The sequence below is a fragment of the Acaryochloris sp. 'Moss Beach' genome (assembly GCF_021497025.1).
Lineage (GTDB): Bacteria > Cyanobacteriota > Cyanobacteriia > Thermosynechococcales > Thermosynechococcaceae > Acaryochloris > Acaryochloris marina_A.
The window spans coordinates 403,700-461,370 of sequence record NZ_CP071717.1 but is presented as its reverse complement, the minus strand read 5'-3'; the positions used below and the strand labels follow the sequence as shown (position 1 = coordinate 461,370).

General features: G+C 47.7%; 53 protein-coding genes and 1 pseudogene (2 of these 54 running past the window's edge). 24 read left to right on the top strand and 30 right to left on the bottom strand.

Going from position 1 to position 57,671, the window contains the following annotated elements; all coding sequences use genetic code 11:
• The 3 genes from HRE53_RS02180 to HRE53_RS02170 all read left to right on the top strand — a co-directional run.
• On the top strand, positions 1 to 1,319 hold the 3' portion of the coding sequence (locus HRE53_RS02180) for a Na+/H+ antiporter (RefSeq protein ID WP_212662022.1). Its footprint begins 262 nt before the window's first position; the window shows 1,319 of its 1,581 coding nt (coding positions 263–1,581); the start codon falls outside the window, past its left edge; its stop codon occupies positions 1,317 to 1,319.
• A 98-nt stretch (positions 1,320 to 1,417) separates the two neighbouring features.
• On the top strand, positions 1,418 to 1,981 hold the full coding sequence (locus HRE53_RS02175; protein ID WP_235108902.1) for a hypothetical protein: 564 nt from the start codon (positions 1,418 to 1,420) through the stop codon (positions 1,979 to 1,981).
• 111 nt (positions 1,982 to 2,092) lie between these two features.
• Positions 2,093 to 2,656: a hypothetical protein gene (locus HRE53_RS02170; protein WP_235108901.1), complete on the top strand. Its 564-nt coding sequence runs from the start codon at positions 2,093 to 2,095 to the stop codon at positions 2,654 to 2,656.
• A gap of 45 nt (positions 2,657 to 2,701) precedes the next feature.
• On the opposite strand, the gene HRE53_RS02165 is transcribed toward HRE53_RS02170, so the two are convergent.
• Together HRE53_RS02165 and HRE53_RS02160 are read right to left on the bottom strand one after the other, a co-directional pair.
• On the bottom strand, positions 2,702 to 3,469 hold the full coding sequence (locus HRE53_RS02165) for an isoprenyl transferase (protein ID WP_235108900.1): 768 nt from the start codon (positions 3,467 to 3,469) through the stop codon (positions 2,702 to 2,704).
• Positions 3,470 to 3,661: 192 nt separating this feature from the next.
• Positions 3,662 to 4,636, bottom strand: coding sequence for a ferritin-like domain-containing protein (locus tag HRE53_RS02160; protein WP_235108899.1), 975 nt, complete (start codon positions 4,634 to 4,636; stop codon positions 3,662 to 3,664).
• A 259-nt stretch (positions 4,637 to 4,895) separates the two neighbouring features.
• Here HRE53_RS02160 and HRE53_RS02155 point away from each other — a divergent pair, with 259 nt between their 5' ends.
• From HRE53_RS02155 to HRE53_RS02145, 3 genes are all read left to right on the top strand, one after another.
• Entirely contained in the window at positions 4,896 to 6,599 is a 1,704-nt protein-coding gene (locus HRE53_RS02155) for a tetratricopeptide repeat-containing serine protease family protein (RefSeq protein ID WP_235108898.1), read from the top strand.
• Positions 6,600 to 6,730: 131 nt separating this feature from the next.
• Positions 6,731 to 7,327, top strand: coding sequence for a hypothetical protein (locus HRE53_RS02150; RefSeq protein ID WP_235108897.1), 597 nt, complete (start codon positions 6,731 to 6,733; stop codon positions 7,325 to 7,327).
• Between the two features lie 379 nt (positions 7,328 to 7,706).
• A complete protein-coding gene (locus HRE53_RS02145; RefSeq protein ID WP_235108896.1) occupies positions 7,707 to 9,086 on the top strand; it encodes an NAD(P)/FAD-dependent oxidoreductase in 1,380 nt (459 codons plus the stop codon).
• A gap of 173 nt (positions 9,087 to 9,259) precedes the next feature.
• Here the strand turns inward: HRE53_RS02145 and HRE53_RS02140 are convergent, their stop codons facing one another.
• The 7 genes from HRE53_RS02140 to HRE53_RS02110 all read right to left on the bottom strand — a co-directional run bounded on the left by HRE53_RS02140 (position 9,260) and on the right by HRE53_RS02110 (position 16,831).
• The gene (locus HRE53_RS02140) at positions 9,260 to 9,985 is read right to left on the bottom strand and encodes an ATP-binding cassette domain-containing protein (protein WP_235108895.1); all 726 of its coding nucleotides are present in this window, start codon (positions 9,983 to 9,985) and stop codon (positions 9,260 to 9,262) included.
• Positions 9,986 to 10,015: 30 nt separating this feature from the next.
• Entirely contained in the window at positions 10,016 to 10,726 is a 711-nt protein-coding gene (locus HRE53_RS02135) for a DUF4336 domain-containing protein (protein ID WP_235108894.1), read from the bottom strand.
• Between the two features lie 21 nt (positions 10,727 to 10,747).
• Entirely contained in the window at positions 10,748 to 11,941 is a 1,194-nt protein-coding gene (gene devC / locus HRE53_RS02130) for an ABC transporter permease DevC (protein WP_235108893.1), read from the bottom strand.
• 43 nt (positions 11,942 to 11,984) lie between these two features.
• Positions 11,985 to 13,286 carry an efflux RND transporter periplasmic adaptor subunit gene (locus HRE53_RS02125; protein WP_235108892.1) on the bottom strand — a complete coding sequence of 434 codons (1,302 nt, stop codon included), beginning with the start codon at positions 13,284 to 13,286 and terminating at the stop codon, positions 11,985 to 11,987.
• A complete protein-coding gene (locus tag HRE53_RS02120) occupies positions 13,261 to 13,848 on the bottom strand; it encodes a TetR/AcrR family transcriptional regulator (RefSeq protein WP_212662010.1) in 588 nt (195 codons plus the stop codon). Before HRE53_RS02120 ends, HRE53_RS02125 begins: the two co-directional genes overlap by 26 nt.
• 238 nt (positions 13,849 to 14,086) lie before the next feature.
• Entirely contained in the window at positions 14,087 to 15,685 is a 1,599-nt protein-coding gene (locus HRE53_RS02115) for a mechanosensitive ion channel family protein (protein WP_235108891.1), read from the bottom strand.
• Between the two features lie 87 nt (positions 15,686 to 15,772).
• The gene (locus HRE53_RS02110; RefSeq protein ID WP_212662008.1) at positions 15,773 to 16,831 is read right to left on the bottom strand and encodes an adenosine deaminase; all 1,059 of its coding nucleotides are present in this window, start codon (positions 16,829 to 16,831) and stop codon (positions 15,773 to 15,775) included.
• 236 nt (positions 16,832 to 17,067) lie between these two features.
• Between HRE53_RS02110 and HRE53_RS02105 the strand changes: the two genes are divergently transcribed.
• The 3 genes from HRE53_RS02105 (at position 17,068) to HRE53_RS02100 (ending at position 17,885) form a co-directional block, all read left to right on the top strand.
• The gene (locus HRE53_RS02105; RefSeq protein ID WP_235108890.1) at positions 17,068 to 17,367 is read left to right on the top strand and encodes a hypothetical protein; all 300 of its coding nucleotides are present in this window, start codon (positions 17,068 to 17,070) and stop codon (positions 17,365 to 17,367) included.
• Between the two features lie 39 nt (positions 17,368 to 17,406).
• On the top strand, positions 17,407 to 17,535 hold the full coding sequence (locus HRE53_RS34265) for a hypothetical protein (protein WP_255801145.1): 129 nt from the start codon (positions 17,407 to 17,409) through the stop codon (positions 17,533 to 17,535).
• Positions 17,536 to 17,666: 131 nt separating this feature from the next.
• Positions 17,667 to 17,885: a hypothetical protein gene (locus HRE53_RS02100; RefSeq protein ID WP_235108889.1), complete on the top strand. Its 219-nt coding sequence runs from the start codon at positions 17,667 to 17,669 to the stop codon at positions 17,883 to 17,885.
• 28 nt (positions 17,886 to 17,913) lie between these two features.
• On the opposite strand, the gene HRE53_RS02095 is transcribed toward HRE53_RS02100, so the two are convergent.
• Positions 17,914 to 18,783: a phosphodiester glycosidase family protein gene (locus HRE53_RS02095; RefSeq protein WP_235108888.1), complete on the bottom strand. Its 870-nt coding sequence runs from the start codon at positions 18,781 to 18,783 to the stop codon at positions 17,914 to 17,916.
• Between the two features lie 9 nt (positions 18,784 to 18,792).
• Positions 18,793 to 20,512, bottom strand: a pseudogene (locus HRE53_RS02090) (Rieske (2Fe-2S) protein).
• Between the two features lie 171 nt (positions 20,513 to 20,683).
• On the opposite strand from HRE53_RS02090, the gene HRE53_RS02085 reads away from it, so the two are divergent.
• The gene (locus tag HRE53_RS02085; protein ID WP_235108886.1) at positions 20,684 to 22,261 is read left to right on the top strand and encodes a mucoidy inhibitor MuiA family protein; all 1,578 of its coding nucleotides are present in this window, start codon (positions 20,684 to 20,686) and stop codon (positions 22,259 to 22,261) included.
• Positions 22,262 to 22,293: 32 nt separating this feature from the next.
• Here the strand turns inward: HRE53_RS02085 and HRE53_RS02080 are convergent, their stop codons facing one another.
• The 5 genes from HRE53_RS02080 to HRE53_RS02060 form a co-directional block, all read right to left on the bottom strand.
• The gene (locus tag HRE53_RS02080) at positions 22,294 to 23,013 is read right to left on the bottom strand and encodes a DUF928 domain-containing protein (protein ID WP_235108885.1); all 720 of its coding nucleotides are present in this window, start codon (positions 23,011 to 23,013) and stop codon (positions 22,294 to 22,296) included.
• A 336-nt stretch (positions 23,014 to 23,349) separates the two neighbouring features.
• Positions 23,350 to 24,390 carry a WD40 repeat domain-containing protein gene (locus tag HRE53_RS02075; RefSeq protein ID WP_212662003.1) on the bottom strand — a complete coding sequence of 347 codons (1,041 nt, stop codon included), beginning with the start codon at positions 24,388 to 24,390 and terminating at the stop codon, positions 23,350 to 23,352.
• Between the two features lie 56 nt (positions 24,391 to 24,446).
• Complete coding sequence (locus HRE53_RS02070; protein WP_212662002.1) at positions 24,447 to 25,019, bottom strand: ferric reductase-like transmembrane domain-containing protein; 573 nt, start codon at positions 25,017 to 25,019, stop codon at positions 24,447 to 24,449.
• A gap of 1,055 nt (positions 25,020 to 26,074) precedes the next feature.
• Positions 26,075 to 26,623 (bottom strand): DUF721 domain-containing protein, encoded by a 549-nt coding sequence (locus tag HRE53_RS02065; protein ID WP_212662000.1) that lies wholly within the window; start codon positions 26,621 to 26,623, stop codon positions 26,075 to 26,077.
• A 63-nt stretch (positions 26,624 to 26,686) separates the two neighbouring features.
• Entirely contained in the window at positions 26,687 to 27,544 is an 858-nt protein-coding gene (locus tag HRE53_RS02060; protein ID WP_235108884.1) for a tetratricopeptide repeat protein, read from the bottom strand.
• Positions 27,545 to 27,784: 240 nt separating this feature from the next.
• Here HRE53_RS02060 and pyrH point away from each other — a divergent pair, with 240 nt between their 5' ends.
• Genes pyrH through HRE53_RS02040 form a run of 4 tightly spaced genes read left to right on the top strand, consistent with a single transcriptional unit; the run spans position 27,785 to position 31,663 of the window.
• Positions 27,785 to 28,513 carry a UMP kinase gene (gene pyrH, locus HRE53_RS02055; protein ID WP_212661999.1) on the top strand — a complete coding sequence of 243 codons (729 nt, stop codon included), beginning with the start codon at positions 27,785 to 27,787 and terminating at the stop codon, positions 28,511 to 28,513.
• Positions 28,500 to 29,048, top strand: a complete 549-nt coding sequence (frr, locus tag HRE53_RS02050; RefSeq protein ID WP_212661998.1) for a ribosome recycling factor — start codon at positions 28,500 to 28,502, stop codon at positions 29,046 to 29,048. Before pyrH ends, frr begins: the two co-directional genes overlap by 14 nt.
• Position 29,049: 1 nt before the next feature.
• Positions 29,050 to 30,180 (top strand): geranylgeranyl reductase family protein, encoded by a 1,131-nt coding sequence (locus HRE53_RS02045; RefSeq protein ID WP_212661997.1) that lies wholly within the window; start codon positions 29,050 to 29,052, stop codon positions 30,178 to 30,180.
• A gap of 49 nt (positions 30,181 to 30,229) precedes the next feature.
• A complete protein-coding gene (locus HRE53_RS02040) occupies positions 30,230 to 31,663 on the top strand; it encodes a YdiU family protein (RefSeq protein WP_235108883.1) in 1,434 nt (477 codons plus the stop codon).
• Positions 31,664 to 31,717: 54 nt separating this feature from the next.
• Here HRE53_RS02040 and HRE53_RS02035 read toward each other — a convergent pair whose 3' ends face one another.
• Positions 31,718 to 33,277: a phosphate ABC transporter substrate-binding/OmpA family protein gene (locus HRE53_RS02035; RefSeq protein WP_235108882.1), complete on the bottom strand. Its 1,560-nt coding sequence runs from the start codon at positions 33,275 to 33,277 to the stop codon at positions 31,718 to 31,720.
• Positions 33,278 to 33,368: 91 nt separating this feature from the next.
• Positions 33,369 to 33,509 carry a photosystem II reaction center protein PsbN gene (psbN, locus tag HRE53_RS02030; protein ID WP_212661994.1) on the bottom strand — a complete coding sequence of 47 codons (141 nt, stop codon included), beginning with the start codon at positions 33,507 to 33,509 and terminating at the stop codon, positions 33,369 to 33,371.
• Between the two features lie 77 nt (positions 33,510 to 33,586).
• Between psbN and psbH the strand changes: the two genes are divergently transcribed.
• The 5 genes from psbH to moaA all read left to right on the top strand — a co-directional run bounded on the left by psbH (position 33,587) and on the right by moaA (position 36,801).
• Positions 33,587 to 33,802, top strand: a complete 216-nt coding sequence (psbH, locus tag HRE53_RS02025; protein WP_212661993.1) for a photosystem II reaction center phosphoprotein PsbH — start codon at positions 33,587 to 33,589, stop codon at positions 33,800 to 33,802.
• Positions 33,803 to 33,986: 184 nt separating this feature from the next.
• Complete coding sequence (locus tag HRE53_RS02020; protein ID WP_235108881.1) at positions 33,987 to 34,313, top strand: TatA/E family twin arginine-targeting protein translocase; 327 nt, start codon at positions 33,987 to 33,989, stop codon at positions 34,311 to 34,313.
• Positions 34,314 to 34,934, top strand: coding sequence for an aminoacyl-tRNA hydrolase (pth, locus tag HRE53_RS02015; RefSeq protein WP_315876146.1), 621 nt, complete (start codon positions 34,314 to 34,316; stop codon positions 34,932 to 34,934). It abuts the gene before it with no gap.
• A 445-nt stretch (positions 34,935 to 35,379) separates the two neighbouring features.
• A complete protein-coding gene (locus HRE53_RS02010; protein ID WP_212661990.1) occupies positions 35,380 to 35,679 on the top strand; it encodes a ferredoxin in 300 nt (99 codons plus the stop codon).
• 126 nt (positions 35,680 to 35,805) lie between these two features.
• Entirely contained in the window at positions 35,806 to 36,801 is a 996-nt protein-coding gene (gene moaA / locus HRE53_RS02005) for a GTP 3',8-cyclase MoaA (RefSeq protein ID WP_235108880.1), read from the top strand.
• A gap of 13 nt (positions 36,802 to 36,814) precedes the next feature.
• Here moaA and HRE53_RS02000 read toward each other — a convergent pair whose 3' ends face one another.
• Positions 36,815 to 39,259: a tetratricopeptide repeat protein gene (locus tag HRE53_RS02000; RefSeq protein ID WP_235108879.1), complete on the bottom strand. Its 2,445-nt coding sequence runs from the start codon at positions 39,257 to 39,259 to the stop codon at positions 36,815 to 36,817.
• A 450-nt stretch (positions 39,260 to 39,709) separates the two neighbouring features.
• Here HRE53_RS02000 and HRE53_RS01995 point away from each other — a divergent pair, with 450 nt between their 5' ends.
• The gene (locus tag HRE53_RS01995; RefSeq protein ID WP_235107614.1) at positions 39,710 to 40,882 is read left to right on the top strand and encodes a transposase; all 1,173 of its coding nucleotides are present in this window, start codon (positions 39,710 to 39,712) and stop codon (positions 40,880 to 40,882) included.
• Between the two features lie 21 nt (positions 40,883 to 40,903).
• Here HRE53_RS01995 and HRE53_RS01990 read toward each other — a convergent pair whose 3' ends face one another.
• Positions 40,904 to 41,974, bottom strand: a complete 1,071-nt coding sequence (locus tag HRE53_RS01990) for an AAA family ATPase (RefSeq protein ID WP_235108878.1) — start codon at positions 41,972 to 41,974, stop codon at positions 40,904 to 40,906.
• Positions 41,975 to 42,158: 184 nt separating this feature from the next.
• Between HRE53_RS01990 and HRE53_RS01985 the strand changes: the two genes are divergently transcribed.
• On the top strand, positions 42,159 to 42,791 hold the full coding sequence (locus HRE53_RS01985; RefSeq protein WP_235108877.1) for a helix-turn-helix domain-containing protein: 633 nt from the start codon (positions 42,159 to 42,161) through the stop codon (positions 42,789 to 42,791).
• On the opposite strand, the gene HRE53_RS01980 is transcribed toward HRE53_RS01985, so the two are convergent.
• From HRE53_RS01980 to pip, 7 genes are all read right to left on the bottom strand, one after another.
• Positions 42,788 to 43,171, bottom strand: coding sequence for a VOC family protein (locus HRE53_RS01980; RefSeq protein WP_235108876.1), 384 nt, complete (start codon positions 43,169 to 43,171; stop codon positions 42,788 to 42,790). The two genes, HRE53_RS01985 and HRE53_RS01980, sit on opposite strands and share 4 nt — an antisense overlap.
• Positions 43,172 to 43,320: 149 nt before the next feature.
• Entirely contained in the window at positions 43,321 to 43,977 is a 657-nt protein-coding gene (locus tag HRE53_RS01975; RefSeq protein ID WP_235108875.1) for an endonuclease/exonuclease/phosphatase family protein, read from the bottom strand.
• Positions 43,964 to 44,272 carry a hypothetical protein gene (locus HRE53_RS01970; protein ID WP_235108874.1) on the bottom strand — a complete coding sequence of 103 codons (309 nt, stop codon included), beginning with the start codon at positions 44,270 to 44,272 and terminating at the stop codon, positions 43,964 to 43,966. Before HRE53_RS01970 ends, HRE53_RS01975 begins: the two co-directional genes overlap by 14 nt.
• A 191-nt stretch (positions 44,273 to 44,463) precedes the next feature.
• Positions 44,464 to 46,470, bottom strand: a complete 2,007-nt coding sequence (tkt, locus tag HRE53_RS01965) for a transketolase (protein WP_235108873.1) — start codon at positions 46,468 to 46,470, stop codon at positions 44,464 to 44,466.
• A gap of 147 nt (positions 46,471 to 46,617) precedes the next feature.
• A complete protein-coding gene (gene fabF / locus HRE53_RS01960) occupies positions 46,618 to 47,871 on the bottom strand; it encodes a beta-ketoacyl-ACP synthase II (RefSeq protein WP_212661986.1) in 1,254 nt (417 codons plus the stop codon).
• A 92-nt stretch (positions 47,872 to 47,963) separates the two neighbouring features.
• Positions 47,964 to 48,209 (bottom strand): acyl carrier protein, encoded by a 246-nt coding sequence (gene acpP / locus HRE53_RS01955; RefSeq protein WP_212661985.1) that lies wholly within the window; start codon positions 48,207 to 48,209, stop codon positions 47,964 to 47,966.
• A gap of 248 nt (positions 48,210 to 48,457) precedes the next feature.
• Positions 48,458 to 49,408, bottom strand: a complete 951-nt coding sequence (pip, locus tag HRE53_RS01950; RefSeq protein WP_235108872.1) for a prolyl aminopeptidase — start codon at positions 49,406 to 49,408, stop codon at positions 48,458 to 48,460.
• 164 nt (positions 49,409 to 49,572) lie between these two features.
• Here pip and HRE53_RS01945 point away from each other — a divergent pair, with 164 nt between their 5' ends.
• Positions 49,573 to 50,481, top strand: coding sequence for a CoB--CoM heterodisulfide reductase iron-sulfur subunit B family protein (locus HRE53_RS01945; RefSeq protein ID WP_235108871.1), 909 nt, complete (start codon positions 49,573 to 49,575; stop codon positions 50,479 to 50,481).
• Between the two features lie 218 nt (positions 50,482 to 50,699).
• Positions 50,700 to 52,256, top strand: a complete 1,557-nt coding sequence (locus tag HRE53_RS01940; protein ID WP_235108870.1) for a protein kinase domain-containing protein — start codon at positions 50,700 to 50,702, stop codon at positions 52,254 to 52,256.
• A 30-nt stretch (positions 52,257 to 52,286) separates the two neighbouring features.
• Here HRE53_RS01940 and HRE53_RS01935 read toward each other — a convergent pair whose 3' ends face one another.
• Positions 52,287 to 54,425 (bottom strand): hybrid sensor histidine kinase/response regulator, encoded by a 2,139-nt coding sequence (locus HRE53_RS01935; protein ID WP_235108869.1) that lies wholly within the window; start codon positions 54,423 to 54,425, stop codon positions 52,287 to 52,289.
• A 277-nt stretch (positions 54,426 to 54,702) separates the two neighbouring features.
• Positions 54,703 to 56,709, bottom strand: a complete 2,007-nt coding sequence (gene uvrB / locus HRE53_RS01930) for an excinuclease ABC subunit UvrB (protein ID WP_235108868.1) — start codon at positions 56,707 to 56,709, stop codon at positions 54,703 to 54,705.
• A gap of 220 nt (positions 56,710 to 56,929) precedes the next feature.
• Between uvrB and HRE53_RS01925 the strand changes: the two genes are divergently transcribed.
• Positions 56,930 to 57,310 carry a hypothetical protein gene (locus tag HRE53_RS01925; protein ID WP_235108867.1) on the top strand — a complete coding sequence of 127 codons (381 nt, stop codon included), beginning with the start codon at positions 56,930 to 56,932 and terminating at the stop codon, positions 57,308 to 57,310.
• A gap of 86 nt (positions 57,311 to 57,396) precedes the next feature.
• Here HRE53_RS01925 and HRE53_RS01920 read toward each other — a convergent pair whose 3' ends face one another.
• Positions 57,397 to 57,671, bottom strand: the end of a protein-coding gene (locus HRE53_RS01920) for a glycosyl hydrolase family 57 (RefSeq protein ID WP_235108866.1). Its footprint extends 1,210 nt past the window's final position; the window shows 275 of its 1,485 coding nt (coding positions 1,211–1,485); its start codon lies off the right edge, out of view — the gene reads right to left on this strand; it ends in the stop codon at positions 57,397 to 57,399.

Genomic DNA, 57,671 nt, shown 5'->3' with positions numbered 1-57,671 from the left:
AAGCGGCTTGGAACCTAAAGTGGTCCGATCTCAAAAGTGATTTATTCCCCATCTGTCTGTATGCCATTTTCGGGGTAGTCATCACCATTGGTGGAGTGGCCCTGGGCCTCAACAAATTTGCAGGCATTTCCATAACAACGGCCCTATTGATTGGGGCCAGTCTGTCTGCGACTGATCCGGTCTCGGTGATTGCTCTATTCCGAGAATTAGGGGCAGGAAAACGCCTCAAAACTCTGATGGAAGGCGAAAGTCTGTTTAACGATGGCATGGCTGTTGTGGCTTTCAGCTTTCTGGTGGGATTACCCCTAGGGGTGAGCACCTTTGAACCGTCTCAAGTGTTGGGACAATTGCTCGCCGTGATTGGGATTGGCATTGGGGTGGGCTCTCTGCTTGGGTTTGGGATTTCCTACCTGACACAGCGTTTTGATTTGCCCCTGGTCGAACAGTCTTTAACTTTGGTCTCTGCCTATGCGTCTTATTTGCTGACGGAGGATCTAGGCGGGTCTGGGGTCATCGGTGTGGTCACCACCGGTTTAGTGCTAGGCAACTTTGGGTCTCGGATTGGCATGAACCCCAGAACCCGACTAATTGTCACAGAGTTTTGGGACTTTCTGGCTTTCTTCGTGAACTCCATCGTCTTTTTGCTGATTGGCGATCAGATTCGGTTTGCCATTTTGGGGGACAACCTGGGCACGATTGTGGTCACTATTATCGGCATGCTAGTGACTCGGGCGGTGTCTATTTTTGCCTTAGGCTTCTTTAGTAATGCGACAGTGAAATCAGAGATTCCTCTCAAAGATCAAACGGTCTTATGGTGGGGGGGCTTGCGCGGATCGGTCTCCATTGCCTTGGCTCTCAGCGTGCCTGCGGTCTTGGGCGAACGCGAGGAAATTATTGCCACGGTATTTGGGGTCGTGCTGTTTACGCTGTTGGTTCAGGGACTGACGACCAAGTTCTTATTACAAGGGCTGGGGTTGATTAGTGATCAGACCCAACAGCAGGATTATCTGGCTACGATCGCTCGTCGGGCTGCCCTTTCTCGGGTCCTAGCTTTTCTAGAGAAAGGAGATGCTAGACCGGGGATTGAACCTGAATTTTATAGGTATCAAACAGCCTTAGTCGAGGGACAGCTTGCCAAGCTTGAATCGGAATTGGACGAGATGCAAAAGAAATGTCCTGAACTGAAGGAATTTACTGCTGATCAACTGAAAGAAGAATTACTTGCCATTGAGGCAGACACCTATGCTGAGTTTGTAAGAGCAGGGCGTCTTAATAAAGAGTTGGCTCCTTTCTTAGCAGAGGTGTTTATCCCGGAGTAAAGGGGGCTTGGATGTAACGGAAAACAACGGTCCCTTAGCATAGTCCTCAATTTTGAGTATTCTAAGCTAACAAGGTTCCTCAACGTTTTTCAGACATCATGGCCAAAGATTCTGCTGAACTCATTCCTGTCAGCCAGCTACAAGAGCGTTATAACATTAAGCGATCAGCCCTCTACAATCGTTTGTCGGCATTGGAATTACAACCCACCAAAGTGGGACGGCGGGCCTTTGTTACCCCTGCTGATGTCGTGCGCTTAGACGCCCTCGGCGATCATATTGAGGCAGGCGGAACCATTCATGACTTTACGGAGCAGCCTGTAACGGTGGAGACAGGTGCCTTGACCATTCCTGCCGACGATGGTTCGGCTCCTATCAGTCAGAATGCCAATTTTGCTGCTTTTTTAAACGCTTTTGCGACTCAGCCTGACCCCTTACAACTGCTGATGAATCGCCTGGATTTATTGGAAAAGGCGACAACCCATGAGTGGTTGTTACCCACTTCAGATTTATCCATGGCTCTCGGACTTTCTCGACGCTCGGTAGGTAAATATCCCAAGTTTGAGCGATATGGGTTTGTGTTTACCAAGGTCGGCCAAATGGGGACTGAAACCTCTTGGCGGGTGCAAAAAGCAGTAAAGCCGAAAAAGAAATTCAAGCGTTAACTTTAACGTCCAAAGGGATGCCGTTTATTTTTTGGGAAATCATCCGCTCATCATTCCCTTTCTGTGGGTGGGCACCCTGAGGTTGGAAGCACCATCACAAAAGGAAGGACGATGACCTTTCAAGACCTGTTTTCGCTTTTGACTCAGTACAAACCATTGCTCTTGGGCATTATGTTGTTTGCCCCATGGATAGCATTGGCAATCTGTGTGGTGATCCCAGGTCAGAAAGAAGAACCCTTTGTATTGAGCTTTAACTTAGGGATGGCCCTCTTGAGCTTGGTTTTAGCGGTTGGCTATGTGTTGTTCGCCACCCACAACGGCGGCTGGGCTCGGGTGATGCAGGAAGCAGATATTCTGTTAATGTTGGCCCCTTGTTACTATGTGGGCATTTCATTTTGGGTCACGAAGCAACGTCTTCCCTTGAATCAAGTCCCCGTTGCCCGGATGGTTCAGGGTATCGCCTTGATTGCAGCAGGATATCTAGGACTCGCATGGATGCTGAAGTCCATGCGAATCGTGATTTTCTCATTTATTCCGTTTCAGTATCTTGTCTTTTTACTACTGGGACTGACAGGGATCATGTACTTCGGTTACCTGAGAGTGACCGGGGCAGATACCCATAAGGACAAGATGGAGGATGAACTGAATTCCCTACGGCGTAAGGGTCGACTCTAGGCCCAGTTCCGAGGAAAAGATCTCTCTTTCGCTGCTTCCCTCGAACTAACCTGCACAGGGCTGCTTGAGTTTTACGGTACCAAATCTGCGATCGCGCATCTGGTAGTGCTGCAAAGCCTCATGAAAAGCTGCCCGGCCAAAATCGGGCCAGAACACATCCGTAAAGTAAAACTCTGTATAGGCCAACTGCCACAGCAGGTAGTTACTCAAGCGGAGTTCACCGCTGCTACGAATCAGCAGGTCAGGATCAGGGGTGCCAGTAGTATAGAGATATTGTTCAATCAGCTGCTCATCTACTGCATCTGGCTCAATATTACCCAACTGAACCTGCTCCGCAATTTGGCGACAAGCCTGGGTCAATTCTGCTCGACTGCCATAATTAACTGCCACATTGAAATGCACGGCCCGGTTGTCGGCTGTTGCTAAGACCGCTCGATCGATTTCCTTCCTTAAAGAAGAGGGCAGCGGTGATAAGTCGCCGATAAAGGAAATCCGTACCCCTTCGCGATCCATTTCAGCGAGTTCCTGGCGAAGGAGACGCTCAAACAAGACCAACAGAAAGTCTACTTCCTCTAGGGGGCGACGCCAGTTTTCCGTAGAAAAGGCATAGGCTGTCAGGGTCGGAATGCCCCAGTCTTTGCAGCAGCGCACTAAATCTTTGAGGGTCCGTGCCCCTTGGCGATGACCCGCAATCCGAGGAAACCCTTGGCGTTTAGCCCAGCGACCGTTGCCATCCATAATGACGGCAACATGCTGGGGTAAACAATCGGGGTCTAAATCTGTAGGGCGAGTAACGTAATCGAAGTTGTTCATTAATACAGAAGGTGTCGGTGACATCAATTGGTTAAATCTGGAGCCCATACAAGTCAGAGGAAGTTATTCTCTGTTCGTAATCATTCCCCGGTCAGTAGTTTTGTCTAACAATCTCTGACCAGGATTGTCAAGGTCTAATGGAGTAAACAGAAAGAAGACAATCTACAAAAGACCCTATAAAAATGGCTAGAACTAAACTCCAGTGGAGGAAAAAGAGACTTCTGGGGATTGCCCAAGCCAGCGATTAAGCTGCTTTATGTTCAAAGAGCGGCCCCACCGCCACAGATGCCATAAAACATAAACAAAGGTCCATAAGAGGGATAGCTTATTGGGAAGAGACCAGGCTTCCCAGTGGAGCACTTGCATCATCCGTTCTAGGGTACGACTAAAACTAATGGGTTTTTGTTGCGTAGGTCTCAACTGGGGACGAAGTAAAGTCATCAGAGTCTTAAACATAGTGGTGTGGGGATAGGCCCAGCACCCAAAGCCCCAAAATTTGGTCATATGGTTAATTTCGTCGATCAATAGCTCTGCTAGCACCTGATGTAATGGCCCGGTAGAGTGAGCCATTAACCATAAATACAGGCAGGTGGCCCCATATTCCGTCGCCACTCGATGTAGGCCATGCTCAAACAGATCTTGCTGGGAATTATCCGTGGGCTCATAAGGTCTAGGATCGTGGGGGAGAGGCATCATTTTTAAGCCAGACAGCTGGGTATACAATCGCTGCAGAGCTGGAGAATGTTGACGTTCTTCCCTTTCCCAGAGTCCCAATTCAACTAGGTCTTCTTGGCCATTGACGATACCGCCCACAAACCGAGCCATTTGTGGATGCAGAGGGCTGAGGTATTGACGACTGGTTTGGGTATAGCCACGAATAGGGGCTTCTGTATCAATACTGCCTGCAATAATGGCTAAAAAAATAAGGGGATCAATTCCCCTTATCTGACTTGGTTCAATGTGATTCCAGTCGAGCGGTTGCCAAGGCCGGGGTTGAGGATCTTGGAATTGTTGAGGTAAATCCTGCAGACGATCGTTGAGGATATCAGTTGTCAGATAAGTCTGAATCAATTTGTTTAAGCGGTGTGGAATGGGAGCAGTTTCAAAGGACTGGGTGGATGAGGATTGGTCAAGAAACGAGGTATTGATTAATAGTGTGGGAGTCATGGCACTCTCCGGGGTAGCTTGCAACCAATAGCCTAAGCAAGGTCAACCCAGAAGTCAGTCGGCCAGAGTCGGGACTTAAAAGTCGGAAAGTCGGATTTATATTGATGACCAGAATTGTTGATCCTGAGTGGTGGACGATACGAAATCTAGAATTCTTGATTTTGTCGAGGGAAAATCCTTACGGTTTATGACAGGTAAGCCTTACAACGGGAGCGTTCGGGCATGCTAATAGTGATTAACAACCACAATTTTGATCAATATGATAAAGTTTGCTCCTGGTCTTCCGGTGGTTTTGGTTGGGGTTGCTGCGGTGATCGCACAGCCCCAGGTGAGTCATGCCTTGAGTGCGGCTGAGGTTGCAAAGGTTGCCCGTAACATCACGGTCCGAGTGGATAGCCAAGCACCTGGATCTGGGGTGATTATTAAACAGGATGGGGACACCTATACCGTATTAACGGCTGCCCATGTGGTGGGAAGCGAGGATACCTATGAGGTTGTCACCCCCGATCGGGCTCGACATCCAATTACGAATACAACAATCCAGCAGCTGTCCAATGTCGATCTAGCGTTGATTCAGTTTTCTAGTAGCCAGTCCTATCAAGTGGCTGAAGTGGGCAATGCCCAGCAAATTTCTGCGGGCATGCCCTGCTACGTTGCCGGATTTCCAGGGAAAACGGCGGCCATCAATGAGGTGGTTTACAACTTTACAGCAGGACAAATTACGGCGAATGCTGCGCGACCTTTACGGGATGGGTATGGGCTGGTCTATTCCAATGCCACCTTGCCAGGGATGAGTGGTGGCGCGGTTCTTGATAGCCAAGGTCAACTGATTGGGATTCATGGTCGAGCAGATACAACGCCTCAAGCTCAAAATCCGAATCTAAATCCAGATATTTATGTCAAAACAGGGTTTAACTTAGGCATTCCTATCAATATATTTTTGCAAAAAGCTGAAGATGCCAAGCTGGAATTGGGGTTTGCAACACCTCCATCTAAACCCGCTCCCCCCGCCTTAGTGGATCAGGCTCTGGTGGAGGCAGGACAGGCGCTCGGCCAGGGAGAGAGTAGCAAAGCGGTCTCTAAGTTTAATCAGGTATTGGGGAGCGATCGCAAAGCCGTAGCCCTGCATGGTCGAGGATTGGCCCAGTACCAGCGTGGTAATTATGCCGAGGCTTTAGCAGACTTGAACCATGCGATCGCCATCGATCCTTACAACGCTTTGTTCTTCAATAGCCGGGGGGCAGTCTACCTAGCCCAAGCCCTCAGGCCCAATCAAAATTTGCATTCTAGTGCTTCTCGGGCCGTGAGAGATTTTAGTGAAGCCCTCAAACTCAATCCCCAAGACGGCAATGCTTACAATAATCGCGGCTTAGCTCATTTCTATACGGGTGCTCGGGCCTACGCCATTGACGATTTTAATCAGGCCCTACGTTTAGAGCCGGGATTGGCCAAAGCTTATAAAAATCGAGGGTTCACCCGCTGGTTAGAGCAAGATATTCGCGGTGCAATATTGGATCTCAAGCAAGCCCTCACCATCGATCCGACCTATGCCCAAGCCTATCAAACGCGAGGTCGATTGCAGTTTCAACAGGGAGAAGTGGCTCAGGCACTGGCCGATTACGATCAAGCCATTCAGTTTAAACCTAAAGAGGGTGAAACCTACATTTACCGTGGGATTGCCCGCTACGAGAACTCCGAAGTCCCTGAGGCAATCCAAGACTGGCAAGCTGCGATCAAAGCTAGTTCAGAAGAGTCTGCTGGTGCTCATTTGTTGATTGGCACGACTTTATTGACGCAGGGTCGGGAAAACGAGGCTTTACAGAAACTGAAAACAGCTAGGCAACTTGAGCGAACCTGGACGAATAAAGGATTTCTAAGCCAAATATTAGGCAAGCGATTATTGAAGGATGCCACTGCATTACTAGAGCATCCCAAGGCTCAAGCTGTGCTCAAATCTCGCTAATGACATCGTGTTAGTTTCACGTTGATCAGAAAAGCAATGTAAACCCTAAGAGGCTGAAATTCAGAAATTTTGCAATAGCATTTAACTCTTTGACCAACTGGCGAAATGGCTTTCGCTAGACTGGAAATATCTTGCCTAAAAAGGATGATGAGTTGATGCCAGTATTTCTCGTTACCCTTGGGGTTTGGTACTTTATTTCGGGAAGTGGGTTAAACCATTGGAATAGCAATCAATGCACCCCTATTATTGATGGCAGCCCCTCCGCCACTGGATTTAGATTGCGGGGACGAGAATTTGGTTGCACCATTGATGAAGAGAGCTATCGAATATCGATTCAAAAATGGCTAAGTAAGCGTGATGTTAATGCAGCCCCCCTTGAAGGAATGTACCTGGGAGATATAGCAGATTATCCATGGATTTCAACGTATCTTGCGAAGGCGGCAATTCAGAGTCAAGAATGGGACCTGAAGGGGGGGAACCATAGCGGTAATTCCCATGGCCTGGTTAAATCGTTTCTACTCGATGAACCTTTCAGACGTCGCCTGGACGCTCCCTTTGTCAATACTCCCTACACAGTGCATCGTGTTTCTGTCGAGAAGGTGCTGATTGACGATGCCAGTAGAGTACTTGACCAATATGAATCGGGCTTTGGGCAAGTTCCTTTTGGTGGCCTATTGTGGGTTGAGTTTGCAGAGCGTCACCAAGCAGAATTAACTGAGGCGGATTAGATTTTTGTGGCAGTAGGCAAAAGAAACTTCTAATCCTGTAGTGCAGAACAATTGATTGAAGCGACGTTCAAAAGGACAGTCCGTTAGCAGCAGCCGAGTGTCAAATCTCACCTCGCTTTAATCATGCTAAATGAGCATTAAGGAATGAAAATTGATTAATACCGAGATTTCTGCCGTCTCTTTTGGCAACATCAGCTTTTGCAAGCGCCCCCTAAATCCCCCATTCTGGGGGATTTAGGGGGCATCAGTGGCGTTAAGGCTGTGGAGGATAGGAGGTAGAGTCGTGTTCAACTATATTTTCCGGTGTTATTAAGTTCGTTATCCTAAGATGCCACCGATAGCACTATAAGATGAGGTGGATCAGCGCTGGAACTCAAGCATGGTAGAGACTCTATCCGCGAATACTTCACCATCCCCTGAGGGAAGAAAAGTTGTGATTGTGGGGGGTGGGCCAACTGGCGCACTGGCTGCCTTATATTTAGCCAAAATGGGTTGGCACGTCTCTGTTTACGAGCGGCACAGTGCTGAGTTTAAAGCGTCTAGCAATCGACGTTCATTTAATATCATCTTGAGCCGTCGGGGGCGGAAAGCCCTGACAGATATTGGAGTGGAGCTACCGCCAGACAAACAGGTGCTTCTCCAAGGGAATGTTCGACATACGGCCAAAGGGGGAGCCTTAGGGAAAGGGTTTCGTGATGCTGTGTCAGTCGATCGCGCTACCCTAGCTCAAGTTCTCATTGCAGAGGGGCAGCATCGCTTTCCAGAAAACATTCAATATCACTTTGATCAAACCCTGTTGCAGGTCAATTTTCAGGATAAGACGGCGTTGTTTCAAGGCAAACAAGACCAACAGCAGCAAAACTTTGACTTATTAATTGGTGCAGATGGTGTCTTCAGTACCGTCAGGACTTCAATGGAATCACAGCTTCAAGGATTCGAAGTCCGGCAAAACCAAGACAGTATGATGTACAAAATTTGTGATTTAGGGTTCGCGAAAGATTTACCCGGTGTAGAGCAAAAGTGGGCAGAAAGTTTTCATACATGGCCCAATGCTCAACCCCTGACGTTACTCGCTCCACCCAGTACCGATGGCTCCCTCAAAGGGGTATTAATTTTGCCCCAAGCAGGAGACATCACGTACGAAACAATTCAGACAGAAGCAGATATATTGGCCTTATTTAAGGAGAAATTCCCTGATGTTTTTCCCAGTCTAGATCAAGCTGGTTTGCCGCCGCAGTTCGCTCAAGATTTATTGTCACAAAAAGCGGCCCACGGAGGAATCACCACCCAGTGCAATCAGTTTGAAGGAGGCGATTGTGTGGTCTTGTTGGGAGATGCTGCCCACTCAGTGTGGCCATCTTTGGGGCAAGGGTGCAATGTCGCCCTTGAAAGCTGCCGGATCTTTGCTGAGGTATTGGCCCAAACTAAGGGAGATTTATCTCTCGCTTTACCCGCCTATACTGCGGCCCGGAAGCCTGATACGGATGCAATTGCTCGGCTGTCTGAAATTGGCTTTGGGGGGAATAAACGAGCAAGTAATATCCTGTTTATTGCCAAAGTAGTGATCCTCATGTTTCTGCATAAATTACTCCCCAGATGGTTTCATAAATATGCTCTTTTTCAACTTGGGGATGCTGACGTTCCTTATTCCAAAATATGGCAGCAAGTTCAGCGTCAAAATAGTCAATTACGCCTAGTACTAGCGACGTTAATCGGTAGTATTCCTGTGATTTGGTTAGTTGTTTGGAGAATTGCCTAAGCATCAAAACCCCTTGCCCTAACTGGAAATATTGAGAGAAGAACCTGGATGTCAAAACCTGGGTTTCTATACGGAAGACATAAGGGTTTTAAATGTCGTATAGCCTTAGTTCGATATTTCAGCGAGCCATAATTCAGGTTCAAATGCTCACTCCAAAGATGGACTGCCACAATCTAAGCGGCAATACTAGGAGATGGGGCAGAGACTCCCTCCTCTGTCTGTGGCAGGGGGACTAAACGTCCATCTTCCATGTAGATAATCCGATCGGCAATGTCTAAAATTCGGTTGTCGTGGGTGACGAGGAGAATGGTGCAGCCCTGTTCTCGGGCGAGTTGTTGCATAATCTCTACCACGTCTCGTCCTGATTTTTTATCCAGAGCGGCAGTGGGTTCATCCGCCAAGATGATTTTGGGATGGCTAGCTAAAGCGCGGGCAATGGCGACTCGCTGGCGTTGTCCCCCGGAGAGTGCGTCGGGGTAATAGTTGATGCGGTCTTCTAGGCCGACTGCGCTGAGTATGTTGGATGCGATCGCATCCAAGTCTTGCTCCAAAAAATGGTCATGTAACTCCAGGGACATGCGCACATTTTGCTTGGCGGTGAGAAAGCTCATTAGATTGTGGGCCTGAAAGATATAGCCGATATGGCAGCGAAGCTGGCTCAACTGCTGTTTCGAGGCTCCCAGCATTTCCTGGTCCAGAATCTTGAGGCTGCCGCTTTGGGCTGCTCTTAAGCCCCCTAATAAGGTCAACAGGGTTGTTTTCCCAGACCCCGAAGGCCCGGTGAGGATCACAATTTCACCCGCTTCAATCTCTAGATTAATATCGAATAAGACCTGCTTCTGAAGCTGACCTTCGCCAAAGAAATGGTTGAGTTGGTGGGCAATAATGACGTTAGACATGAAAATCACTCCAGAACAAAAAGCAAGGTGCTATAGGGTTTCTTCCAGCAACCACTCAAAGCCCGCTGTGAATTGAGCCTTGCCATCAGTTTCGACGATGCTGCCGTGGGCCGTAATGACCCGATCAAAATCCCATGCCAACACCTGGCGAACAGAAGCTTTCACCTGGGCTTTATCGCGGCTGCCCCATTTCTCGAAGTAGGACGGTTTCAATACTTGGTAAGAGCCCATAACCCGTGCCGCTAACTGCGTGACCCACGGATAAGTCTCATCAAAATGAAACGAGGTATCCGTTAGAATCAAGCTGCGACTGGGCCGATGCCAAAAGACAGTTTCATGGGCGAGACAAATACCTCGGGGTAAAAGAGCTCCAAATCCCTTAAACGGGAGGTATTCTAATTCCTCTCCAAAGGTGCCACTGTTGTTCAGCAAACTATCCAGCCTTAGATCAGGAGATTTTTCGGCTAACCCTTCGACGCCCCAGGTGGTGGCATCTGGATAGAGTGCTTGAGCTTGGCTCAAGTACAGATGATGGAATTGGTTTGGGGCAATCAGATGGCAAACAGTACCCAATCCATCAAGACTTGAGCAATCCTTGGCCTGGAGCTGAATGGGGGAAATCAGCATCAGTTCTCCCTGACCCAGTCGGACAACGACCATGCGAGTACCGATTTCTAATCCTAGGTAGCTGAAGGGTTGGGTGACGGTCCAAAGATTTTCGGCAATAGGAATAAGGTTCATAATCAGGCTGGATAGAGAGGACTAAAAAATATCGGCTGGATCAGCGGCCCTGAGTTTGCGCATGGCAATGGCCCCCGACATGGAGCACATTAGAATGGTCATGATCAAAACGGTGACGGCTCTTTGGGCAGTCATTGAAATAGGCAGCATGGTTGCCGCAAAGGCTAGCTGATAAAGCCCTAAGGCTAATCCCACACTGGGTAAATATCCGAGAAAAGCTAGAAGTAGGGCTTCTTGGATCAACATCCCCAATAAATAGTTGTCGGTGTAGCCCATGGCTTTCAATGTGGCATATTCTGGCAAATGCTCAGATACATCGGCATAGAGAATCTGATAGACAATGACGATGCCGACAATAAAGCCAACCCCCACTCCCAGGCCAAAAATAAAGCCAATCCCCGTGCCGTTCGCCCAGTAATCCCGTTCGATTTGGGCAAAGTCTTCAGTGGTGCCAATCAAGACATCGTCGGGCAAGAGGGCTTCTAAATCGGCTCGCACCTGTGCCACGTTAGCCCCCGGTTGAAGCTGAATCAGTCCTACCTCAATCTGTTCCGGACTACGGTTGGGAAACAGCTGTAGGAAAGTAGAATCACTGGCAATCACGTTGCCATCGGCGGCAAAGGACGCCCCGTTTGTAAAGACACCATCCACCTGAATTAACTTGTCATTCAGTTCGGCGGAGAAATGGCCCTTTTGCTCAAACGCACTCGTCGTAAATCCATATTCTGGCCGTCCGGCCTGATCAAACAAGACTCGATGCAGAGGCTGAATCTTATCCTGATTATTCGTCACGTCTGGAAATTTAAAGGAAGGTTCTGCCGGGTCAATACCCCAGACCAAAATGGCTCGCTCTCGTTTGGTTTCGGGATTCTTCCACTGCCCTGTAGCTACATAGACCCCATTAACGGATTTCACCTGGGGATGGGCCAGGGTCTGAAACAGGCGCGCCCGAGGAAAAGCCTTCACGGAAAACAGGGTCTGCATTTGGGGATTGGTTAAGACCAGATCTGCCTGCAGATTGCGGTGGGGCTGAATGGCAGCGTCGAATAAAGCCCCCTCAAACCCCATCTGGATGAAAATCAGCATGTCAGCAAAGGCAATACCTGCGATCGCAACGAGTAACCGAGTGCGCTCTCGGGTCACCTGTTGCCAAGCTAGGGGCGTTCGCTTCAGAAACCTGGGCCGTTTCCACTTGCTAAGACTCAATCTGTTCATGGCCATTTTCCAAAATCAAACGTTCGTTATAAAAAATGCCAAATTAAGACTCATCTGAAATTTGGATCACCGTTTGCACCTGCAAATTGCTGAGATTAGCCACCTGCTGGCTGTCTGTTGGCTTGAGGGCAATCTTCACTTCCACGACTCGGCGATCCAGATTTTCGCCTGGGTCACCACTAAAGACCTGTTGACGACTAATTTGGCGTCCCAGCTCCACCACTTTGCCTTTTAATTCACCAGTAAACCCTTGCCCGCGAATCGTTGCAGCCTGTCCTATCTGAACACGATGAATATCGCTTTGGTAGACCTCAGCGATAACCAGCATCTGGGCCGTTTGTCCCAAAGCGACGATGCCATCACTACTCATTTGCTCACCGGGGCGAGTATAGATTTGGAGGATTTGCCCATTACTGGGCGCTTTAACGGTGGCGCGAGCCAGATTTTTTTTGGCCTTGGTTAGAGATACTTGGGCCGCATTAACCTCCGCTTGAGCCATTTGGATATCCACTGATCGGACTTCTGCCACTTCCGCTAATCGGGACCGTGCGGTTGCCACCTGAGCTTGTCCAGTACTTTCAAGACGACCCAGCTCAGCCTGAGCTTCCCGAAGACGACGTTGGGCAATCCCATCGGTGCGGGAAAGTTCTGCTGTGGACTGTTTTAAGGCTTGCTGGGTTGTTTCTACACTCAACTGCTTACTATCAAATAGGGATGCAGAAACAGCCCCTGCTTGATAAAGGGATTGGTAACGAGCCAGTTCCTTCTGAGCGGTGCGGAGTTCCGCTGCTAGCCGTTGGACTGCTGCTGTTTGGGCAGTGCGATCGCCCTCGTACTGGGCTTCCAGACGAGCAATGGTTTGCCGCTGAATTCGTAGTTGCCCTATTGCCTCTGCAGATTGTTGAGATACGGTTGCTCTTTGAGCATTGATGGCTCCAGGTTTTGCCCCTGCCTGCACTTGGGCTAACTTCACCTGGGTGACCCGGAGTTGAGCTTGGGCTTGGGCCACCTCATCTAGCAGGCGATCGCGGGAATCCAAAACAGCAATGGGATCACCAGCCTGTATCGTATCGCCCAGTTTAACCTTGAGTTCTGTGAGGCGATCTCCGTCTAGGGCTAGAGGGGCAGCGACTTTGACAATCTCCCCCGTAGGTTCGAGTCGGCCTAAAGCTGCAACATTTGGCAGGATCGAGGGTTGTAGGCTACTGGAGTCTGAGGGACTGGTCCCTTGCCAATCACTTTGGGCCAAGCCGACAAAGACAATGCCCCCACTAGCTGCGATAGCTGCAATCAACGTACCAATTAACCATGGCTTGGGTTTAAGTTTGAGCGGACAACTGTTCATGGCTGAGGACCATCTGGATCATAAGTTGACTTTGGGAGTGTAACCAGTCGGCATCTTCAATGCCTCGGTTGTAGATGTACTGAATAATCAGGCCATCGATAAAAATCATCAGAAAGTCGGCTAGCTCTGTATTGGGGAGCTGTAGATAATCTACTGTTGCGTCACGAGTTCCATTCCAGATCTGACGCAAGAACTGAAGTTCCTGATCGTTCCCTGTTCGAGTTTGTTGGAAAAAATCGACCCACAACAGCATCTGCTGCTGGTAGTACTGCAGGTTCTTCAACACGAAATCCATAACAGCCTGTAGGCGAGCTTCTAAGGTGTCTGCCTCAGGGGCTTGGGCAAAGAATCGGGAGATATCCTGCTCACATAGCTCCTGGACAAGCTGCATAAAGATGGCTTCCTTGCTGTCGAAGTAGTGATACAGCGTTCCGGTTGAAACCTTTAACCCTTCTGCAATCTGCCGCATGGTGATTGAACCGTAGCCCTTTTGAGCAAAGAGTTCAATACAGCCATTTAGCAACTCTTTGCGGTACTGGACCCGATCAACAACTTTCGGCATGGGCGACAGCGTTAGTATGATGTGAACTATTTATTTTATAACATATGTTCGTTATAAAATGGAGCACTCCCTTTAGACTGTGATAAAGCCATCATTTGGGTTGCTTTTGGTCCTCAATCACCAACAGTCAATAATCTGTGCTGAGAGTTGAGATTTCGGTGGTGAGATCAGCCGGACTATAGTCTGGTTAAAGGATTATGCTTCATCAAAGTACGATAATTTCCTCTTCCCGATATCCTCAGGAACGAGGTTGATATAGCCATAGTTGATGTTGGGGAACGGGAATGGCAATATCTGCTTCATCAAACGCTATCTTCAATCGGCGGCGCAGCTCTCTAGATACAGCCCATTGTTGAAGCGGTTGTGTTTTAATCCAAACTTTCACAACGGGACCTCGATGATCAAAATCATCAACGCCCATTAGTTGTGGCGGTTCCAGAATATGTTTTTCCCAATCTGGTTCAGCAGCCATGGCCTGTGCGGTTGTCTGGATCAGAGCCAGCATTTGATCCACGTCAGCAGGGTAGGGAATGGGAATGTCGAGATCGACTCGTGACCATTCGCTAGAGAGGTTGGCAACAACGCGAATTTCACTATTGGGGATGGTGATTAGTTGTCCTTCGGCATTGCGAATTTGGGTCATACGCAAGTTTAAGGTTTCGACTACGCCGGTATACTCACCGACTTGAATCACATCGCCCACTCCAAACTGATCTTCCACAATCACCAAGAAGCCATTGAGGGCATCTTTAATAATGCTTTGGGAGGCAAGGGAGATAGCGACACCTACTAAACCCACCCCGGCCAGCAAGGGGCCAACATCTACTTGTAAGAGGATTAAGGCCACAATCACGCCAATACCGATCCAGACAGGGACCGCAAATCCTTTGAGCACATTGGCAATGGTGGAGATTCTCAGCAGCGTCCGCCGTGAGGCTATTGGTGTAAGGAAGGGGGTGACGGTTAAAGCTAGGGCAAAGCGATTAACAAAGGCCCAACTCAGGCGGATCAGTAGGTAGGTGGCCAATCCGACGCCGGTCAAGGTCAGGGGAATGGGGAGACCCTTGAGCAACAAAATGTTGATGGGGCGGGTGTAGGGAAACAAATCCAAGCAGATCAGGAGGCCGATCAACCCCATCGAGATTTGCAGAATACTGAGAACTTGGTACAAAATCCCCTTGAAACCGATCCAGAACTGAACGGGGGGAAGCTGTTTGGTCCCATCGGTTTTAGGGGCTGCGATGGCTTTGGCAGGGCGTTTTAATCGACGCTGCCAAAGGTGGACAAGGCGATTCAACAGAATGGCAAGACTGATTACACCGCCTGCAACAATGACCTGCTGTTGCAAAAATTGGGGTTCGCGCTCGGATCTAGAGCTTTTTAAGGCCCTCTCTACCGTAGATTTGATTTGGTCATCTAAGACTGTGATTTCAATGCCCCGTAGTTCAGCATCGAGGGTAGTGATGGTCAATAAATGCTGATCCTCGGCAAAAATCACCGGCAGGTTATTGCTGGTTCTGATTTCTACCCTGGGCTCGATTGAGCCTGAGCGGAGATAACTGCGTTTGATTGCCTCTAAACTCTCCTGTACCGCTTGAGTTCGTTCAGATAAATTACCTTTGGTGGCGGCAACTTTGAAAAGACGACGACCATCTAACCAAATCCAATCGGAGACCAGCGGATTTGAAAGGCTGGGAATAATCAGCGGCTGTGGGGGGGAGGGACTCAGGAACGGTGGGGGGGGAATTTGAGCGAAGCTAGAAAAATGCAAGAGCAGCGTTAACGCAATACTCACTAAGGCGAGAACTAGTCTTGCTCGATGGCGGATGGCAGGCATTCACTACTCTGATGGCGTCTCAACAAACTGTTCTACGCTGGATGCCTGCGCTGCTCAACGACTGTATTTCCCTGGATTTTGTGGAAATTAGGATGTGGCAACCGTCGCCCGACTGGGGTTAAGTGCAGCAGGAGCCCAGTTAAGAACATCATTCAGAATAGCAGCTGGTCCTTGATTCAGGGGCCAGGCAAAGGCATGGCGGAATGAATTCTCTTGGCAAGCTCTAAGCTGGGCAAAGCTAATGACATCCTGGGTGAGAAGGGTTTCGTATTCAAAGGGCAAGCGAACATTGTGAAGACCGGCATTGTCGGTGCAAATAGCCACATCAACCCCAGCTTCAAAACAGCGGTCAAACACGACTTTTAGCTGCTGGATACTTTGTAGGGTACCGGTTTTGAGGTAAGTGGTGGGGCAAATCTCTAAACATTGCCGACGCTGGGCTACGGCAGGTAGAAGTTCAGGATGTTGCAAGGGAATCTGGATGCCATGACCGATTCGCATCAGATAGGGCAGCAGTTCGGGGTGGGCACCGCCTTCTGTTTCGTAGAGATGGCAAGTGGTTTTGAGATTGTGAGAGCGGGCGTAGGCATAGAGATCGACAAATTCGTCGATGCGATCGCAATACAAATCATCTCCACCTGCTAAATCAATCCCACAGACATACTCCGGGGATTGGGCAGCGATGTCCACAATGGCTCGGTTCACTTCGTAGGGCAAACGAGCATGCATACAGAGAATTTGGCTGGTGACAATCGGATATTCTTTGACCTGACTCGCCTGACCGACAATTTCTACAATCTCGGCCATTTGGTCAATGCGTTCTGTTTGGCTGAGCTGGTCTGAGGTGCGGAGATAGGGGGTATACCGCATCTCCATATAGGCCAGATTTTCAAAAACGTAAGCCCCTCGAATCAATCGAGAGATAAAGTAGGGCAGGGTTTCGCGGGTCTGAACGCTTTCCACCAAGGTGTGCAGTTCTAGATATTCAGCCAGGGATTCCCGAGGCCGACAGTAGAATTCTTCAAACTGGGGATAGTCCGAAAAGGGTTGGGCCAAGTCGGGGCGATTTCGTTTGAAGTAGCGCCACAGAATCCGAGGCACAACTGATCCACCCAAATGTCGATGCAACTCAGCGTATAAAGACACAATTACCTCTTGCCATATCAGCTGAAAACTTCTCTTTAATATAAGAAATATTTCTAGGGTTGTGTTGTTAAAAAATTAGGTTGGATTGACCGCTAACAGCAAAGCAAAACACCACCTGTTTTTCCGTAGCTTGCATCACGAATTTACTTCACCCCTACAAAAGGTGGGGACCACTCAAAGGGAACTCATTTCGGGTTAACCCAGATCCCCGCTAAATGGTTAGAAGAGACGTCATCATGAAGAAGATTATGATCGGTGGAGATGCTTGTATCGCAGTGACTCAGGCCTTTTTAGCTTTAGCTGCCCCCACCCAGGCGAAGACAAAAGGGTTTAATGTCAAAGCCAATGGATATTGGGCTAAAGGGCATTGCCATTTTGGCAGTATCCGAGCCAAATGCGTGGTCAAAAATCGTAAAGGTAAACATAACCCCAAACGGCGTAAAGCCACGACAGAAATTATCTCTTTCTATGTGTTTGACCAAGGCCATTGTGCACCTATCAAAACTCGCTGTACTAAGAGCAAGAGCTGTACCTAGAAATTCGAACCAATTGGCTATCTTAAACAGCCGATTGGTATGTGGTCTTGTATTCGTGCTCAGAATCTCAACAACGGCGGATATCGTACATTTTGGGTGGGACTCAGCAAGTTCAATCGGCCCTTAGGCAGAAGAACTCAAGGGATGGCCAATGCCTGCCAATCCTGAGAGTCTGTCCAGGCTCTTAAACGGTTAGTCTTGTGATAGTTTGAACCTTTCTCAAGGACGTTCCTTTGAAGGCCTATTCATGTCCATTCAATGGTTTAATGATCACTGAAACCTTTGTTATGTGGACTCCGATGGCTCTGTTAACCATAGACAAAATCGAACAGCTTCGTAATCAATTGGCAGCTTGTACGAATCATCGAACCGCATCAGCATTGAAAGTTGCGATCGCAAGACTAGAATCCCAGCTCCAACCCCCCACCCCTGCAGAGCCTGAAACTCAGCTAACGGACGAAATTCTCCGACCTCTGATTGCTCAAGGCAGTATCAAGGTTTATCACCCAATCCGCTAGTTCCATGTCCTACCTATTAATTACAGCTCTATTTAGGTGCGTTATCCAGCACCATCAAAACTGACTTCACGGGGCGAAGTAGGGGCTCTCCTCGCAGGCTTTTGCCAGTAATGACCTGGTCTTGATAAACCAGGGAAGATGAACTGCCCCCGTCAAGATTTAAGGCAGACTCTGCTCCCTGCTGTTGTATGAAATCGGCTAGCTCAGGTAAAGAGAGCCCTAGCTTTGTCGAGGACTGCTCCACCATTACCCAGATCACATCTCCCGCTTTGGTAATACCGACTGCACTTCTGGCATTGGGCTGACGACTGCCAATGGCATCTCGAACCACTTGGCCATCCACCGAATCCGTAAATCCTTCCCCTTGGGCCGTCAGTTGGGGGAGTAACTGAGGCCCCGCCCCCAGGGCATAAGTAAGGGTGCAATCGGGAGGGACAGGCTGCTTGAACAGCGTAATGGCACAGGTAGCCTCAGAACCACATTGATACTGCCGAAATTCAGAGCGATTGAGGATTTTGGGGAGATAGGCTTGGAGATCTGGATTATCGACCAGTCTTGAATTTTGAGACGGGTCAGCCAGAATTTGGCCCCCTCGACGAATATAGGATGTGGTTTGTTGATTAGCAGGGTCAAAGTATCCCCCATTAATGACGGCGACGGATTTGGACGTGCCTTGAGCAAAATCAACCACGGTTTGGAGACCGTCTGCTACATCAAGACGAACAGTATAGCGAGGGTGGTTCGGAATCCGCAGGATGTGGACGATTGCCTTCGACAATTCCTGCTTTTGATATTGCATCGTGGGAGGCGGGGGCTGCGGTGAGAGTTGAGATGGAGCAGAACACAATCCCAAGCTCATGGCCAAAGACATACTGATAGACCATCCAATCAATCTCATATCCATCTCCTATTCAAAGACCTGATCTCCCTGCTGAAGTCGGTGGGCAATTCGATAGGTTTGGCCTTGGGCTCTGGCGGTGGGGGGCATGGGCAGCCAAGTAGCGAGAGGCCGCAACTAACCAATAGGGACGGGTGCTCGGATCTGACCACTGCTCATACTGGCGAACCGCAGCCTCTATTTCCTGGATGGTGTGGAAATTGCGATCTTCCCGTAGTAGGAGTTTCCCTAGTTCAGACAATAGGTGTGGCGTCTCACCCCCATTGAATTGAAATTGAGCCACCACCTCACCCACTGCTTTCACCTGCTGTTGGCGATCGAGCAAGTCAGGAAGGGCTGTCAGGGAAGGCTCCTGGTTATCCGGGCGGGGCAAAGGAACCGGGGGAATATTCAAAAACCGATTGAGATAGATTCGCATCGCCCCATCAAATACCCCTCGCAAAAGGGTGACTGAAGGAGTTCGTCGCAGCCCCTGGCCAACGGCATTGGCGAAGGTAAAGGTGTGATGGGCAATATCCCAATCCCGAAAATCATTGTTGATGCTGAACTGGGCTACCCGCCTTGCGGCAGCATAGGTGACCCCCTGGGCCAATTCAACGTCGCTGCATCCGGCCTGAATATCTTGGAGCAGGGCTTCAATGATCAGGGCTGGATCATCTCCTAAGAGGATCGGGATTAAAGTAGCTTGATCTACTGGAGCCTGTTGGGATGCCTGATAGATTTGAGGCAGTTTTGCAAAAGCCTGCTCCAACAGAGCAACTAGGTCAACAGGACTGCGCCAGGCGCTGGACTCTTCCATGCGTTCAGCGCCTGTATATCCCCTTACCAAGCTGGGCAAAATGGACTCGGCCTGGTGCCAACCCACCACATCCAATGCTTCAAGGGCTTTATTGGTAAAGTCCAGGGTATGACCGCCATCGAGAAATCGATGATCTGTGGCAGCGGCAAAGAGCATCTCGGCAATTTGTTCAGGGGGAGCTTCACTGCGAATGGCGGAGACTAGACAGCGTTCGGCCCCTTGCTGATCTCGAACCTCTACGAACTCTCGAAACCAGCCTTTGAGGGTGGCAAACTCAGTCGTTGTTTGCGGTAGGGGCTGAATGTCAAATCGAGGAGGCGACCCTGCACAATCCCGAGCGACCGCACTTAACCCGTGATACAGGGCTAACGACCGATCCTCCTCATCTAAATAGGGTAAAAGATTGGCTATGCAGGTCAAGATTGTTAGTCCTGCTCCCCAACCGGCCCGTCGGTAGCGACTCCCAAAGGTCAGTCCGATTTCGATCAGTTCAGCCGGATCGACCCCCAAGGCCAGCAATGCCAACACAGATTTAGCAATCACTAGAGAAATGCTCTGCTCCAATCCATCCGTGAGTCGCTGCCGATAATAGGCTTTGCGATCCTGAGGCGTAGTCAGATCCACCCAAATCTGGTCCTCGCGAATCTCCACAGGAAAAGACTGGACATCATCCGCCCACAAATCAAAAGTGCCTCCGCTGGCTAAATCAAACCGGGCATGGTGCCAGTGGCAAATCAGAATGCCGTCCTGGGCAGTACCTTTATGGAGGGGAAACCCCATATGGGGACAGCGGTTGTCGATGGCAAAAATCTGATCTGTTTGCCGAAAAAGGGCAATGGCTTTACCGTCCATATACACGACATGGCAGCCCGATTCGGATAAATCGGTTAGGTCAGCAACGTAACGGAATGTGCGATCGCATTTCTCCATACCTACCTCTTCTTCTGGAAAATCTGACTGCTGGGAGTATCTTCAGAACAATTTTTGGGTATTGATGGGATTTAGGATAACTCACATAGTGCTAGGGTGTGGAACGGGCAATGCCCTTAATCTCTGAACTGAACGCCCCTCTATCCCGAATCATCTCCTAATAAAGTACTCATGCAAACCACCATTGATACTCAGATTGCGGCGGTTACCGTCTTTAGTCGTCAGGCCCAAATCACCCGCCAAGGGACGGTTGAATTGACGGGGAGTGAACAGGAAATACTCCTTCCTGATTTACCCATGACCTTACAGACGGATTCGGTGCGAGTCTCAGGGGCGAGTACCCAAGACGTGCAGATACTAGGGGTAAGAACAGAATTGCTGGCGACCCTCGAATCCGTTGCCCCGGAAGTAGCTCATTTAGAAGCACAGGTCAAAAAGCTGCAGCGACAGCAACGGCGATATCAGGATCAATTAGAGGCCGTTAAGCTGAAATTAAAGGCGGTAGAAGCTCTGAGTGAAAAAGCAATCCCCACCCTGTCGAAGCAGATTGTCAAACAGCAAACCCTGACCGAAACCCATGCCCTATTCGAGTTTTGGGGAGAGCAATATGAAATCTATCGCGATGCCATTACCCGGATTCAGGGACAGCAGGAAACCCTGCAGCAGCAGCTGCAATTGCTGGAAGATCAGCTCCAGAAACTACAAACTCGTCGTCCCCATGAGCGCTATCATCTTGTTGTTAAAATTGCCCCAGCAGTAGGCAAACTGGATCTAGAAGTCAGTTATCGAGTCAACCAGGCCCAGTGGCGTCCCCTGTATGATTTGCAATTCAATACTGAAACAGGCGTTCTTGGCCTGGCCTATCTGGCTGAAGTCGAACAGACGACTGGAGAAAGCTGGAATGCCGTCGCCTTAACCTTATCTACCGCTAAGCCAGGATTAGGCTCCTTACCTCCCAAATTGGAGCCATGGTATATCGCCTTACCTCAACAAGTAGAAATGCTTAAACGGCGAAAGTCCTCTGCACCCATGCCAGCCCTAGAAGTAGGAGCCGACATCAAAGCAGCAGCGCCGCCTAGTCCAGCCCGGAAGAACAAGGCCCAAGTGGCCACAGCAGATATCTCTAAATCGGGAACCGTGGTCTCCTTTAGCATTGGGGGCAATAGCGATATTCCCAGCGATGGCAACCCCCATACCGTCACCCTAGCGAATCAAGACTATCCCGTGGATTGCCAGCATATTGCCATGCCGAGTCGGGTGAGTTTTGCCTATCTCCAGGCCACCGTAAAAAATCCTATGGATGGTGTTACCCTCTTGCCCGGCAAAGCGAATATTTTTCGCGATCGCATGTTTGTTGGCACCGTCCAACTAGACCATACTGCCCCAGGCCAGGAATTCAAGACCGATCTTGGCATTGACGAAGGGCTGGGGATAGAGCGAGAGCTTACCGAACGCCAGGTCGATAAAAAACTGATCGGAGGCCAGCGCCGGATTACCTTTGCCTATCGTCTAGTCGTAACCAATTTCCTGGAACAAGCAGCCAAGCTACAGCTAACGGAACAACTGCCCGTGAGTCGAGACGAGCGCCTCAAAGTCCGACTCACCCAGAGCCAGCCCAGAATTGAGTGTGGTGAACTGGGCCAGTTGGATTGGACCTTGGCTCTAGCCCCTCAGCAACGCCAGGTGATTGAGTATCACTTCACCGTTGAATATCCACCAACTGAAACGGTTCAGGGCTTAAATATTTAGCAATTTTATGGCGACTGGAAAAGCCTAATCCTTTACAGAGCAGCCAGTTGGTTGAGCTGGACAAACTCCGATTCCATCAGCGCTTTCCAAGCCAGGTTTACCCCAGGACTGTTGGGATTGGCTTGTTTTTGCAGTGCAAGCTCTTTCACAGCGTCATACCAATAGCCAGCCTCACCATAGACATCGGCCTTATTTTCCGGTTGGGCCGCTAACTGATTGGACAACTGGGGGCTAGGTGGGCTGTAGGTAATCCATCCGGTGGCCGAGAGTCCCCGGCGATCATTGCCGGAACAGAGCAGTCGCACCATCCAGCGATAGCTCTTACCCGCTTCTAACGTTTGAGTAGTCCCTTGCTCTGGTAAAGAGACACTGGCTAATCCCCCCTCACCGGAAATTCGAGATGTCGATGCATAGACCAAATCCGTAGGGTTATCTTCGGCATCCACCTTGTACAGGGAGAAGTTGACGTATTGATAGGTGTTGTTGGGGATAAACCAGTAGAAGGTTGGGGTTGCTGATGCGGTCAAACCTACATTGTTTTTAGGAACCAATGTGGTTAAAGTTGGGTTGCTGCTAGCCTTACAACCACCGCCTCGGGTAGCTAATCCCCGCCGATTTCCAGGCTTGCCGACGGTGCCCCCCGGATTAAACCCGGCATAGCTTGGTAGCGCTTGTGAGCAAATTCCAGCAATAGATGCGATCGCAATACTTTTCGCTAACAAGGGCATACTTCGGGACAATATCTTAGACATACCGTCGATTGAGACCTCTACAGAACAAGATAAATTTTGAGTGGTAACTTAGGGAAAGGAACTGGAGCCTACCTCCATAGCAATGCTCAAGACGAAGCTCTGTCTCCAGATTGTGGACGCTTTAAGACTAGTGAATGATCTGAAGACTCCAGGATTATAAAATGCATCCAAGTCATCCAGTTAACTAGTTTCCTTATTTACTGTTCCCTAACTTTTAAACCGCTCTATCATTTTATCTGACTGGATTTTGAGGCTCTGTGTTCCAGCTCACTGGCCTAAAAAGGCCAGTGAAGACAGCATGCAAACTCGCTGCAGCCGTGGGCGTTTGATCACGGGTTACTGGAGAGCCGTCGCCGCAACAATCGGCCAAACTCTTACGGTGGCATCACTGCCGGAACTCACTAAGGTTTGACTATCCGGACTAAATTGGATCGATTGCACTGACTTGGTATGTCCGACCAAATTTTTGAGGGGCCGACCGGATACAGGATTCCAAATTTTAATGGTGCGGTCATAACTCCCACTGGCTAAGTTGCGGCCATCTGGACTAAAGGCAACCGATAAGACAGGTGCATTATGGCCCTGGAGGGTATGCAGGAGTTTCCCTTCGGAGAGATGCCAAACTTTCATGCTCTGGTCTTCACTGCCACTGGCCAATAAGGTGCCATCGGGACTAAAGGAGACCGACTGTACCGCACCCTGATGTCCCTCTAGGGCAACTCTAGGAGAAAGACTATCCCGCTGCCAGAACCGTACGACACCATCCCGGCTCCCCCCAGCTAGAACCTGCCCATCAGGACTAAAGGCTAAAGACAGAACGACAGTGGGGGCTTTCTGGACCTGCAATTGACTGCTCGACTTCAAATCCCAGAGTCTGATAGTTTTATCTGCAGCACTGGCAGCCAAGGATTTGCCGTCTGGACTGAGGGCGATGGCAGTAACATCATCTGCTGCATCTTCTAGAGTATGCAGATGGTTCCCAGTGTGTAAGTCCCATAAATTAATGCGGTTATCCCAGCTACCGCTGATTAATGTTTGGCCATCAGCACTGATTGTTAAAGATGAGACGGCATCTTCATGAGCTTTCAGGGTTTGACGTAAGGTGCCAGTGCGTAAATTCCATAGCTCAATCTTGCCGTCATAGCGCCCACTCGCCAAGGTTTCACCATCGGGACTGAGTGCGATCGCATAGATCCATACACTATTATTTTTTAGCGTTTGCAGGGTCTTGTGAATGGTCGATATAGACTGAGATGGTGCAGCTTGATAAGCAACGGTACGGCCTAGCTGCTCATGGGCTCTCAGTCCATATAAAGTGGCTGCAGTAGACATCAAAAGGAACAGTACCCAGTTCTTTTTTTGAGTGGTTTTTGCCATTTTATTTTTCCTAGTAAATGGTTGAGGGTGATTGAGTGATTACAAGCAGCCATCCATTAGTCAGTTTTGGAGGCCGTTTCTTTGGTTGCTGGTGACTCAGGATTCTGCCCTTTGGGCTTATCTGATTGATGATTTTCACGAATCATTCGAACTAAAAATAAAATCGTAATTGCCCCTGTTATGACTAGGGATGGTGGGGTTACCCAAGTCCAATGGCCCCACATTTTGTCGATAACATGCCACAACAGCAAGAACATTGCAAAGTAAGTGAGTTGATGAAGCTTTTTCCAGTTCTTTTTAAGCTTTTTTACACTCCAGTCATTAGAGGTGATTGCGAGTAAAGTAAATATGAGAAACGTAATAATTCCCTGGCAATAAATCCAATAAGTTTGGAAGTCTAAAAAGTCGAGTTCTCTCTTAGAGACTAGCCAGTATCCGTGGATGACAGACATTAAAAAAGCAATAATCCCAAGAAGTCGGCGCTGAATTAGCAAGCTTTTAGGAATACCTGTTGTTTTAGTAGATGGAAATACCACCCTTAAGATAGTGGGCAATAAAGTAATGACATACAGCAGGGCAGCAATAAATCCAGCCCAGTTAGCAAGAGGGGGATAATCAAGCCTAAACATAGAACTCAATGCATGAAAAGGTCAATGAAATTGATGCTATGCACCTTTTAGATATATTTATGAAAGTCGTAAAAAGGGATGAATATATTTTTAAGTTATTGAAATAATCAGAAAAATAATAATAGTTATTTTTAGCTAATTGCAAGACTTGATTCGAGCTTTTATGAAGTAATTTTAATTAAGCTAATTAGAGAGATTATGGAAAGTAAATTTCAAAATACTGCTAAAATATGGCAAAAAAATTATGAGGTTAAATTGATTACTCTTCTTACCTATCTGAATTAAATAAAAAAAAATACGCAAATTCCTTATAAAAAAATCTTCTTGGTATTTTTCTGGGTAAATTATTTGACTATATTTCGCTATGAAAGCGTTCTGCTCTTATGAGTTTTCGTGGTTTTCTGTAAATGGCTGAGAGGATATGTGAGAAATCGAAATTTCTATAAAAAAGCTCTTTGTGAGTAGACTGTCATTGCCAAACCCTAGCTTCAAGGAGCAATGTGTAAATCGACCTTACTTTAGAGAAAGGAGAACTCCTTGAATGCCTCCTAACTGCAGCTAAATGTCGAGGACACCCAGGGCTTTTTTAAGTTCTTGAAAGAAAATCTGAAACCAAAATTATCGTGCACCTAGATTTTTCATAACATTATTTCTGCTCACGTATCTCCAGTACTTTTAAATCACCTCAGGTGAACTTGAAACAGCCCTGCTAGGACACCCAAGGACTGGCTCTCAACGCTATGTTTTAGGTCTTGTGGGAAGGATGTGTCTGGAGACTTTTCTCCTGGGCGCACCTTTGACTGGTGGAACTGGCGTTGTCGATTGAATGGAATTGTGAGTCTCTAGCACAGGCTAGTGAAACATTCATTTATCTGGCTATGATTGGCATTAAGGTCAGACGATTGGCATACTTTGCTGGAGCTTTTTCAAACATCCTCTTAGCGTGGCGTCCAATCTAATGGTGCTGATTCCTAAATTATGCAGTTAATCTCTACACGCTATTACTGGAGATAAATTGACTGAATATAAGGTACAACTTTTGTCAGTCAGCAGACCTATACTTCTGGTTCTCGAACTGCACATAAGCTACAGACGGACCAGCGTTGTAGTTCAGTCTCTGGAGTTGGACATTGGCAGACAGGACAAGTCGGATACCCATGAGACCGTTGGTGGATTGCATCCGTCCACCGTTCAAACGCCTCATTAGGATCGAGGCTAGGTTCCAGTTGGGAAACGGGTAAGGCTGGGAGCAAACTAGCAGGTGTAATTGACGGAGGTACTGAGGAACGACGGCGGAGGGTGTTCGACCCTCTCGGCCATTGGCTCGTGGAAAAACGAATGTCTGTAAATTCATATGAGAGCTGGGTATTCAGCTTCTTGAGAATGCGATTTCGTTCAAACGCTAAATTTTGAGCCCAGGCAGAACTAGTCGTGGCCACAAGCAAAATTTTTCGCGGTGTAATTTGGATGGGTTGAGTTTGGGCAGCAACGACAGGTCCAACAATCTGGGTCCAGGTATCCAACAACTGCACAAATTCCTGCTCATGCTGCCAATGGGTTTGTTTTAAGGTTGATAGAACCTGTTGGACGGGTTTGAGAGACATGACCAATTAAAACAACAGAGAAGACAAATACCTCCTGAACTCAAGCAGAGGTTTGATTCAATTCTAGGCCCCTTTCTCACCAGACAAGGTGAGAAAACCTTCCATGTTTTCAACCAAAGCGGGGGGCCAGCGGCGAATTTCTGCTAGCCAGGTTGTATCTTTATAGCGCGAATCTAGTCCAATGGCAGCTACCCAATTACTTTCTGCTTCACCAATTTGGCCTTTGTCCCATAAAGCCGCCGTCATCGCTGCACGAATATCGGCAAACTGGGGATATTTGCGGATTAAATTCCGCATAGTCCGAATAGACTCATCGCGCTCACCCACTTGGTACAAAGCGAGGGCATAATTGCCTCTAGCAAAGGCAAACTGTGGAGATAACGCCATGGCTGTTTCAAAATCTGTTAGAGCAGCATTCCAATCTCCTTGTCCCGCCTTGGCATTGCCACGATTGTTATAGGCAGCCGCCTCCTTCGGATCCAGTTCAATCACTTTGTTGTAATCTGCGATCGCAGCTTCCCAATTGGCTAGTCCTTCTTGGACGGTACCCCGATTTAGATAGGCATCGGGTTGTTCAGGAGCCAGTTCAACTGAACGGTCATAGTCGACTAAAGCAGCCTCAAAATTACCTTGGCCAATCTTGGAATTACCTCGATTGCTCCAGATGGCAGGGTTATCAGGCAGAAACTCAAGGGCTTCGGTCCAATATTGTTCCGCTTGGTCAAAGTTACCTTTGTTGGTTGCTTCCATCGCTGCGTTAAATAGATCCTCTACCTGAGTTTCGATCTCAGCAGTATAGGGAGGAGGAGTGGATTGATTCGGTGCTGCGATCGCAAGGTGTCCACCCAACGTCATTTCAATACTGAGTAGACACAGTAGTAAAAATAGTCTTCCTAAGATCCAACGGGAGGGATGCCTCATGGCTTATAAATTAGTCCTTGACACTTCAATTTCTTTTATTACCGTAACTATTTCACTGGTTTCTGTGGTTAGAGACAACAGAGTCATGATTGAGTCTTGGCAACTTCATCGTTACTCCAATCATCTATTGATACTGTCAATAGGCAATTCGAAAGCTGAATAAAATCATTTTAGCCAACCTCCTGATCCCTAATCCTGCTATCTTAATTGGGGAGCAATTTTCGTAGCAGTTATCATTGCATGGGAAATACCTATCAACGGGTCCTATTAAAGCTTAGTGGCGAAGCCCTAATGGGAACTTTGCCCTATGGTATTGACCCCACCATTGTTCAAGGAATTGCTGAAGAGATCTCTGACGTAGCAGCCCGTGGCATACAGGTCGCTGTTGTGGTCGGAGGGGGCAACATTTTTCGCGGTGTGAAAGGTGCAGCTGCGGGTATGGATCGAGCGACTGCAGACTATATCGGCATGATTGCAACGGTCATGAATGCGATGACTCTGCAAGATTCCCTCGAGCAAATGGATGTACCGACCCGTGTACAAACCGCTATCTCCCTGCAGGAATTGGCAGAACCGTACATTCGCCGTCGCGCCATGCGCCATCTAGAAAAAGGCCGGGTGGTCATTTTTGGTGCAGGCTCTGGCAATCCTTTCTTTACCACGGATACCACCGCAGCTTTGCGGGCGGCTGAAATTGATGCAGATATCATCATGAAGGCCACCAAGGTGGATGGAGTGTACGATGCAGATCCTAAAATCAATCCCAATGCCAAGCGATTTCAAAGTTTGACCTACGGACATGTCCTCACCCATGATTTGAAAGTGATGGACAGCACTGCGATCGCCTTGTGCAAAGACAACAATATTCCTATTTTGGTCTTTGACCTATCTGTTTCTGGAAATATTCGGCGAGCCCTATTGGGCGAATCCATTGGCACTATTGTGGGAGGTTCTTGTGAAGTTAGCTGATGCCAAGACTTTAATGGAAAAGTCTATTGAGGCTATGAAGCGGTCCCTCAACACGATTCGGACGGGTCGAGCCAATGCCTCTTTGTTGGACCGAATTACGGTGGAATATTATGGTACGGAGACTCCATTGCGCTCTTTGGCCACCATCAGCACCCCAGATGCCAGCACAATTACGATTCAGCCCTTTGACCCCAGCAGTTTAACGGATATCGAAAAATCGATTTCCCTCTCGGATGTGGGCTTAGTACCTAATAATGATGGCTCAGCCATTCGCCTCAATATTCCCCCTTTGACGGAAGAACGCCGTAAAGACTTCGTCAAAATGGCCGGCAAGATTGCTGAAGAAGGAAAAGTTGCTATCCGCAACATCCGCCGAGATGCCATTGATACGGCGCGGAAGCAGGGCAAAAGTGGTGATATCTCGGAAGATGAATCGAAGGATCTGCAAGATCAGATTCAAGGTTTGACCGATAAATATACCAACCAAATTGATAAGATTTTGGCTGATAAGGAAACAGAAATCACCACGGTTTAATATGTTTGATTGCATTATTGTCGGGGCGGGGCCAGCAGGCGGTACCGCAGCCTACCACCTTGCCAAAAAAGGTCGATCGGTCCTGGTATTGGAAAAAGAAACCTTACCGCGCTATAAGCCTTGTGGAGGTGGCGTATCTCCAGTGGTCGCGGAATGGTTTGATTTTGATTTTTCTCCTGCTATTTCCCTGAAGGTTAAAACAGTTCGCTACACCTGGAATATGGAAGATGAGGTGCTAGCGGATTTACAGACCCCAGAACCCATTTGGATGGTTCGCCGAGATATTTTTGATCATTTCCTGATTCAGCAAGCCCAAAAGCAAGGAGCAGAACTGCGAGAAAATACAGCAGTAACAGGGATTGAATTTCAATCCGATCATTGGCAGGTGAATACCGCAAATGGTCCTGTTTCTGGAAAATATCTGATCGCTGCTGACGGGGCCAAAGGGCCGATGGCAAGATGGTTAGGTTTCAAAGACCGCAAGCGCCAGCTGGGTGGGGCACTAGAAGCCGAAGCCATGACGGAGATTGAGAACCCTGATACGGTTCATTTTGAATTTGGCTTAGTCAAAAACGGCTACATCTGGAATTTTCCCAAGGCAGATGGCTATTCCATTGGTATTGGGGCCTTTCGTGGCGGTGAGCGCCAAGATCTGCGAGCCATTGTCACGGAATATTCGAAAATGTTTGGCGTTGACTTTACGTCAATACGCCAGCATGGCCATCCCCTCTGCCTTTGGAATGGGGACCAAACCCTCCATACTCAAAATGCGATCCTAGCGGGGGAGGCTGCCTGCGTGGTTGACCCCTTTACGGCTGAAGGCATTCGTCCTTCGATGTTTAGTGGATTGAAAGCCTCCGAAGCAATTGATACAGCCCTATCAGGCCAAAGTGATGCCCTGGAGAATTATTCTGAGGTGATGGCGACGGAGTGGGGAGGCGAGATGAAGTGGGCCCAACGACTCGCCAGCGTGTTTTATCGGGTACCCGGAATTGGCTATCAAATTGGGGTGAAGCGTCCCAGTGCTACCCGCAGAATGGGCCAGCTCCTCTCAGGCGAAGTGGGATATCGAGACGTGGCCAATAATGCTATTCAGCGCTTGAGTAAGGGGATGATGCCTGGCGTCAATTGAGAGGGTATTCTCCCTTTCCTAGCTTCAACGGCCATCACTCTGGCAATTTATGTCGACCCCATCCACCACAAACCTGCTGCTTAATTTAGATTTTGAACCGGCTCTGGAAGCCCTGGGCGAGAGCTTTTACGATCCAGTGATGGCGGCTGAGTTTCCCCATCACGTCTTGCAATTTCGCAATGATGCTGTGTTGGGGCAAATGGGGCTGGATGCCCAACAGGTCAGTGATATTGATGTCGTAGAAGCCTATGGGCAGTTTCAGAGTCGCGAACCCTTACTGGCCCTCTGCTATCACGGCTATCAGTTTGGAGACTATAACCCCCGGCTAGGGGATGGGCGAGGCTTTCTATACGGCCAGGTCCGAGGAACAGATGGGGAACTTTATGATCTGGGTACTAAGGGATCTGGAACGACTCCCTATTCCCGAAGTGCAGACGGTCGCTTAACCCTAAAAGGAGGTGTACGGGAGGTGTTGGCAGCAGAAGCGCTGCACCATTTGGGGGTGCGGACCTCTCGATGTCTGAGTTTGATTGAGACGGGAGAATCCTTATGGCGAGGAGATGAACCCTCTCCGACTCGTTCGGCAGTGATGGTACGGTTTAGTCGGTCCCATATCCGCTTTGGTACTTTTGAGCGGTTACTGGCATTGAAAAGACCTGACCTTATCCAGCAGCTCCTCGATCATGTCATCCAGTATTACTATCCCCATCTCTGGCAACAGCCAGATGCTTATGTCCGCTTCTATGCAGAGTTAGTCCAGCGAACGGCGGAGTTGGTGGCCCAATGGATGTCTGTGGGATTTTGCCATGCTGTTTTGAATACAGACAATATGTCGATCACAGGGGAAAGCTTTGATTATGGGCCTTATGCCTTTATTCAAACCCTAGATCCCAACTTTACTGCTGCCTATTTCGATCATTTTCGGCGCTACAGCTATGGCAACCAGCCCACCATGTGTCATTGGAATCTAGAGATGTTGCAGCGTCCCCTGGTGACGGTGATTCCCCAGGCTGACTTAGATGCAGGGCTTGAATCTTTTAAACAGCATTACTACTCGGCCTATCGGCAGCGGATGTTGAGGAAGTTGGGGTTTGAGCCATCGGAGAGGACGGAAGCCGAAGATCTGTTGGTACTGACGCTGGATTTTTTGCAGCGATCGCAAGTCGGATACCATGAGTTCTTTGCTGAATTACGGCTGCAATTTCAAGAGACTTGGCGGGTCGACCCTGGTCATATTTTCAGTGAATCAGAGCTTTTAAGCCCTCCCCAATGGCAAGATCAGTTAGAGCAATGGCGGCAGCTTTATCACCGTCTGCTCCAACAATATCCTCAGACTGAGGTGGCTGCTATCAAACAACGATTGCAGCACAACCCCCTGACGGTCATTACCCGTCCTCAAATTGAGGCCATTTGGGAACCCATCGTGGTAGAAGACGATTGGCAACCCTTCTATGACTTACTCCAGCAACTGCGTCAGTCTTAGCCGGGCTTCGATTTCCCTCAGCCCTCGATTCAGTAGAAGCTGAAGCCCCGTTGATTAGCTAATTCGGACTAACCGAATTTCGGTGCGTTGATTACGAGCATCTCCAGGTGGAATACCCGGTAACGGTGTACTGAATCCTTTGCCTTCGGCTTGAATTGCTTGTTTGATACCCAACTTCTTCAGATATTGCACCACTACTTGGGCCCGTTGCTGGCTTAGAGATTGATTCAAGCTAGCAGACCCAGATTTAGAAGTATGACCAATCACACGAACGGCAATAGTATCCGGGTTAAACTCTTCAATTTCCTTAGATAGCTTATCTAGAGTTTGACGCCCCGTGGAGGTTAAATTGGCGGCACCCACCGCAAACTTAACTTCCCCTCGCACTTTGAGATTGCCGATACTGGGGGCAGATTTGATATCAGCAGTCGGTTTAGCGGTTTTCTGGGGGGAGGACGGTTGCCCTTCTAACTTTTTGGCTAATTCAGGATTATCTGCTCGGACAATATCGATTAATTTTTTGGTGTTGTCAGCAGCTTGACTGACAAACTGGGGGTCATAGAGCTGTGTGGGATTATCCGGCACCTGAGTTAAAGTGCCAGACAGGACCAAAACAGCAGATGTTGCCGTAATCCGCTGGTTGAGTGCATCTTTCTGCATCCAATCCTGGGCTTCTAAGGCAGTAAAAAAGTTAATCCCTTTCAAAACCGTATCGGCATCTGGAGCAGATAGCTCGCCATCTGTAGCAATTTGGTCTTGGAGTTGGGACCGATTGCTAATGCCTGACTCAATGCGTCGGTAATAGGCTGCTAGAAAAGCCGAAATTTGTTCCGGTTGGGACTGAATCACTTTGTCCGAGGCAACTAAGACATCGACGATGGTATTGGGGGCATCTTCGCTGGACAGAACTACGGTATGGCCTTGCTTGCGAGCTTGGGAAACGAAGGGTTCCCACAAAACTGCGATCGCAACATTTTCTTTGGTATCTTGCATCAGCTTCCAGGCCTGGGAGGCATCCTCTACCTTGATCACACGGAAGTCGGAGAGGTTAAAAGCATCAAACTTGGTATCTAGAACCAAGGCTAAATATTCACTTGGCGTATCGCCTGCGTAAACAATGGAATATTGCTTCGACTTCCCTTGTTTAACGAGTTGACTGAGATTGATTAAGGACTTGAGCTGAGGAAACTGGCGGGTATTCAGCACCACTGCATCAGCCCCCACCGTCCGATCGATCAGGCCAACAATTTTTCCCTTTGGCTTTTGCTTGAGAAACTGATCGAGCGTCGTGGCGATGAAATCTGCTTTACCCTTTTCTAAGGCCTGAGCTCGCTGGGACTGGTCAAATTCATCCGCATACTCTAGGCGAATTCCAGGTTCCCCCAACGCATCTTGGAATGCGTCATTGCGGAAGGTACTGTAGCCACTAAACGTGTCCCCTAAGACCTTGAAGGTTCCTTTTGTTCGCCTAGAACCACCATTGTCTCTTGATTGTCCTAGCAGGCTAGGCAACAGGTCTGGGGCTGTATTCTGAAGCAACAAAAACCCGCCTGCACTCAGTCCTAAAGTTAGACTCAAAGAGGCAAGGAGGGCGATATTTTTATTTTGAGGCATTGACTCACTCTAGACGTGCCACAACTAGACATACTAGCAAGAGTGCAAAAAAAGGCACCTTATTTAACTAAAAGCATGCCTTAATTAGGAATTAATCCTCATGTTCTTCGAAGGGATCAGCCAATTGTTTTGAGGGAGGACCAAAAGCTGTATAGAGGGAAACCGCAGTGAAGGCAACGGTTACAGCCAGGATGGTTATGATAAGAACTGTTGCAGGGTCAGAAAATTGCATTTTTTTATGAGTATCTTTCCTCTATAATATTACGATAAGTTAAAAAAATAGTGTTGTTTGTTGTGAGCCGATAAGCTATGCCAAGACAGACCTGGTGGGGAGACGTTCTCAAAGGTAATAACAATTCTGAAGCCGGCAAATTCGTGCCCGGCTGGGGGACAACTCCAGTAATGGCTGGTTTTGTAGTCATGATTACGTTGTTGTTGCTCATCATGCTTCAAGTTTATAACCACACTATCGTCCTTGATGGTGTTGATGCGGGTTGGACCAGCCTTGGTGGTTTCGGTCAATAAGAACATCCTTTAGCATGACGTTTTTCCTGTAGTTGATATCAGTTTCTCTTGGAATTGATATCCGATTGACCCCGGTCTTCCGGGGTTTTTTATTGTCATAGACGGCCTATCTTAGGGGAGATTCTAGAGATCTATTACAATCGAAGACTAGCCCCGCTGCGATCGGAATCTTGAGGAGGACCCCATGAACGTGTTTGGTATTGGCTTGCCAGAGATGGCCTTAATTATGGTCATTGCTTTATTGGTATTTGGTCCTAAAAAACTCCCAGAAATTGGCCGGAGTATGGGCAAAGCTCTCAAAAGTTTCCAAGAAGCTTCGAAAGAATTTGAAAATGAATTTAAAAAAGAAGCGGATCGGATCAATGAGACCCTAAATGAAACGCCGATGGAGGCAACCTTAGAAACTCCTAAGGCCCAAGATCAACCTCAACCTCAACTCGAAGGCCAAGAGATGGCTGAAGCTCCAACAGACGAAGTAATGGCTGACTCTCCTGAAGTAACGAATTCCTAAATGACCGCTCTACTGATGATTCCTGAACTGATTGTAGGTTTAGGAAACCCTGGCTCTCAATATGATCGCACTCGCCATAATATTGGATTCGCATTCATCGATCGATTGGCCCAGCACTGGCAAATTTCCTTAACTTCAGAACGGCGGTTCCAAGGCGAATATGGTGAAGGTTTGGGTGGCCAAGGTCGGAGGGTGCGTTTGCTTAAGCCTCATACCTATATGAATAACTCCGGCCAATCCATTCGATCTGTGATTGACTGGTTCAAGCTGGAACCGGCCTCTGTGTTGGTCATCTACGATGAAATGGCCTTACCTGTTGGTAAATTGCGATTGCGACTGAAGGGTTCTGCTGGGGGGCACAATGGCATGCGCTCCATCATTTCCCATTTGGGTACCCCTGAAGTCCCTAGGTTACGAATTGGTATTGGTAGTCCGCCTCCAGAAAGAGGTAAAGACACCATCTCTTTTGTCTTAGGGCGCTTTGCTCCACTAGAGAACCAACTTCTTCCTGGGGTGCTTGATCTCGGTGTAGATGCGGTAGAGATGGCACTCAAAAAAGGGATTGAGCAATCCATGACCCTTTTCAATGGACGCACAGTATCGATATCCGATTCTGAATAAACTCAAAAATCCAGGACCAGATTATATAAGTTGAACCTATCGATAGGAAATTCTAATCTGTCTCTAGATGACAATGCTTTGTACTTCTCTATGGGTAATGCTTTCAAGGTTTTTCTTTCCTTCTTCTCCTCTTTTTTTTGAGAACTATTGAGGACCTTTTGCAATCGCTAAAACTATTGCCTATCATGGCTTTAGGGGTATATTTTTTAGTCGTGTCCATAAAATGCTTAAGGTGTCTATTTGACATTAGATAAGTAAATCATGGTCTAAATGCTTTTATTGATTACAAATCCCATTGGCTCAAACCCTATTTCAGCTTTATAAACCTTAATTTTTTGCGTAGTATCAAAGAAGAAGGTTCGACCTTGAGTTTTCCTTAAGTCATGAAAACCATTACTGAGCTTTCTGAACTGCCGTTTCCACGAATTTTATTGAGGAGTACACCATGGCAACTTTTAAGGTCACACTGAAAAGTGCATCTGAAGGGCTAGACACTACTATCGAATGCCCTGATGACGAATATATTTTGGACGTAGCTGAAGAGCAAGGCATTGACCTTCCTTTCTCCTGCCGTGCTGGCGCTTGCTCCACCTGTGCTGGAAAAATCACTGCTGGTACTGTTGATCAGTCGGATCAGTCTTTCTTGGATGACGATCAAATTGAAGCTGGTTTCGTTCTGACTTGTGTCGCTTACGCAACTTCTGACTGCACAATCGAAACTCATAAAGAAGAAGATCTCTATTAAATCCAACGCTACAGCTTGTGGCTAATGGGTTGGGGCGTTATCTAGCGCCCCAATTTTTTTTGCCGATAACGTTACAGTAGAAGACATCGCGGTTAGATGTTCCTAACCCTATAAAAGGCTAATGCAATGAATGCAGTTGACTATCTTCGGATTAGTTTGATCGATCGCTGCAATTTCCGCTGCCAATATTGCATGCCCGACACCCAAGACTTACATTTTTTACAGCCTACAGCCGTTCTGACAACGACAGAACTATTAGCTTTAATTCGGGAAGTCTTTATCCCTTCGGGATTCACTCGCTTCCGTCTTACGGGAGGGGAACCGCTACTGAGGCCCGATATTTTAGACATTGTGCATGGGGTTGTAGCGTTGCCCCAAGTCAAAGATTTGGCGATGACCACAAATGCTTTTTTGCTAGAGCCTCTGGCCCAGGATTTATATGAGGCGGGGCTGCACCGCATCAATATTAGTCTGGATTCACTCGTGCCAGAGACCTTTGCCACCATTGTGGGTAGAGATTCACAAAGGCACCAACGCTGGAGTAAGGTCTGGGCAGGTATCCAAAAAGCCTATCAAGTGGGGTTTAATCCTCTCAAGCTCAATGTTGTGATTATTCCTGGGGTGAATGATCATGAGGTGCTAGATCTGGCAGCACTGACGATTGATCGCCAGTGGCATGTGCGGTTTATTGAGTTTATGCCGATTGGGAACGCGGATTTGTTTTGCGATCGCGGCTGGATACCGTCAGAAGACATTCGAACCCAAATTCGAGATCGGTGGGGTCTAACGGAAGGCCAAGTCCAGGGCAATGGCCCCGCTGATGTCTTCCAAATTCCGGGAGCCCAGGGTACTTTAGGCTTTATTAGCCAGATGTCGGAATGCTTTTGCGATCGCTGTAACCGCATGCGCTTATCGGCAGATGGCTGGCTGCGACCTTGTTTGCTCAATGAAACAGGGCAGCTAGATTTGAAGACGGCCCTGAGAAATGGGGTGTCTACGGATACGTTGCGAGATCGCGTCCAGGAATTGTTGGAACTCAAACCAGAGATTAACTACAAGGAACGCCAATCGGGCACAGTGGGGGCTAACTATAGTCGCACAATGTCCCAAATCGGTGGATAGCTGGGCGACATTGTTATTCCATTTCTAGGCCAAGGGCTTGTTTGAGAATGGTGCGTTCTTCCGTAGGAAGTTGGAGGAAAATGCGGGGGTCATCGGGTTTAGCTTTGTAATCAACAGCGGCTTTGAGTAAACGTAGGGGCACTTTAAACTCTTCATGCTCTTCCGCTACTTTAGTCCAAACTTCTAGCCAAGCTAGGGCAGCATACTGACTAACCATTTCCGAGATTAATGCATCACAGCTTTTGATCAGACCCACCCCTAGCGCATTGAGGAACTGATACTCCTTAAAAAGTGGAATCAGCTTTTTAATATGGACTTGCCATTGTTGAATATCTTGATTCTGTTTGAATAAACTGCGAAGCATAATATCTGAATGCCAAGAATCGGATTTCTCCGCTTCACTTAGGTGGCTAAGCCTATTCTCCAAAACTTTATAAGCTTCATCATTAGGATGAGATGCAAAACCCACTTCAGCTTGATTTAGTCGTCTATATGGTAATTTTTCTAAATTTTCTTGTGAGATATTGCCATAGCTTAAGAAGGCTTCTTCATAGCGTTCTAAATAGCTCAGGGCGATGCCCCGGTTATACCAGACTCTGTCATCATCTGGTTTGATGTCCAAAGCTGCATCGTAATTTATTATTGCCTCTTTATGACGCTTTAAAACAGCTAGGGTAACTCCCCGATTGTACAGAATTTCATTAGCATTCGGATTGATTTTCAGAGCTTCACCAAAGCTGTCAATAGCTTCTTTAAATCGTCTTAAAGCAACCAAAGCAATGCCGCGGTTAGTCCAAGATTGATCATGTTTAGGTTCGATCTCTATAGCTTTTTCAAAGTGTGTAATTGCTTTGTCGTGCTGACCTAATTTGTCCAAAGCAGTACCTAAGTGAGTCCAAGCATAATACTGATTTGGGTCAAGGCTTATGGCGTGATGAAACTTAGAAGCTGCATCTTCATATCGTTCAAGATAAATTAGGTTGACACCTTGATTAACCCAAGTATCATATTCTTCTGGCTTGATCTTTAATGCTTTCTCGAAGCTAGTAATAGCTTCCTTATATTGCCTTAATTCACCCAATGCAATACCACGATTAGATAGAGCTTTGTAGTTGCTTCTATTGATTTCTATAGCTTTACTGTAGTTCTCGATGGCTTCAGAATACTGCCCCAGTCGAGCTAGCAATACACCTAGGTTACTTAGAGTTCTATCATCATTAGGTTTGTATTCTAGAACTTTTTTATAACTCGCAATTGCCTCTTCATAACGTTCTAATCTATATAAATAGACTCCCTGAGCAAAATAATTTTCCGCTGTATCGTGAATATCCATTAACACGTTGACTAACTTCAGTGCACGTTCGGGATCTTTCTGGTCACATTCTGCCAGTTTCTGAATGTAAGCATCAATACGCGGATCTATTTCGGCTTCATTATCTTCTAGCGCCAAGTTTACATAGGTTTCTGCAAAAGAGACCTTAGATTGTCCAACTACTTCTGCTCTCAACTGTTGTTTCATCAACAACAATTCTGAACGTGGATACCAGGCTTTCAGAAAATCTACAAACAAGCGAATAGGTTCACCCCGTGTTTCTTTTACCGACAAGCAGATCCGCATCAAGGGTTCACGCAGCTCGTAAAAGGACTGCCGCCCGATGCTATCGGCTAATACATACCCCTTATCTCGCAAATCCTTTAACTGGCCCGATACCGTTTGGTGGGTAACAAAACACCGCTGGGCAATCTCTTTAACGGGCATTGCATATTTCCGCCGACCTAGCACCTCAATAATCTTGCGTTGCTGTGGCGAGAGATACATCATCCGTGCCTGGTAATAGGGCGTCAGATCGTCCAACATACTCATAAAGGGCTGAACTAAAGCATCCAACGACTCCTGGGTGAGAAATTCTGAAAAAACCACATAAATTCTGGGGTTACCCCCGGCTAAATGATGGACTGCCTGCACCCTACTGCGCCCTTTCAGCGTTCGCAGAAAATCCACTAGCTCTGAATCTTCCTCTTGTTGAGCAATCTTTGTCAGCAGGGAAACCGCTTCATCCACCACAAAATCCTTTAAGTATTGGATCCGGAAGAATCCATAAAATGGTGAGGTTTGTAGTTTTACGCTATTGAACAAACTTTGTGAAGTAGCCACAATCGTACAGCAACTTTCTTCTTGCAAAAATGAGCGCAACTGCTTCTGACCAATATCCCCTAACCCCGCAAATACATCTTCTAGGTTCTCCATCAGCAGCAGTAAGGTTCGTTTACCGATGAAAGTTTTTAAGGTTGCAATCGCAACTTGCTCTGCTTCTTCTGGAGCTAGATCATAGAGGCTGTCAATTTTGTTAGCAAGCTCTTCATCTTTATATTCAGCTTGCAATGCATTCAGAATTCGCAATACCAAATCAAAAAATGATCCAATGCCCCACTCTTCTTCCTTTAGCCAAGCAATCACCAGATGACTGTTTAGATCTGCCTGTTGGACAACCCGGTGATAGAGTATCGATATCAGATGGGTCTTACCAATTCCCCGTGGCCCAATCAGCAAGTTAAACTGCTTGCTATCCGTTAAGGCACTGGCCCGAATCTGTTCAACTAAACGCTTGGCTAATTTGTGGCGCTGAACAAAAATAGCCTCTAAATCTTCTGGGGCTAACAGGCTGGGCGTATAGCGAGAAACTTTCATGCTGCCAATCCTCGATGAATAATCCAGCTTTGTTGAATTAAGGAAAACCGAAACCTATAGGCATTAATATCAACTTGTTGGATGTAGTGATCGCGTTGAAGTAAGGTCAATACCTGATTGCCTGACAGAAGTAGGTCAAAGCCTTTATTTACATAGTTTATGAGAAAAGAGTGGAGAGACATGTGAGGCTAGATTTAATCACAAATCAGCGTTATTCAAATGTCAGGCCCCACCCAAATTTATCGTCAACTGTTTTCCTTTTTACGTCAACACAGCCATTATCGAGATTTACGCCATCTCATTGCTCTGGGCTGGATGGTAAGCGCCTTAATCTGTAGTGAACGCTTAAGCTTATCTGCCTGGGAATCCTATGTTCCCTGCCGAGCCAGAAAAGCCCAAAGTGTCGAGCGTCGGTGGCAACGATTTATAGCCAATCAACGCATTGATATTAACAAGCTATATGTACCTCTAGTCCTGCTAGCCCTTAAGAACTGGCAATCTCATCGTCTATACCTGGCAATGGATACAACGGTGTTATGGAATGAATATTGCATGATTCATCTATCCGTCGTCTGCTGTGGCAGAGCAGTACCATTGTTGTGGAAAGTATTAGAGCACAAGAGTGCAGCTGTCGCTTTTGAGGAATATCAACCGCTATTGCGCCAGGCCCGTTGGTTATTGCGGCAGCATCCAGATGTCATGGTGTTAGCAGATCGTGGGTTTGCGAACCATCAACTGATGAGCTGGTTACAACAGAGCCATTGGCATTACTGTCTGCGTGTCCCTTGTGATGTCCTTCTCCATGGTCCACGTCAATGTCCAAGAGAAGTCCGACAATTGTGGCCATCCAAAGGCGAAGCCCTCCTCTACCGCAATGTGGGGCTTTGGGAAGACGGCATCTATCGGTGCAATCTGGTGTTGGCTAATATCCGAGGAGTGAAAGAACCATGGGCGGTGATTACAGATGAATCACCCACGCTACAGACCTTGTGGCAATACGCTTTGAGGTTTCGGGTCGAAGAATTATTTCTCGATAGTAAGTCTGGAGTGTTTGAGCTAGAAGAGTCGAAAATTCGCTGTGCTGATGCATTAGAGAGGCTTTATCTGGTTGCTGCTGTGGCACTGCTATTCAGCACGACTCAAGGAATGGCTGTTCACATTAAAGGGCTGCGCCAACAGGTTGACCCACATTGGCGACGAGGCATTAGTTATCTCAAAATTGGATTACGGTGGCTCAAGGGAGTCGTCCATAAAGGACGGGAGTTGTTGATGCCAGTCCCCTTGCTCTGCCATGATCCACAACCGTGTTTTGCGTCTAAAAAAGCTCAAAAGAAACACTACAACAAAATCTGGTTCTCTCGCATCCGCTCTTTACAGTGCAAGGCTTTATGAGCAGGGGAAGGCGAAGATCTGTCAGGCAGTCAGGGTCAATACAGCTCGGGTCGATTCAGCATCAAAAGCATCCGTCTGAGACAAAACCCGATTATAAATTTCATCAAAAGACAGCGGCTCAGAAGCCAGAGCCAATGCATCGAGTAACGCCAACGCCAACGCCTTATCTTCATTCAGATAGTAGGTATCGATGCGTTCCCGATAATACCGAAGATGCCACGGATCCTGTGGGTCAAGCATATACTGTTTAACTATGCTGGGGATATCAACTGATTCCCCTTCCTCAAAAACTAAATGATCAACTAAGTGATGGATAAAAAAAGGAAGATTGTCAGCCGCTTTAGCAATTTCCTGGGCCGTACTCTCTTGTTCTACAGTCAATCCTTCACCCACAATTAGCTGTTGTGCTAAATCTTCCGCATCTGCTTTCTCCAAAGGCGGAACATCCACAATTTTCATGTCATTGGTTGGATCGTTGGCATATCCTGCCCGTTTCAGCGTCGTTAGCACATTGTGTAACCCAATAGATCCCGTAAACACCATTCGTAAATTAGAGTGAGTTTGTCGCAAAGAGCGCAACACATCCAAAATTCCCTGGGCAACGGATTCGCCTTGCTGTTGCTTAATGTCGTACAACATCAGTGGCAACTCATCCCAGAAAAAAATTACCGGACAATCTTGATGCTCCAGTAAATCTTCCATCGTCCGTTGCAATACGTCATTCCAATGAGCCTCTGGAATCGCTGGTAGCTTCACACCAGCAATTTCTGTACCTGTCAAATTCTTGAGCAATGCCCGAACTCTAACTGCGCTTTTCTGTAAACCACTCAAATAGGCTTCCACATCCTCAAGGACTTTCTTGGCAAAGCCTACTGCTGTCTTAATCCCTTCTAAATCTCGATAAATCGTAATGACAGCTTCTGGAGCTTCACTGTTCATTTTTTTGATGATGCTGGTTTTTCCCATCCGCCGTTCAGCCGTCAGCACCAAACTTTGACGATTCAAAATTCGCCAAAGCTTCTTGATCAATCGATCTCGCCCTACGACTTCTGAGGGAGCTAGTATTCCACCTGGATTAACTTTGATACTCATTTGATGTACGTCAATTTCAACGTACGTTGAAATTGACGTACGTTTATAAGCCTTTCTGAAAGAGTAAAAATTATTAGGATTAACGTATTGAGGCAAATATCTCTGTTGTCTCGTGTTGTAGGCTATTTATACAAGAGGTCTAATGAATTGCGCCACATTACCAATGTGGAAGCCTATGAAATTGATGACTGATTGCATACTCGACATATGGCAACACACGGCAACCACCAGTGGCTCAGCATTGATTATTCCTGATGGCTGTCGAGATATTATTCTATCCACCTCGCTGGGGGAACGACCTGCTTGGCGGATCACACCCTTAGATACTCAGACGCGTAACGTTTATACTCGCGAAGGGGTGAGCCTGATGGGCGTTAGGCTTCAACCAGGGACTCAGATCAATGAACAGCAATTATTAAGCAACTTGTCTGCTGACATCAATGAGCAGGACCTCAAGGATCGTATCAATCGTTTCTGTTCCCTGAGTCGGGCGGTGGCTGAATCTCTTGAATGCCTGAGAAGCCAGCCCAGAACCGTGGCCACAGCAGCTAAATGGCTGGGCATAACCCCAAGAACGTTACAACGGTTGATGGTGAGCCAGACAGGTCAACCTCCTAGCTTTTGGCTACAGCTCGCACGAGTACGGCAAACAGCTCTGGCCCTAAAAACCTCTATGTCCCTCGTAGACATTGCCCATGCCCATGGATATGCCGATCAGGCCCATATGAGCCGAGCCATTAAACATTGGTTGGGCGTATCGCCTACAAATCTCGCCCCTGAGCAGTTTGACCGCCTTATGGACTTAGGCTATGGCTAGCGGGTAACTGGTGAGCAAATCTCAATCAGAAAACCATTAGGGTCAATGACATAGGCGGTCGTTTGCCCCCAAGATTCTTCTTGAATATCCTGCTGTAAGACAGCACCTGCGTCTAACGCTCGTGATAGATCTGAGTGAACGTCATTTGACTCAAAAGCCATTTCAAACACGGGTGCAGTGGCCTGTGCTTGAGCGGGTGATTTCCCTAATTCCTGCATTAAGCTGAATGCTGAAAAAGAGAGGGTCGTACTCCCTGTACTCAGCTCACCATAATCGCCGCTTTCGTGGAGAAACTGCTGATCAAACCCAAACGCCCGCTTAAAAAAGTCTAGGGTTGATGCTACATCTTCCACATAGAGAATCGTGTATTTAAACTTCATGGGAGTTGAGTCGTAAGAAGGTAGAACTATTTGAGGATACGGCGGTATGGCTCAAATGGTCTTGAAAATATGCGACATTTTTTTTGCAGACTTTGACTCCTGAAGGGGGCTTAAGATGGCTAGTCGATAACATGAATCAACTTGCTGCTTCAAACGGGTTTTAATTCCGCAACAATAGGTTGGTGATCGGAACCATTGGCAAGGCCTGCCCAAGCATCAATACAATCAAACCCGCGGCTCGTAATATGATCGATGGGAATCTTGGCAAACCAATGAAACCAAGTGGGGGCATAACTCCAGGTTGCCCAGATGCCCTGCCCTCGGGTTGCACTAGACAAATCGGCCTCCTGTAAGAACTGATCGAAGTAAGGTGACCAGGGAGACGTATTGAAATCACCCAGAACGATGACTCGATTGGGAACTTGTCGAATAAATGGAGCTAAACGCTCAAACTGCTGATTGCGAACTGCAAACGAAGAACGGGTTAGAGGAATGGGGGGATGAATGCCTACAACTGTCAGTATCTCTTGTGGTGTTTGAATTTGAGCAACCAGGCTAAAAGTAAGGCCATGGTCTGTCGCATTAGGATATTCCGGAGTAGTGGAGAGGATGGGGTAGCGACTAAAAAAGGCATTGGACCCCCGATTGGAGCGTTGGCTATAGGGATACTCCAATCGATTTTCCAAGTCACGCATGGCCGACAGCGTAATCTCTGTTAAGAAAAGAATATCGGGCTTTTCTCGTTGAATAGATAGTTGAATGGCATCATAATCCTGATTTTGGGTCCAGATGTTATAAGACATCATCCGCAACCCTGCCGGTTTTGTGCCAATGGATGGCATTCCTAACCAATGAAACCAAGGGGTAAAACTGAGTACTAGCAACAGCGATGCTAATCCGAGTCCCAGTCGCTGCCCCCCGAAGATCTGGGTGGAATAGTCTAAATCCCAAACCAAAACAAGGAATCACACAAACATAAGGCCAAAACTCCATTCCTAAAGCCAAAGGGAAAGAGCGATTGATAAAGGGGCATAGATAGAAAATATATAGGCCAAGGCTCAGTATTAAGGTGGTTTGGGCAATGCCTTGTTTAAGAGTCATGCCAACGTTTTAGGGTCTTGGTATCGACAAAGATTGGTTCGATTATACAGGGGCAATTTCGAATGCGATGTAGTCTGAGCTTGTTGAGCAAAAGCCACTTGACCCTGTATTGAGTGGGTCTGCCGAACCATATACAAAAAAACAGTCCCCCTAAAAAATAGGAGGACTGCAAACCAAATTATTGAAATACCTTAGCTCAGCAGATCCTTGGCTTTCGCGAGAACGTTCTCAACGGTGAAGCCAAACTGTTCTAGGCAAGTATTGCCAGGAGCAGAGGCACCAAAGCGGTTAATGCTGATAGCTTGACCTTCGAAGCCAATATACCGATGCCAGCCGAAATCAGCTCCGGCTTCCACCGATAGACGCTTGGTGATTGCTTTGGGCAAAACGGACTCTTTATATTCAGGAGTTTGGGCTTCAAACAATTCCCACGAGGGCATGGAAACCACTCGAACCTTCTTGCCTTCGGAACGAAGCTGCTCAGCCGCTTGCTCACAAAGATGAACTTCACTGCCAGTGGCCAGCATGATCATGTCGGGAGTGCCATCACTATCAGACATGATGTAAGCGCCCTTAGCTACGGCATCAATGGAGCTGCCAGCCAAGTTGGGAAGGGCCTGACGAGTGAAGGCAATGAGCGTAGGGGATTTGCGATGTGCGATCGCAACTTTATACGCCCCAGAAACCTCGTTACCATCTGCTGGTCGAATCACCGTCAAATTGGGAATTGTTCGCAATGAGGCAACCGTTTCGACGGGTTGGTGAGTTGGACCATCCTCACCTAAGCCAATGGAGTCATGGGTCATGACGTAGATAACCCCCGCTTCTGCCAGGGCAGAGAGGCGAATGGCGGCTCTCATATAGTCTGCGAACACCAAGAAGGTGGCGCAGTAGGGAATTAAACCGGAATTATGTAAGGCAATCCCGTTACAGATGGCACCCATGCCATGCTCACGTACCCCAAATCGAAGGTTGCGATTATTGTAATCTCCCTTTTGGAAATTCCCTGAACCTTTGATTTCGGTCAGATTGGAGTGGGTTAGGTCAGCAGATCCACCAATCATCTCAGGAATTGCACCTGCCAAAGCATTAATGGTGATTTCAGAATGCTTCCGTGTGGCGAGTCCTTTATCGGCTGGGGTGTAGCTGGGTAGAGACTTATCCCAATTGGCTGGGAGTTCTCCTTTCACCATCCGCTCAAATTCAGCCGCTTCAGCTGGATATTTAGTCCGATAGGAGGTCATGATTGCATCCCATTCTGATTCAGCCGTAGCGCCTCGATCGACTGCTTGGCGGCAATGAGACAGGACATCAGCAGGAATATCAAAGGGCTCATGATTCCAGCCAAGATTTTCTCGGGTGGCTTTAATCTCTGCATCCCCAAGAGCGGCACCATGAATACCAGCAGTATCGGCCCGATTGGGTGACCCATAACCAATGGTAGTGGTCACCTTAATCAGCGAAGGCTTATCGGTTACGGCTTTAGCCGCTTCAATGGCCTTCTGAATCCCGTCTAAATCGGTGTTGCCATTCTCAACATGCTGAACATGCCAACCATAGGCTTCAAAGCGCTTGCCCACATCTTCTGTAAAGGAAATATCTGTGGAACCATCAATGGAAATATGGTTGTCATCGTAAAGGGCAATTAACTTGCCCAATCCCAAGTGACCCGCCAAGGAACAGGCTTCACCCGAAACCCCTTCCATGTTGCAACCATCCCCCAAGATGGCGTAGGAGTAGTGATCAACGAGAGTATGCTCGGGTCTGTTGAACTTGGCAGCCAAGTGGGCTTCGGCCATGGCTAAACCCACGGCATTACAAATTCCTTGTCCCAAAGGCCCTGTCGTGACTTCAACCCCAGGGGTTTCAAAGTTCTCAGGGTGTCCAGGGGTTTTGGAACCCCACTGACGGAAATTCTTGATTTCATCAAGGGAAACGCTGTTGAATCCCGTCAGGTGTAAAAGAGCATACTGCAACATGCAGCCATGCCCGGCGGACAGCACAAACCGATCACGGTTAAACCAATAAGGATTTTTGGGATTAAACCGCATGATGCGGTCCCAAAGGACATAGGCCATGGGAGCGGCACCCATGGGTAAACCTGGGTGTCCCGATTTGGCTTTTTCGACGGCATCAATGGCCAGGAAACGAATTGCATTAATACAAAGTTCGTCTAGGGATTGGGTCGCAACAACCATAAGCTTGAATTTTTAGTATTTACTGAACGGCAAGAAGGAATAAGCGGCAAGAAAACGACGTTGTCTATGTTTTCTATGGGCGTCAAAAAGAGGCTTGGAACAGACAAGCCTCAAATATCAATGCCATCATGGCAAGTAAATCCAACATCAATCGGCATATTTTCGGAAGGCGAGGGTGACATTGTGACCGCCAAAACCAAAGGAATTGGAAAGAGCAACATCAACCGTTAATTTACGGCTGGTATGGGGAATATAGTCTAAATCGCATCCTTCGTCAGGATTATCTAGGTTAATCGTCGGCGGGACTTGATCATTGGCAATGGCCATGGCAGTGGCTACGGCTTCAATACCACCCGACCCGCCCAGTAAATGACCCGTCATCGATTTTGTGGAACTAATGGCTACTCGGTAAGCATTATCACCGATTGCATGCTTAATTGCAGCTGTTTCCGTTGTATCGTTGGCATTCGTGCTGGTGCCATGGGCATTGATATAGCTGATTTGGTCAGGGGACAAGTTACTGTCTTTAAGACATAACTCAATGGCTCGGGCCGCGCCAACGCCACCAGGGGAGGGGGATGTCATATGATGAGCATCGCAAGTGACCCCATAGCCAATCAGCTCGGCGTAAATTTTGGCGCCTCGCGCTAGAGCATGCTCTAATTCTTCAATTAAGAGAATGCCAACTCCTTCTCCCAGGACAAAACCATCCCGATCGCGATCAAACGGGCGGCTGGCTTTTGTAGGATCATCATTGCGGGTGGAGAGGGCTCGACAGGCTGCAAATCCAGCCATGGATAAAGGAGTCACTGCAGCTTCGGTGCCACCACAAATCATCGCCTTGGTATAGCCCCGCTGGACAAAGCGAAAGGCATCACCAATGGCGTTAGACCCGGCAGCACAGGCCGTCACTGAACAGGAGTTAGGACCTTTAGCACCCACATGAATGGCCGTTAAGCCTGCCGCCATATTGGCAATCATCATCGGAATCATAAAGGGGCTGCAGCGATCCGGCCCTTTGGTGAGATAAATTTCCTGCTGATCCTCTAGAACTTTTAGACCCCCAATACCGGTGCCGATGATGATACCGATATCGTTTGCATTGGTATCGTCAATGGTGAAGTTAGCATCAGCTAGGGCTTGTTTGCTGGCAGACACCGCAAATTGAGCAAAACGGTCCATGCGTTTGGCGTCTTTACGATCCATATAGTCTTGTGGATCGAAGCCTTTTACTTCTCCGGCAATTTGGCAGGCATGCTTAGCTGCATCAAACCGGGTGACGGGGCCAATTCCACTGCGACCCGCAAGCAACCCATCCCAGTATTCAGAGAGGGTATTCCCTAACGGAGTGATGGCCCCCAGCCCTGTAATTACAACGCGCTTAGGCTCTAGGTTAGTCATGATGGTCACATGTGATCAGCATAGGATGAAAATATTTAGGGGTTAGCAATCGTGTTGCATGCTAGAGCATGCAACACGGTCTATCAGGATTGCTAAGCCTTTACTTTGCTTGAGATAAAGTTAACAGCAGCTTGAACCGTAAGGATTTCTTCGGCTGCTTCGTCTGGAATTTCGATATCAAACTCTTCTTCTAGAGCCATCACCATTTCCACAACATCCAGGGAGTCAGCATCTAGATCGTTCTGGAAGCTCGCTTCTGGCGTTACCTTTTCAGCATCAACACTTAATTGCTCGGCAACAATATCTTTTACTTTGCCAAAAATTTCCGACTCACTCATGGGTTCTCTTTTCTCTAAAACTACGGACTCTAGCAGAAGGTTAAATGCGGCTTCAAATGAGGCCAAATGCTTTACTTCCTTCCCTGAGCATATTTCAATGTCCTTGCTCAAAGATCAAGGCCAGGGAATGTCTGATCCAGTCTTTCAGGGTTTCAGCCATTCCTTCCATAGTAATCTGAAACCGCCCCTCTGAAAGCATCGATCTTGTTTTCTTGCTGGAGCATAAATTAAGTCTTAGCCAAGGCATGTCATGGAATTTGAGCAAAGCGGTCGGTTGCTTCGATCAAAGCATTGCGAATGCCAGGTTCTGTAATGGAATGGCCGGCATCGGCAATGATTTGCAGCTCTGATTGAGGAAGTTGCTGATGGAGTTCCCAGGCTGAAATGACGGGGCAAACGACATCATAACGGCCTTGAACAATAACGATGGGGAGATGCTGGATGCGATCGCATCCCCGCATCAGCTGATCTTCTGTGTCTAAAAAGCCCTTGTTCATGAAATAGTGACATTCAATCCGAGCAAAGGCCGTGGCAAAGGTGTCTTCACCACATTTTTCTTGCAATTCAGGATCGGGCAACAGTTTGCTCGTTGTGGCCTCCCAAACGGACCAGGCTTTGGCCGCTTCCAGTTGAATGTTTGGATCGTTACTTGTGAGTCGGCGGTAATAGGCACTGATTAAATCCTGACGCTCTTCCAGAGGAATGGGCTGGAGATAGGCTTCCCAGGCATCTGGGAAAATGTTGCTGGCCCCTTCTTGGTAGAACCATTTCAGTTCTTGATGACGCAACATAAATATCCCCCGCAAGATGAGTCCCTTGCAGGATTCAGGATGGGTCTGGCTGTAGGCCAGGGCTAAAGTACTGCCCCAACTCCCTCCGAAGACTACCCACTGATCAATGTCGAGATGCTGACGCAGGGTTTCGATATCCCTGACTAAATCCCAGGTGGTGTTTTCTTTTAGCTCTGCATGGGGGGTGCTTTGCCCGCAACCCCGCTGGTCAAACAGCACTAACCGCCATTCTTGTGGATCAAAATACTGTCGATAGACCGGATCAATGCCGCCCCCGGGTCCCCCATGCAGAAATATAGCTGGTTTCCCCTGGGGATTTCCCACTTCTTCGTAATGGAGGGTATGCAGATCAGAAACTTGGAGTTTACCCGTTGTATAAGGGGTGATGACTGGGTAAAGTTCGCGCATTTTGGAGGTCCAACAGCTATCTCTTGTCCTTCAAGATAAAAGGTCTCCCGACTCAGGACCACTGATTTCACCGTTTTGTAATGTTCAATCACAGGTAACCCGAATTCTCAGACCAACATGCTAGCGTTGCTCTAGCAAAGGCTCAGTTACAGCGAGTAATTCAGATGTCGGTCCCAACACTTCAATATGCATACTTCCCAGGATGTGTAGCTCAAGGTGCTTGTCGAGAACTATATATGTCAACCCAGGAAATAACTCAGGCCTTAGGGATTAAACTCATTGAATTGAAGAAAGCGGCCTGTTGTGGGTCCGGCACCTTTAAAGAAGATTCTCAATTACTAGAAGACACAGTCAACGCCCGCAATATTGCCTTAGCCGAACAGCTCAATTTACCCCTCCTCACCCACTGCAGTACCTGCCAAGGGGTGATTGGTCATGTCGATGAGCGACTCAAAGATGCTAAGGACAATGACCCTGACTATGTTGGTCAGATCAATAGTTTGTTGTCAGAACAGCATTGTTCTCCCTATCAAGGTAGTACTGAAGTCAAGCATCTCCTTTGGGCCTTGGTCGGAGATTATGGCTTGGAAGCTCTTTCCCTACAAGTCAAGCGTAAACTCAGCGGCTTGAAATGTGCAGCGTTTTATGGATGCTATCTTCTTAGAGCCCAACAGAGCCTCCCCTTTGACGATCCCATTCATCCCTCTTCCATGGAAAATGTTTTTCTGGCCCTCAATGCCACCCCGATTTATTATTCTGGCCGAACTCAATGTTGTGGTTGGCCCCTAGCGAGCTATGCCACCCCCCAGTCTTTTGCCATGGCGGGAGGTAGAATTCAGGACGCAATTGCAGCCGGAGCTGACTGCTTGGTGACCCCTTGTCCCCTCTGTCATCTGAATTTAGATTCTCGTCAACCTGAAGTTGAAAAATCCATTAATACCAAGCTAGGCTTGCCTGTTTTGCATTTACCTCAGTTAGTCGGTTTGGCTTTAGGGATTGAACCGCAGAAACTTGGGCTAGAAAAGCATGTGGTCTCCACACGACCCATACTAGAGAAATTAGGCATCATCTAATTAGACTGAATGTCTCTCTACAACCGGTTCTCAACCTCTTTTTTGGCTAACTCTCAGCCCCGATTGTGAGACACATTACAGTTTGAAGATACTTGACGGAATAGGTTTAGGGTTTAGGGAAACAATAATTAGCCAGGAACCTAAGGAATTTTACAAGCATCTTCATGATCTAACCCTCCTCCTTGCCGTTAGCTACCATGCGCCCCCCTCTGCCAACAATGGTTTTGCTTCCCCTCGGAACACTTTTACAAAAAGGAACGTATCGTTTAGAGCAACTGGTCAGGCATCAGGGCTTGCAGCTAACCTATGAGGGCACTCATTTACCTAGTCAGCAGCCTGTTCTGATCAATACCCTTAATCCATCCCGTCAACACCCTAAAAAAATCCTCCTACATCGCGATGCTTTCATACAAGAAGCTCAAGCTTGGCAGCGCTTAAAACATCCTTCCCTAGAACCCATCCGAGACGTTTTTGTAGATTCGGTTCTCCCCTTTCTGGTCAGGGACAAGCTACCAGAACAGACCTGGGCCATAAATGGAAAAAATCAGCCCCTATCAGAAGCGGAGGCGATTGCCCAAATCACCCAAATTGCTAACGGCTTGAACCAAGCGCATCAGCAGCAGCTTCGGCATGGAGATGTTCAACCGAAAAATGTTGTTGACCCTCCCCATACTGATCATCCGATGCTTGTGAATTGGGTTTGGCAACCCAGCAACCCTAGTTTGCCTCCTCCTCTGGTTCATGCCTATGCAGCACCTGAATCCGCTCAAGGTCAACAAACCGTTACAACCGATATCTATGGATTAGCCGCAACCTTATACACCTTGGTGATGGGGCAAATGCCGATAGCAGCTTCCCAGCGGCAACATATTCGCTTGGAAATGCATCACCCAGACCTAAGCCAGGCAACGATTGTTGCCCTGCTACGGGGAATGGCGATGCAACCTCAGCATCGCCCTCAATCTATCTCAGAGTGGATGAAACTCCTACCCAAGGCACCTTCTCCCCCTGTATCATTCCCAACAGAATCGGGTAACATAGGCGCAGCTTCCCCTTCCCTAACTGCGAAACCTGTATCCTCAATAGACTCTTCTCTTCTAGAGACCTCTCCTCCTCCAGCCTCAGAACCTCCAGCCCCAGAACCTTCAGGCCCAGCAATTCCTTACCCTTCAGAGCAATTATCTATAGCCCCTGAGACTGAGGATCTTCCGACAACACTTTCAGAATCAACAGTCCCTAGCCAGGAGCCCAGCCAGACTGTGTCAACCACTCGTCTCCAACCTTATTCCGCGCCTCCCAGATTTCCCTTCCGAGCATTAATCGTGTGTTCAGTGCTCTCAGGTGTTGTGGGAATTGCCTTTGGCCTGTTGCTACGGTTTCATTACCAGAATCAGTTCGCGAACCCGCAAGTGCCTGCAAAGGCTGCCCCGGTTCAAAATGAAGATTTTCTACCTAAGCCAGGGACGACCAGAAGGGAATTAGAAACTTTGCCCACTCCGATTGAAACACCTCTTGAGTCCCCCATTCCCTCAACTTTAGAAGAACCAACGGTTGATCCTCAGTTTGATCAGGGTGATATTGGGCCAGATCCCACCCTTCAGGACTCCGTCCCTCTTAGTCCTGATTCCCTAGGCCCGGATCCTACCCTTCAAGCGCCAATAGACTCCTATCCTGACAGCCTGGCTCCCAGCCCAGAGCCATCTCCGTTCGACCCCTTTGCTCGGCCTGATTTCTCAACACCGCTTCCATCAGAATCTCCAGAAAGCTTCCAGTAATCTCCCTTGACTCAAAATAACTTGCGGCCCCTACTCGGCTGCGGTGGAGTGGTTGAGTATTTCTAGCAGTGACGATACTTCTGATAGTTCAGAGTTCGAAAGTGTGGTTATGTTTGCATGAGAAAAGACCTCCAGGTCTCCCCGCTCAAGGGCTATCTGCCGGACTTCAGGGTGAAGAATAACAAAGGGGAAGGAGACTAAGGGAGATTCTGCGGCCATGTTCAAGAAGGGAGCAGAATCATCATCTGTATAGAGAATGACATCGGGCTGCCAAATATCTACTAATAACTCAGCTTCATCTAAAGTTGTGGTCGATATCACTCTCCACTGATGTTCATACAGCGAGTGACTAATATCAATGGGTAAGGTATTGCCGAATTGATCTAGATTGCCGTCTAGATGGAGAACGGTTAATTTTTGCGCTTTAGGAGAGTTAGAGGGGGCGAGATTTTTCTGCTTAGGGGCAGAACCATAGGTTGAAATTTTGGCTTTTAAGCAAGTTTCTAACCATTGTGCCAAGCCGGGTTGAAGTTCGGGTAAGGTTAGGCAGCCATCTACACTATCAGTAGTACGTAGACAGTCATCGGTGCTTCCTATCAGTAAGATGGGACAATCGCTATCTCGCTGTTGAAGGAGTGAAAGAATATCCCACCCTGAGCCAGTGGTAAGCAGAGTTTGTAGGATAACGGCTTGAGGCTTGAATAAGGCGATTTTCTGAGCGACTTCTGGCTCTGAACGGGCCACGACAACTTGTAAAGATTGATCAGACAGATACTGACTCACTTGTTCAATTAGATTGGGATTTGTGGCAATCAGAAGAACTAAACCTTGGGTGGTTTTAGTCTGCTGTCTTTGAAGAGGGTCTGGAGGCACATACAAGGAGAAGGTATTGCCCTGAGTCGGTCCAGAGATAAAAGAAATATCCCCTGACATCTGTTCTGCTAATCGATGGGCCAGCACCAATCCTAGCCCTGTTTTACCGAGAATGTCTTGGTCTGGAATCGTCCAAGTTTGGGGGATTTGAAAGATAAGGGGCTGCTGTAGGTGGGGAATTGGAGCACCCTGGTCGGAAATGGTAAAGATCGTCCACCCTTGCCACTGCTTAACTCCCAGTTCGATGGAGGATTGCCCTTGAGTCGCTCCTAAAGCGTTGTGCAAAAGATGTATCAGGATTTGGCGTAATTTCAGCTCATCACTTGTGATCGAGCTGAGGACTCCCTGGGGATGCCGACGAATGATGAGAGAAGCCTGATTCGCTGTGCCTTCTTCCAGTTGGTAGTATCGTTTCGCTTGTGCGATCGCATCGTCACACAGCGAATCAATATCAACAGCTGTTTGTGCTTCAGGCTGAACTTGGACAGGAAGTTGAGTTAAGTCCAGTAACGTATTGAGGATACCCATCAGATGCTGGCTTTTCTGATGAATCAACTGCACATATTGCAACTGCCGCTCAGATAAATTCTGAATGCCCTGATGACTCAGAACATTGGACAAACTCAGAATTGCCGTGAGGGGAGATTTGAGTTCATGGCTAATTTCAGCCAATAGTTCGGCACTCAATGGAGCAGCGGCAGAGATTGAATCTTGAGGGGGCAATGACTCTGTTGAGGCGGGTGGTGTATCGGATATCTCTAAGGCAGGTGAAAGTGAACTTTTTAAGTCCGAGGAAAACTTGATCGCAACACTCAAGGGGGCATGATGGGCCAGGAATTGAATTAACTTAGGCGTATCCAATAACCCCAAATATTTGCCGGTTTCATCCTCAACAATGGCCCAAGACAAGCTGAGATCTTGGGAAAAAGTTTGTAAATATTGCCAAAATTGCTTGAGAGAGTTCGTTGCCGCTACCTGCTGCAAGGGTTGATTGTGTAAATCGCCCCATTCTCCAATCGGCTGCTGAGGAGAAACAGCGTCAGGAGACTTTTGCTCAGCAATAAATAAATGAATAAATTGCGCTAGGGGAATGAGACTAGTGGGTTGCTGCTGTGCATTAACCACCACTAATTGGGATAGATCGACCCCATCGCCAGACTCATCCTCAGACTGAGCAACTGGAGATGCAGAACTTTGATGCTGGAGTATATCTAATATTTCTTGAATGGGAGTGTCAGCTTGACAGACTAATGTCTGCTGCAAAAACTCACCGACAGTTGTTTGTTCGAATAACACAGTTATCGTCTTAGTTCATGATCGGCTTGAAAGTTTGGCCAATATCGATACTGATAAAGAGATATAAAGGAGAACTTTGGGTGAGATTTGCAGGTATTAGGACGAGAAAGGATACTAAAAAGCGATGTATGGAGAAATCGAATGAAAATCTTGAGCTAGAGTGGCTGCTTGTATTATTTCATGAAATGCCAGAGTTTCTAGCAGATCGAGACTTCATAAAAAAGGATGGACTTAAAGCAGACCTAAGATGATATTGCCCAAAGAAAAGGCAAGGGGATCAAGGAGACTTTTGACCTAAGAGTTTAGATCTCAAGTTCTTGATGCGATCTCGATACTTTGCAGCTTCTTCGAACTCCAGATTTTTAGCTGATTCCTTCATCTTTGCCTCCAATTGGGTAATCAACTCTGGCACACTCTCCAAGGGTAGATCATCTGCCTGTTCATAGGCATCCTCAAGTTCTTGGGTATTGAGGCGGCGGGAGACCTCCAAAAAGGCCAAAATCGCATTATCAGATCCTTTTTTGACCGGTTGTGGAGTGATGCCATGCTTTTCATTATAGGCAAGCTGAATGGTCCGACGCCGCTCGGTTTCGGAAATAGCCCTTTCCATGCTATTCGTCAGATTGTCAGCATAGAGAATAGCTTGGCCTCGAACATGGCGAGCGGCCCGGCCAATGGTTTGAATCAGAGAACGCTCAGCTCTCAAGAACCCTTCTTTATCAGCATCTAAGATGGCTACAAGAGAAACTTCCGGTAGATCCAACCCCTCTCGCAATAAATTGACCCCAACTAAGACATCAAATACTCCCTGGCGTAAATCCCGAAGAATTTCGATACGTTGAATGGCATTAATCTCCGAATGCAGATATCGGACTCGCACGCTTCGCTCTTCAAAGTATTCCGTCAGGTCCTCTGCCATCCGTTTGGTTAAGGTGGTGATCAAAGTCCGTTCTTGGCGACTGACTCGCTCATGAATCTCAGCTAGTAAATCATCCACTTGGCCAGTTGTCGGACGGACAAAAATTTCTGGATCGATTACCCCCGTCGGTCGAATAACTTGCTCCACTACCCGATTTTCTGATAACTCTATTTCCCACTGCCCTGGAGTAGCGGACACAAACACACACTGGTTAACTTTTTGCCAAAATTCTTCGGACTTAAGGGGGCGATTGTCTGCCGCACTGGGTAGACGAAAACCATGATCAATCAGAACTTTCTTGCGAGCCTGATCGCCGTTATACATGGCCCGAATTTGGGGGACCGATACATGAGACTCATCTACGATTAACAACCAATCCTGAGGAAAATAATCCACCAAACACTCAGGTGGAGCCCCTGCTTCCCGTCCAGCCAGATGACGAGAATAGTTTTCTACTCCATTGCAATACCCAACTTCTCTCAGCATCTCTAGATCGTAGCGAGCCCGTTGGTTGAGGCGCTGAGCTTCCAAAAGTTTCCCGGCCGTTTCTAAATGTTCGACCTGTGCCTTTCTCTCCTCATCAATGGCTTCAACTGCCATTTCCAATCGTTCTGTTGGCGTTACAAAGTGGCGGGCAGGATAAACATTCAGTCCTTCGAGACTCTGTAATGTTGCTCCAGTAACGGGATCGATATAGCGAATGGCATCGATCTCATCCCCAAAAAACTCCACCCGAATAATCCGGTCTTCATAGGCTGGACCAATCTCCAGAACATCTCCTTTGACTCGAAATCGCCCCCGCCCTAAGTCCATATCATTGCGGGTATATTGCACGGCTGCCAGACTTCTCAGCAATTGCCGCTGATCAACTTCAGCTCCAACTTTGAGGGGGATTGAGGCCTTGAGATACTCAGCAGGGATACCCAAACCGTAAATACAGCTGATTGATGCCACCACAATGACATCCTGACGTTCAAATAGCGATCGTGTCGCGGAATGCCGCAGCATATCAATTTCTTCATTGATGGCAGCTGTCTTTTCAATAAAAGTATCTGTGACCGGAATATAGGCTTCAGGCTGGTAATAGTCGTAATAGCTGATGAAATACTCAACCGCATTGTTGGGAAAAAAGGAACGGATTTCGTTACAGAGCTGCGCAGCTAGCGTTTTGTTATGGGCCAGGATTAGCGTGGGTTTACCAATCTCTTCAATCACCTTAGCCATCGTGAAGGTCTTACCTGTACCCGTAGCGCCCAGCAAAGTTTGCCTAGAATGGCCAGATTGAAGGAGAGCGGTCAGTTTCTCAATGGCTTGGGGTTGATCACCTTTAGGGACAAATGGAGCATGGAGGTCAAAAGCTGTCATTAGGGCGAAGAGGTGACTGCCTCTTTATAATGCCGAATTTTTTCGATGTACGGCAGCAGCATGACATAGAACAATGAAAACCCGTGACAACTGTCACGTTCAGTCCCATCTATACAGCCTAGATTAAAGACAACCAAGGACTCATATCAAAGCAGGTCAAACAGCCCCTACATAGAGGATTCACGCTTTCTGCTTGAGTCACAGAAAGGAGTAATACATCATGTCTAAGTTCAATAAAATTTCTACCAAAGCATTAGTGATGGCATCTGTCGCCCTCGGTGTTCAAGCCGTCAGCACTTTTGGCGCATTTGCAGGGCCAGCCCTCTTTTATCGCTACGGTACGGTCCGATTAAATCAATGGGATTGTATGCGCAGAGCCACTGTTTCCCTCCGGCAGGAGGGGCTCAAGGTGCGAAAGCCAGAAGTGAATATCAACAATACCCCGTTTATATTCGCTGACAATGCCGATTATTCTGCGATTATTGATTGCTCTCAATTTGCTAAACGGTATCGTACCAATAAGCGTGTCACTGTGATGGTGAGCGGCTATGGGCGGGGGGCAAATACCCTTTCCAGCGCACTAATTGACAACATGTATTAAGCTGCTTGTTCCCAGCTATAGGTATTTAGGCCGGACTGTTACCTAAAAGAGCAATCCTGGCCTAAATATAACAATCAAAGAAATGACTACTTCAGTAGACTTTCCCCCCGTCGAAATAGTTCACGAGCATAGTCAGTCCAAGTCCCCTGGCCCCAATACCGGAAACAGCTCGTTTCTACTAAGAGGACATAGAGTAAAGCTTCCTGGTAATCAGCCTGTTGAGTAGTGGTTGGATCAGCTTGGACTAATGGATCATATTTCTGATGAAACAAGGCGCTCAACTGATTCATGGGTTCGAGAACATTCTCATACCCCTTCACCCAGCTCAAGTCGTCCGTCCAAGAGGCCCCATCCATATGGA

Coding starts and splice junctions, on each gene's coding strand:
- HRE53_RS02175 (WP_235108902.1), top strand. CDS start 1,418: ATGGCCAAAGATTCTGCTGAACTCATTCCTGTCAGCCAGCTACAAGAG.
- HRE53_RS02170 (WP_235108901.1), top strand. CDS start 2,093: ATGACCTTTCAAGACCTGTTTTCGCTTTTGACTCAGTACAAACCATTG.
- HRE53_RS02165 (WP_235108900.1), bottom strand. CDS start 3,469: ATGAACAACTTCGATTACGTTACTCGCCCTACAGATTTAGACCCCGAT.
- HRE53_RS02160 (WP_235108899.1), bottom strand. CDS start 4,636: ATGACTCCCACACTATTAATCAATACCTCGTTTCTTGACCAATCCTCA.
- HRE53_RS02155 (WP_235108898.1), top strand. CDS start 4,896: ATGATAAAGTTTGCTCCTGGTCTTCCGGTGGTTTTGGTTGGGGTTGCT.
- HRE53_RS02145 (WP_235108896.1), top strand. CDS start 7,707: ATGGTAGAGACTCTATCCGCGAATACTTCACCATCCCCTGAGGGAAGA.
- HRE53_RS02140 (WP_235108895.1), bottom strand. CDS start 9,985: ATGTCTAACGTCATTATTGCCCACCAACTCAACCATTTCTTTGGCGAA.
- HRE53_RS02135 (WP_235108894.1), bottom strand. CDS start 10,726: ATGAACCTTATTCCTATTGCCGAAAATCTTTGGACCGTCACCCAACCC.
- devC (WP_235108893.1), bottom strand. CDS start 11,941: ATGAACAGATTGAGTCTTAGCAAGTGGAAACGGCCCAGGTTTCTGAAG.
- HRE53_RS02125 (WP_235108892.1), bottom strand. CDS start 13,286: ATGAACAGTTGTCCGCTCAAACTTAAACCCAAGCCATGGTTAATTGGT.
- HRE53_RS02120 (WP_212662010.1), bottom strand. CDS start 13,848: ATGCCGAAAGTTGTTGATCGGGTCCAGTACCGCAAAGAGTTGCTAAAT.
- HRE53_RS02115 (WP_235108891.1), bottom strand. CDS start 15,685: ATGCCTGCCATCCGCCATCGAGCAAGACTAGTTCTCGCCTTAGTGAGT.
- HRE53_RS02105 (WP_235108890.1), top strand. CDS start 17,068: ATGAAGAAGATTATGATCGGTGGAGATGCTTGTATCGCAGTGACTCAG.
- HRE53_RS34265 (WP_255801145.1), top strand. CDS start 17,407: ATGTGGTCTTGTATTCGTGCTCAGAATCTCAACAACGGCGGATATCGT.
- HRE53_RS02100 (WP_235108889.1), top strand. CDS start 17,667: ATGGCTCTGTTAACCATAGACAAAATCGAACAGCTTCGTAATCAATTG.
- HRE53_RS02095 (WP_235108888.1), bottom strand. CDS start 18,783: ATGAGATTGATTGGATGGTCTATCAGTATGTCTTTGGCCATGAGCTTG.
- HRE53_RS02085 (WP_235108886.1), top strand. CDS start 20,684: ATGCAAACCACCATTGATACTCAGATTGCGGCGGTTACCGTCTTTAGT.
- HRE53_RS02080 (WP_235108885.1), bottom strand. CDS start 23,013: ATGTCTAAGATATTGTCCCGAAGTATGCCCTTGTTAGCGAAAAGTATT.
- HRE53_RS02075 (WP_212662003.1), bottom strand. CDS start 24,390: ATGGCAAAAACCACTCAAAAAAAGAACTGGGTACTGTTCCTTTTGATG.
- HRE53_RS02070 (WP_212662002.1), bottom strand. CDS start 25,019: ATGTTTAGGCTTGATTATCCCCCTCTTGCTAACTGGGCTGGATTTATT.
- HRE53_RS02065 (WP_212662000.1), bottom strand. CDS start 26,623: ATGTCTCTCAAACCCGTCCAACAGGTTCTATCAACCTTAAAACAAACC.
- HRE53_RS02060 (WP_235108884.1), bottom strand. CDS start 27,544: ATGAGGCATCCCTCCCGTTGGATCTTAGGAAGACTATTTTTACTACTG.
- pyrH (WP_212661999.1), top strand. CDS start 27,785: ATGGGAAATACCTATCAACGGGTCCTATTAAAGCTTAGTGGCGAAGCC.
- HRE53_RS02045 (WP_212661997.1), top strand. CDS start 29,050: ATGTTTGATTGCATTATTGTCGGGGCGGGGCCAGCAGGCGGTACCGCA.
- HRE53_RS02040 (WP_235108883.1), top strand. CDS start 30,230: ATGTCGACCCCATCCACCACAAACCTGCTGCTTAATTTAGATTTTGAA.
- HRE53_RS02035 (WP_235108882.1), bottom strand. CDS start 33,277: ATGCCTCAAAATAAAAATATCGCCCTCCTTGCCTCTTTGAGTCTAACT.
- psbN (WP_212661994.1), bottom strand. CDS start 33,509: ATGCAATTTTCTGACCCTGCAACAGTTCTTATCATAACCATCCTGGCT.
- psbH (WP_212661993.1), top strand. CDS start 33,587: ATGCCAAGACAGACCTGGTGGGGAGACGTTCTCAAAGGTAATAACAAT.
- HRE53_RS02020 (WP_235108881.1), top strand. CDS start 33,987: ATGAACGTGTTTGGTATTGGCTTGCCAGAGATGGCCTTAATTATGGTC.
- pth (WP_315876146.1), top strand. CDS start 34,314: ATGACCGCTCTACTGATGATTCCTGAACTGATTGTAGGTTTAGGAAAC.
- HRE53_RS02010 (WP_212661990.1), top strand. CDS start 35,380: ATGGCAACTTTTAAGGTCACACTGAAAAGTGCATCTGAAGGGCTAGAC.
- moaA (WP_235108880.1), top strand. CDS start 35,806: ATGAATGCAGTTGACTATCTTCGGATTAGTTTGATCGATCGCTGCAAT.
- HRE53_RS01995 (WP_235107614.1), top strand. CDS start 39,710: ATGTCAGGCCCCACCCAAATTTATCGTCAACTGTTTTCCTTTTTACGT.
- HRE53_RS01990 (WP_235108878.1), bottom strand. CDS start 41,974: ATGAGTATCAAAGTTAATCCAGGTGGAATACTAGCTCCCTCAGAAGTC.
- HRE53_RS01985 (WP_235108877.1), top strand. CDS start 42,159: ATGACTGATTGCATACTCGACATATGGCAACACACGGCAACCACCAGT.
- HRE53_RS01980 (WP_235108876.1), bottom strand. CDS start 43,171: ATGAAGTTTAAATACACGATTCTCTATGTGGAAGATGTAGCATCAACC.
- HRE53_RS01975 (WP_235108875.1), bottom strand. CDS start 43,977: ATGATGTCTTATAACATCTGGACCCAAAATCAGGATTATGATGCCATT.
- HRE53_RS01970 (WP_235108874.1), bottom strand. CDS start 44,272: ATGACTCTTAAACAAGGCATTGCCCAAACCACCTTAATACTGAGCCTT.
- tkt (WP_235108873.1), bottom strand. CDS start 46,470: ATGGTTGTTGCGACCCAATCCCTAGACGAACTTTGTATTAATGCAATT.
- fabF (WP_212661986.1), bottom strand. CDS start 47,871: ATGACTAACCTAGAGCCTAAGCGCGTTGTAATTACAGGGCTGGGGGCC.
- acpP (WP_212661985.1), bottom strand. CDS start 48,209: ATGAGTGAGTCGGAAATTTTTGGCAAAGTAAAAGATATTGTTGCCGAG.
- pip (WP_235108872.1), bottom strand. CDS start 49,408: ATGCGCGAACTTTACCCAGTCATCACCCCTTATACAACGGGTAAACTC.
- HRE53_RS01945 (WP_235108871.1), top strand. CDS start 49,573: ATGTCGGTCCCAACACTTCAATATGCATACTTCCCAGGATGTGTAGCT.
- HRE53_RS01940 (WP_235108870.1), top strand. CDS start 50,700: ATGGTTTTGCTTCCCCTCGGAACACTTTTACAAAAAGGAACGTATCGT.
- uvrB (WP_235108868.1), bottom strand. CDS start 56,709: ATGACAGCTTTTGACCTCCATGCTCCATTTGTCCCTAAAGGTGATCAA.
- HRE53_RS01925 (WP_235108867.1), top strand. CDS start 56,930: ATGTCTAAGTTCAATAAAATTTCTACCAAAGCATTAGTGATGGCATCT.